Consider the following 57,671-nt stretch of genomic DNA (forward strand, 5'->3'; position numbering starts at 1 on the left):
TCAAAACCGACGGCTACTGGCACTACCAACAACCCGAACCCGGCACCATCACCGCCACCTCACTCACCGGCAAAAACTACACCACCCTGCCCCAACCACCACCCTTCTAACCCTGCCCCAACCACCACCCTTCTAACACAGAGCAGGAGCTGGGGTAACGCCAGGGATCTCGGGACCGAAGAGTGAAGAGCTAGCTGCCCAAACGGGCCATGACATCCGACACCGAAGGATTGGTAGCAGCCGTGCCGTCGGGGAACAGTACCGTCGGGACGGTCTGATTACCACCGTTAAGGGACTCCACCAAGGCCGCGGTGCCCTCCACCTCTTCGATGTTGATTTCGGTGTAGCCGACCCCCTTTGCATCCAGCTGCTTCTTCAGCCGGCGGCAGTAGCCGCACCAGCTGGTTGAAAACATGGTGATCGTGCCGGCATCGGGGGTGAAGTCCACGGTGCTCCTTCTTGAGTTGTTCGAACCTTCAGATGAAATGCTGAAGTTGGTAGGTGCGGGATTGATCTTGCTCCGCATAGTGCTCAACACGTGCGGGGTCAGTTAGATTCCGCACCTGTTGTTCGGTGTTGCCGGGTCGCTGCAGGTCAGACAATCTCACGCAGCGACACGGTGCCGTCCTCGGCAACAATAAGGCCCGGATTGTGGCAAATCTCCCAATGAAATCCGTCCGGATCGGCGAAGTATCCTGAGTATCCGCCCCAGCTCATCGCGGTCCCCTCGGCGATCAGTTCAGCACCGGAATTCACCACGGTCTGAAGGATCGCGTCCACCTCATCGGAAGAATCGACGTTGTGCCCCAGGGTGAGCGGCGGCGCGATAGGGCCGTGACCGACATTCCCCGCTTCTGCGGCTAGATGATCTCCCCTGAAGAGGGACAGGACCAAGCCGTGGCCCACCTGGAAAAAAGCCACCTCGTCAGGAACGTAGACCAGCGGCGCCCAGCCAAGAGCTTTAGCGTAAAAGTCGTAGGACTTATCAAGGTTGCGGACGCCCAACGTAATGACTGTGACCTGAGGTTTCATGGATTGATCCTACTGACACTTTGGTGCTTCGGTATCGGCGCGCTCTAGGCAGCCTGTTGGTCGCGTCCAAGCACAACGGATACCATCAGAGAGTTAACCCGCCGTATCACCTTAGCTAGGAGACCACTGTGTCAGCGCCCTCCCTCATCACCCTCCTCGTCGACGGCGAAGAGCACCAGGTGACTACGGGCACAACCGGCGTTGACCTGTTCGCCGACCGTCGCGACGTCGTCGTGGTCCGGGTGGACGGTGAACTGGTTGATCTGGACCAGCCGATTCCCGCGGGTGCCCGCGTTGAGCCCATCACCATCAGTTCACCTGAAGGCCTGGAAGTGTTGCGCCATTCCACGGCCCACGTGATGGCGCAGGCCGTCCAGCAGTTGCGCCCCGATGCGAAGCTCGGCATCGGCCCGTACATCACCGACGGCTTCTATTTCGACTTCGACGTCGAAACCCCGTTCACTCCCGAAGATCTGAAGCAGCTCGAAAAAATGATGCTGAAGATCGTCAACAACAATCAGTTGTTCATCCGCCGGGTCGCCACCGACGCCGAAGCTCGCGAAGCAATGGCCAACGAGCCTTACAAGCTGGAGCTGATCGGCCTCAAGGGCGGGTCGGGCGATATCACTGACGACGATGGCGCCTCCGTCGAGGTGGGTGCCGGCGAGCTGACCATCTACGACAACGTTGACCGCAAAAGCGGCGACGTGGTCTGGAAAGACCTGTGCCGTGGGCCGCACCTGCCCAACACCAAGCTCATTTCCAACGCCTACGCCCTGACCCGCTCCGCCGCGGCGTACTGGCGTGGCAGCGAAAAGAACCAGCAACTGCAGCGCATTTACGGCACCGCCTGGCCCACGAAGGACGAGCTGAAGGCTCACCAGGAACGCATCGCCGAAGCTGAACGTCGTGACCACCGCAAACTCGGCACCGAACTTGACCTGTTCTCCTTTCCCGACGAGCTTGGCTCAGGCCTGCCCGTCTTCCATCCCAAGGGCGGCATCATCCGCAAGGCGATGGAGGACTACTCCCGGCAGCGCCACGTCGACGCCGGCTACGAGTTCGTCTACACCCCTCACATCACCAAGGGCCACCTGTACGAGGTGTCTGGTCACCTGGACTGGTACCGCGACGGCATGTTCCCGGCAATGCACGTCGACGAGGAACTGAACGAGGATGGCACCGTGCGTAAGCCGGGCCAGGATTACTACCTCAAGCCGATGAACTGCCCGATGCACAACCTGATCTTCAAATCCCGGGGCCGGTCCTACCGTGAACTCCCGCTGCGGATGTTCGAGTTTGGTTCCGTGTACCGGTATGAAAAGTCGGGAGTAGTGCATGGGCTGACCCGGGTCCGCGGCATGACCCAGGATGACGCCCACATCTACTGCACCCGCGAACAGATGAAGGACGAGCTCACGGAGACGCTCAACTTTGTCCTCGGCCTGCTCAAGGATTACGGGCTGGACGACTTCTACCTCGAACTGTCTACCAAGAACCCCGAAAAGTCGGTCGGCTCCGACGAGATCTGGGAAGAAGCCACCCGGACTCTCGCCGAAGTGGGCGAGGCCTCAGGCCTCGAACTGCGACCCGATCCAGGCGGAGCCGCGTTCTACGGCCCCAAGATCTCGGTTCAGGCCCGCGACGCCATCGGCCGTACCTGGCAGATGTCAACCATCCAACTGGACTTCAACCTGCCGGAACGGTTTGAACTTGAGTACCAGGCGGCTGACGGCACCCGGCAGCGCCCGGTGATGATCCACCGTGCCCTTTTTGGCTCCATCGAACGGTTCATGGGAGTGCTCACCGAGCACTACGCCGGAGCGTTCCCGGCCTGGCTCGCACCGGTCCAGGTCCTCGCCATCCCGGTGGCCGAAGCGTTCAACGACTACCTGTTCGACGTCGTGGACAAGCTCAAGGCCGAGGGCATCCGCGCACAGGTGGACATCGGGACCGACCGGTTCCCAAAGAAAATTCGCACGGCAAGTAAGGAAAAGGTTCCCTTCGTGCTGATCGCAGGCGGAGACGACCAGGATGCCGGAGCCGTGTCCTTCAGGTTCCGTGACGGCAGCCAAGACAATCAGGTGCCGATCGACGAGGCAGTGCGGCGCATCGTCGAGGCCGTCCGGAACCGGGACAAGTAAAACGTATGGAGAGTGCTACGGGGGCTGACGGGCAAAACGCTGATGGGCGTTATCCCGGCGACGACGGCGTGACCGACGACTTTGAGCTCGCTGGCGTTCCGGATGCTTTTCAGCGCCTGTGGACGCCTCACCGGATGGCGTACATCAAGGGCGGGCAGTCCCAGTTCAAGGACAAAGACGACTGTCCGTTCTGCGTCGCCCCCTCCCGCACCGACGAGGAATCACTCATCGTGCACCGTGGGACCCACGCCTACGTGATCCTCAACCTCTTCCCCTACAACCCGGGGCACCTGCTGGTTTGCCCGTACCGGCACCTACCCGACTACACCGACGTCGACGCCAACGAAACGATCGAGATCGCCGAACTCACCCAGACAGCAATGCGGGTGCTGCGGGAAGTGGCCAAACCGACCGGATTCAACCTTGGCATGAACCAGGGCGTCACCGGTGGAGCGGGTATCGCGGCGCACCTGCACCAGCATGTGGTGCCCCGCTGGGGTGGTGACGGTAACTTTTTGCCGATCATCGCGCAGACGAAGGCGATCACCCAGACCCTCGACGAGGTGCGGACCCAGATGGCGGTCGCCTGGCCACAGGACCCACAGGCGGGTGATGCCGGTGCTGAATAAGTACGCGCGCAGTTTCTTCACCAGACTTTTCCGTCCGATCGCCAGGCTTCTGCTCAAGTGGGGCGTTTCACCCGACGCCGTGACCATTATCGGGACCCTCGGCGTGGTGGTCGGCGCCCTCGTTTTCTATCCGATGGGCGAACTGTTCTGGGGCACCATTTTTATCACTCTCTTTGTATTCTCTGACCTGATTGACGGCATCATGGCCCGCATTAAGGGAGCCGGTGGCACCTGGGGAAACTTCCTCGACTCCACCCTGGATCGGATTGCCGACGGTGCCTTGTTTGCGGGGGTGGCCATCTGGTTCTTCGGTGGCGGCGACAACACCGCAATTGCTATTGCCGCGCTGGCCTGCCTGGTCCTGGGCATGCTGGTCTCCTATGCCCGGGCGAAAGCGGAATCGCTGGGGTTCACAGCAAACGTTGGCATCGCAGAACGTGCCGAACGGCTGGTATCGGTGTTGGTGGTGACCGGCCTGACCGGACTGGGACTACCCGAGGTGTTCCTGCTGACCGTCCTGGTCCTGCTGGCTCTCGCAAGCACGGCAACAGTGATTCAACGGGTAGCGGCAGTTCACAAACAAGCCATGGCTTCCAGCGGCACCCGGTAGCGGCAGATCCTGCACCTCCGCGGGCGTATTATTAACTGTTATCTTTTACCTAACTTAGGGGCGAATTGTGTCCACCGTTGAAGAAACTTCGACAACCGCGCCCGTGACCGGCAGCAGCCGGGTCAAGCGCGGCATGGCTGAAATGCTCAAGGGCGGCGTCATCATGGACGTGGTCACCGCGGAGCAGGCGCGCATCGCTGAAGATGCGGGCGCCGTCGCCGTCATGGCGCTCGAGCGTGTACCCGCCGACATCCGTGCGCAGGGTGGCGTGTCCCGGATGAGCGACCCGGACATGATCGACAGCATCGTTGCGGCTGTCTCCATTCCGGTAATGGCAAAGGCAAGGATTGGCCACTTTGTTGAGGCGCAGGTTCTGCAGTCCCTCGGCGTTGACTACATCGATGAGTCCGAGGTCCTGACTCCCGCTGATTACGCCAACCACATCGACAAGTGGAAGTTCACTGTTCCCTTCGTCTGCGGTGCAACCAACCTGGGTGAGGCGCTGCGCCGCCTCAACGAGGGTGCCGCTATGATCAGGTCCAAGGGCGAGGCAGGCACCGGCGACGTCTCGAACGCCACCATGCACATGCGGAAGATCCGTTCGGAGATCCTGCGCCTGTCATCGATGGCTGAGGACGAACTGTATGTGGCAGCGAAAGAGCTGCAGGCGCCGTTCGACCTGGTCAAGGAAGTTGCGCGAACCGGCAAGCTGCCTGTCGTGCTCTTCACCGCCGGTGGCATTGCCACCCCGTCCGATGCAGCCATGATGATGCAGCTCGGAGCTGACGGCGTGTTCGTTGGCTCAGGCATCTTCAAGTCAGGCAATCCGGCGGAACGCGCCGCAGCCATCGTGAAGGCCACCACCTTCCACGACGATCCCGACATGATCGCCAAGGTCTCCCGGGGCCTCGGCGAAGCAATGGTCGGCATCAACGTCGACGAAATCCCTGAGCCTCACCGCCTCGCCGAGCGCGGCTGGTAAGCACCGGGCCAGTATGAAAAAGCGGACCACCAGTTTCTGGTGGTCCGCTTTTCTGCGCTACAGCTACAGCTGCAGCCAATATGTCTGGCCCCTGCCGATCAGCTCAAAACCCCGTTTCGAGTACAGTTCATAGCCCTGGGGTGTGGCGTTCAACGCCAGATGCTCGGCACCCGAGGCAGCAGCAGCCTTGGCGAGTCTGCTCAATAACGTAGTTCCCAGACCACGCCGCTGGTAGTCCGGTAGCACCTCCATGTTGAAGATGCCTCCCAACCCTTTGAGCCCAGCAACGCCTGACGGATAAAACGAATACCCCGCGCCCACAATGGTGCCATCTACCCGTGCCTCGGCATGCCACGCCTGCCTGGGCTGGGACCTGACCACGCGCAGCTCCCTTGCCAGTGGACCCCTATATTCGGGGACGTCGGTGGACAGGGAGACGCCGGCGTCGGCGTACGCGGCTGGCTCTTCCACCGGAGCGGTCATCCACCAGGGCTGCCAGCCGGGGCTGAACCCCAGCCCAGTCAACTGGGTCCCTTTGACACCGCCGCCGAGCCACGCGCCCACGCTCTGGGCGCCCAGCCGGACGCCCTCTGCCAATGCGGGCCGGATCCCGGCGGGCGAAATCTCCTGCGGAAAGAGCAGGATCAGCTCGCGGCGCGCCGGCAGCCACACCCACTCGGACCCGTGGGTTGTGAAGGTGCGGCCGCCGGTCGCCGAGGACACCGCGCCAAACCAGGAACGTTGCAGGCGCTGGCACGCCGCGATGGTCACCATGGTGGCCTAGGCCAGGCCACGGCGGGTGAGCAGAGGATCGATCAGTGCGTCGCGGCCGCGGAAGTTGCGGAACGCCTGCAGCGGATCGATGCTGTTGCCGCGGGAGAGCAGCTCGGTCCGGAAATGGTCGCCGTTTTCGCGGGTCAGCCCGCCCGAGGATTTGAACCACTCGACGGTGTCGGCGTCGAGCACCTCGCTCCAGATGTAGGCGTAGTACGCCGCCGCGTACCCGCCAGCGAAGATGTGCTTGAAGTAGCCGGTGCGGTAACGCGGCGGCACGGGGGAGAAGTCCAGGCCCGCGGCCGTCAGCGCCTCCCGCTCGAACGCCGCCGGATCGGCCACCGTGCGTCCTGCCGGAATGGCGTGCCAGGCAAGGTCCAGCAGGGCAGCGCCGAGGTACTCGGTGGTGGCGAAACCCTCACCCCAGGTCTGGGCGGCGAGCAGCTTGTCGATGGTTTCCGTCGGCAGCGCCTCGCCGGTCTGGTAGTGCTTGGCATAGTTGGCCACCACCTCCGGCCAGAGGATCCACATCTCGTTCACCTGCGACGGGTATTCGACGAAGTCCCGCGGCACGCTGGTCCCCGAGAACGTGGGGTAGGTGACCGAGGAGAACAGCCCATGCAGCGCGTGCCCGAACTCGTGGAAGGTGGTCACCACCTGGTCAAACGTCAGGAGGGTCGGTTCACCAGCCGGCGGCTTGGGAACGTTGAGGTTATTGACGACGACGGCGCGGGTACCGTTCAAGGCTGACTGCTCCACGAAGGAGTTCATCCAGGCGCCACCGTTCTTGGTATCCCTGGTGTAGTAGTCGCCGAGGAACAAACCTAGCCCCGCGCCGTCGGCGTCCCTGACCTCCCAGACCCGCACCTCCGGGTGGTAGCCCTCAAGATCGTCCCGCTCGGTGAAGGTCAGCCCATACAACCGGTTGGCGGCGAAGAAGATCCCGTCCTGCAGCACACGCTCCAACTCGAAGTACTGACGCAGCGAAGCGAGGTCGACGTCGAACTTGGCAGTCCGCACCTTTTCCGAGTAGTAGGCCCAGTCCCAGGCCTCAATCGGGTGGCCGGCGGCAGCCTCCAGTTCGACCGCCTCGGCCCGTGCGTTGCGGACGGCCGCCGGTGTGAGCTGTCCCAGCATCCGGTGGATGGCGTCGAGCGAGGGTGCTGTCTGGTCATCGGTGGCGGCGGCCGCGTGGCTGTCGAAGCCGAGGAGAGCCGCCCGTTCGGCGCGCAGCTCCGCCATCCGGGCCGCGATGCCGAGGGTGTTGCACTCGTTGTCGGTGAAGCCCCGGTTGACCGACGCCTCGTAGAGCCGCTGGCGGGTGCTGCGGTTGGTCAGGGTCTCCAACGCTGGTTGCGCCGTCGGCAAAATCAGGGTGAGCAGGTACTTGCCCGGCTGTCCGGCAGCCTCGGCGGCCGCCGCAGCCGATCCGACGTCATCGGCCGACATGCCGTCCAGCTCGTCTGCGGTGTCAACCAGCAGGGCGGAGCGGTTGGTGTCCTTCAGGAGCCGCTGCTGGAAGTCGGTGCTCAGCTGGGACAGTTCAGTGTTCAGCTCCCGGAGCCGGCCCTGGGCGGCGTCGTCGAGCTGGGCACCTGCACGGATAAACCGCTTGACGTATTCTTCGGCCAGGCGGGTTGCCTCCGCGTCCAAGCCGTCAGACGATACCGCGTTGACCCGCTCAAATAATTCACGGTTGAGGAAAATATTGTCTTCGTGGGCGGCATTACGCGGGGCGACTTCGGTCTCGAGCTCCTGAATCGCGGGAGTGGAGTGGGACGAGGAGCTGTTGTAGAACGCCAGGGCCACCCGGCGCAGGGTGTCCCCGGCGCGCTCAAGAGCGACGATGGTGTTCTCGAAGGTTACCGGCTCCCGCGACGAGACGATCGCGTCAATCTCCGCGAGATGCTCAGCGAAGCCCGTTTCGAAGGCCGGCAGATAATGGTCGTCCTTGATCAGCGCAAACGGGGGGAGCTGATACGGCAGGGTACTGGGTGCAAGGAAGGGATTGCTCATAACAACTAACCCTTACACACCACGGACCCGCGCTCCAGCACGTGGCAATCTCCCGCCGGGAGGCGGGGAGGCCTATCATGAGGTACGTCCGTTGAAGGAGTCTGCTATGGCATTAGGGCTGAACAGGGTGGCAGCGATGGCGCTGACTATCGGGATGCTGTGCGGTTGCTCAGTGGTGGACGGCGGGATTCCGTCGGCAGAGGAAGGTTCGACGACGACGGCGTCAGCCCCCGCGTCCGGCCCGGCGGCGAGCACCGAGCCAGCCAACCCAACTACTGCACCCACTACTGCACCAGCGACTGAGCCAGCACCTGAACCGACGCCCGGCGAAGGCCCGCCGTGTGGGGTGGATCGTTGCTTCAGCGTGGTGGCCACCGGTGACCTCCTGATCCACCCGGGGCTATGGGAGCAGGCCGCTGCGGACGCGGAAGCTAACCCGGAGGACACCGCAGCCTTCGATTTTGAGCCGCTGCTGGCCAGGCAACGTGAATACCTCGACCAGAGCGATCTGGGACTCTGCCACATGGAAACACCGGTGGCTGTGCCCGAAGGCCCCTTCAGCGGCTACCCCCAGTTCAACGTGCCGCCCCAGATCCTCGACGCAGCCAAGGCCGTGGGTTACGACGCCTGCACCACAGCAAGCAACCACACCATCGACGCCGGGACAGAGGGTTTGACCAGAACGCTCAACGTCCTTGACGGGCTCGGTCTCAAGCACACCGGCTCCTATGCCGACGAGGAATCTGCCCAGGACGTCATGATCCTCGAAACCCCCGCCGCACGGGTGGCGGTGATCGAGGCCACCTACGGTCTCAACGGGCTGATCCCCGACCAACCCTGGCAGGTTGACCTGATCGACGCCGACGTGATGATCGCCAAGGCGCGGCAGGCCCGCGAGGAGGGGGCCGACGTCGTCATCGCCGTGATCCACGCCGGTGATGAGTACGCTTCGGTGCCCAATGCGCAGCAGGTTGAGGTGGCCCATGCCCTGGCCGACAGCGGGGAGGTTGACTTCATTTACGGCCACCATACCCACTCGGTACTCCCGATCGAAAAGTACAACGGCACCTGGATTGTCTACGGTCTCGGCAACGGTGTCAGCGAGCTGTCGCCCGTCCACGCCGTCAACAACGAGGGGTTGATGATCAGGGCCCAGTTCGCACTCGTGGACGGCGCGTGGACGGTCAGCGATCTGGCCTGGGTGCCATCCATTATCGTCGCCGACCCATACCGCTGGTGCCCGCTCGCCCCGGAGCAGCCGCCCGGCGAGTGCACGTCACCGGACCGGGAAGCCGAGGTCAGCGCCCGCATCCGTGACACGGTTGACACCTACGGCGCTGTCGAGGAGGGTGCCCACCCGTGGGATCTCGCCGACGACAGGTGACCCGCGCAGGTCCAACCGAACAGGGCTGACCAGCGGCCGGTCGGCTCTAGCGCGGACGCGCTCCGGCGTGACGACGGGCGAGATCGGCGAGACTGTCATCGAGGACACCCGGTTCGAAGGACCCGAACTTCCGTTCAGCGGCCTTCCGCAGCAAGAAATCAGCAATGGCCGGGTTCTTCGGCAGCAGCGACCCGTGCAGGTAGCTTGCAACGACATTCAGGTGGCGTGCACCCTCATGACCGTCCCGGGAGTTGTTACCGGCACCCTTGGTCACAGTGCCCAGCGGCCTGACTCCAGGCCCCAGCCGGGTCTGCCCACTGTGGTTCTCATACCCGTGGATCTCGCCGAACTCTTCACTGTCAGCGACCACGTTGCCGATGAGGCGTTCGTTCGTGCCATGGGTTTCCAGGTCAAGGATCCCGACGCCGGGAATGACCGTGCCGTCGTGGGTCTTGAAGAACTTGCCGAACAGCTGGTACAGCCCGCAAATGACCAGCATCGGCAATCCGTCGTCGGCGAGCTCCCGCAGCCTCGGCGCGATGGCCTGCAGGTCCTGCTGGATGACCAGTTGTCCACTGTCCTGTCCACCGCCGCCGATGATCAGGTCGACGTCGTCGGGGAACTCGTCGCCGGCGCTGTGCTCGAGGATGTTCGCGGTATACCCGTGCCAGGCGAGCCGCTGCTTCAGCACCAGGACGTTGCCCCAGTCGCCGTAAATGTTCATCTCCCTGGGGTAGAGCTGCAGGATGTTCAGCGTGCCTTTGGTCATCAGGAAACCACCTCGACGGTTGTGATCTTGGAGAGGTCCCGCCGGACCGCGAGCATCGCCGTATAGGTACAGAAGATGCGTTTGGGCTGATCTGAGGTCACGCTGATGAAGGATCGCAGCGCTGCCGTGGTGTCGGGTTCGACGGCGCGCACCTCGACGTCGTCGTACTTCAGCCGCAGGGCCATGTCATAGGCGCGGACCCCGCTGACCATGTCGACGCCGGCCAGGCCGAGGGAATCAAAATCGACATCCCAGAGCCAGGACATGTCACGGCCATCCGCATAGTTGTCGTTGATGGCAATCATCGTGGCGTAGCCGGCGGCATCGAAGGACTTCAGCCCCAGCCGGAACCCGCTGGGGTTCTTCACCAGGACCAGTTCCAGCGGCTTTCCGTCCACCACCAGCGACTCGCCGCGGCCGAAGGCCGGCTCCACGGTGGCGAGCGACGCGAACAGTGCTGCACGGTTGATGGACTCACCAAGGACGGCCCGCGCGGTGGCCAGCGCGGCCGCTGCGTTGAAGATGTTGTACACGCCGCGCAACCGCAGGTCGACGCCGGTCGACTCGTCGTCGATCAGGAACGACGCCGAGTTCCCGTCGACGCGCTCCAGGATGACGTCTGCGGGAAGGCTCGACGGGGGAGCTACGCCCATGTCGCCGCGCAGTTCGTCATCGTTGGGGAAGGTGCTGCGCAGCGAGGAGTCGAGGCCGAAGTAGGCGATGTCAGCAGTTGTCACCGTCGACGCGATTCCTGCGACCCGGGGATCCTCCCGGTTCAGCACGACGGTGCCGGTGGTTTTCGCGGCGATCTGCTCGAGCAGGCGGGTGGTCTGATCGATTTCGCCGAACCGGTCGAGCTGGTCGCGGAGCACATTCAGCAACAAACAATGGGTGGGTGGCACCAGCTTCACGAAGTGGACCGCGTGCGCCTCATCCAGTTCCAGTACGGCAATGTCAGCTTTCAGCCCGCCCCGCCAGTCCACCTCGCCGAGTAGGGCGGCAGCTACGCCGCGGGTGAAGTTGCTGCCGGTGCGGTTGGTGAACACGGTCAGGCCCTGGCCCTGGAGGAGCTCCACCACCATCTTGGTGGTGGTGGTTTTCCCGTTGGTTCCGCTGATCACCACGACGCCATGCGGCAGGCCGGTCAAGGCACGGCCCATGAATCCTGGATCAATTCTTTCGACCACCAGGCCCGGCAGCGCCGAGCCTCCTCCGCGCAACCGCGAGATGCGACGCACAGCCTTGCCGACCAGCACACTGAAGGGAAACATGACACCTAACTTATCGCAGTCGGGGCGGCTGTTTATCCCCAGCAGGGCACCCCAACCTAGAATGGTCGAATGACCATTTTCCCGGCACCGGACTCATCCGGCGTGCACGTTGGCGTGTTGGCGGTCCAGGGCGACGTGCGAGAACACATCAGCACGATCGAGTCCCTGGGAGGCCGCGCCAGCGCCATCCGCCGGGCATCCGAGCTGGCCGGGCTGGACGGCCTGATCATCCCGGGCGGCGAATCCACTGCCATGGACAAGCTCACCAGGGCTTTTGATCTGGCAGAGCCGCTGCGCGAACTGATCAGGTCCGGACTGCCCGTCTACGGGTCATGCGCTGGCATGATTATGCTGGCTGATGTGATCGCCGATCCGGCGACGGACCTGCAGGGCCGCCCACAGCAGACCCTGGGCGGGCTCGACATCGTGGTGCGCCGCAACGCATTCGGCAGGCAACGGGATTCCTTCGAGACTGATCTTGAGTTCTCGGGGCTTGCCCCTGACAGCTCCGGAAACGTACCGCCTGTCCGTGCGGTATTCATCCGAGCACCCTGGGTCGAGCGGGTGGGGGATTCGGTCGAGGTGCTCGCCCAGGTACCCGGGAGAGCACCCGACGTGGAAGGGCAGCATCCGGAGACGCATCGGGTCGCTAGGATTGTTGCGGTGCGGTCGGGGAACCTCCTCGCCACCAGCTTTCATCCCGAGGTAACCGGGGAGCGACGGATTCACCAATTGTTGATGCAGATGATCCTAAGGAGAACGGTAGATCATGTCGGGGCACTCTAAATGGGCAACCACCAAACACAAGAAGGCCGCGATTGATGCGAAACGCGCCAAATCCTTCGCCAAGCTGATCAAGAACATTGAGGTGGCGGCCCGTGCGGGGGGCGCCGATCTGGCAGGCAACCCGGGGCTCGAGCTCGCGGTGCAGAAGGCGAAGAAGACTTCAGTGCCGATCGACAACATCAACCGTGCGGTGAAACGCGGCGCCGGTCTGCTGGGCGACGCCGTCGAATACCAGACGATCATGTACGAGGCCCGCGGCCCGCAGGGTTCAGCCCTGCTGATCGAGTGTCTCACCGACAACAAGAACCGGGCCGCTTCGGAGGTCCGGTTGGGGGTCACCCGTAACGGCGGTTCAATGGCCGATCCGGGTTCCGTGGCCTACCTCTTCACCCGTAAGGGTGTGGTGACTCTGCCGGTCAACGAACTCACCGAGGATGACCTGCTGCTGGCCGTGCTCGACGCTGGTGCCGAGGAAGTCAAGGAGACGGCAGGACGCTTCGAGGTCATTTCGGAACCTCAGGATCTCCGTGCCGTGGTGTCGGGTCTCGAAGAAGCGGGCATTGAGTACGACACCGACGAGGCCGAGTTTGTCCCGTCCATGCAGGTGGAGCTCGACGCCGACGGCGCCCGCAAGTTCATCCGCCTGGTCGACGCCCTTGAAGACCTCGACGACGTCCAGAACGTGTACTCAAACGCCGATCTCTCGGATGAGGTTCTGGCTGAACTGGACGGCGACGACTAACCCGGTGGCTATCCCGCCAGCTCAGCCGCGTTATCGCCGGGCTGCTGCATGACCCTGCGCGTGATGGGAGTAGACCCCGGCCTGACCCGGTGCGGGCTGGCCGTGGTCGACATCGAGCCCAACCGACGGTCAACGCTCGTTGCCGTCGGGGTAGTGGGTACCGCCGCTGACCAGCTGCTGGACCGTCGGCTGCTAGTCATTTCCGACGAAGTCGACGAATGGCTCGACACCCACTCACCCGATGTGCTCGCCGTCGAGCGCGTGTTCAGCCAGCTCAACGTGAGCACGGTGATGGGCACGGCCCAGGCCTCCGGCGTGGTGATGGTCGCGGCGGCCCGGCGGGGCATCCCGGTTGCCCTCCACACGCCCACCGAGGTGAAGGCGGCAGTGACGGGCAACGGCCAGTCGGATAAGGCGGCAGTCACCAAAATGGTGACGAAGATTCTCCGCCTCGATACGGCGCCCAAACCCGCAGACGCCGCCGATGCCCTTGCCCTGGCCATCACGCACGCCTGGCGGCAGGGGGTCGCCGCCAATCGCGCGTCGGCCAGCGGTGGCACAGCGACGGCGGCGCAACGACTTTGGGCCGAGGCCGAGGCGAAAGCCCGACGACGCAGGTAACCGACGGTGTGGCGCTCAGGGAAAAGTCGTTGAAGACCAGTACGCTGTTCGTAGATATGTTCGGATAGAAATTTTGGAGTAGCGCGCATGATCAGTTCCCTCCGCGGCACCGTCAGCCACGTTGGCCTCAACTCGGCCGTGCTGGACGTCAACGGGTTTGGCATGCAGATCCTTGCCACCCCACAGACGCTTGCCACCCTTCGCCCCGGGCGGGAAGCCCAGGTCTTCACAGCGATGATTGTCCGGGAGGATTCGATGACGCTGTTTGGCTTTGAGGAAGCCGAACAGCGTGAGGTGTTCGAAACGCTTCTTGGCGTCAGCGGCGTTGGACCCCGGCTGGCCCTCGCGGTGCTGGCCGTGCACACACCGGAAGCCATCCGGGTGGCGGCCTCATCGGGCGACGACAAAGCATTCAGCAAGGTGCCCGGCATCGGACCGAAGGGCGCCCGCCGGATTGTGCTCGAATTGGCCGACAAGCTGATTCCCCTGGGCACCATCGGGGCGACACCGAAGAATAGCTGGCAGGGGCAGGTCCTCACCGCGATGATGGGACTCGGCTGGTCGGAAAAGGACGCCACGGCTGCCATCGACGCAGCGACGGCCGAAGCACCCGAGGTGGCCGCGACAGGCGACGTCGGAGCCATCCTGAAACTCACCCTGCGCAGGCTCGGCCAGGATGGTGCCCGGGCATCAGCACGTAGCCGGGTCAGCTGATGGCCCGCGACGACGCCGCAGCGGGGGAGGAGACCCCGACGGTCTCACCCGCCGGGGACCCCGAAGACCGGGCAGTTGAGGCGGCGCTACGTCCCAAGAACCTCGACGACTTCGTGGGGCAGCAGCGGGTCCGCCGGCAGCTCTCGCTGGTGCTGGAGGCCTCACGGTTACGCGGCAGAACGGCCGACCATGTGCTGCTGTCGGGCCCGCCGGGACTTGGCAAGACCACGCTGGCGATGATTATTGCCGCCGAGATGAACGCTCCGCTGCGAATCAGCTCCGGGCCAGCCATCCAGCACGCCGGTGACCTTGCCGCCATTCTTTCGTCCCTCACCGACGGTGAAGTCCTGTTCCTCGACGAGATCCACCGGATGTCCCGGCCCGCCGAAGAAATGCTGTACATGGCGATGGAAGACTTCCGGGTGGACATCATTGTCGGCAAAGGCCCAGGGGCAACGGCCATCCCGCTTGACCTGCCCCCGTTCACCCTGGTCGGCGCCACCACCCGGGCAGGCCTGCTGCCTGGCCCGCTGCGCGACCGGTTCGGTTTCACCGGCCACCTTGAGTTCTACTCGACGGCTGAGCTTGAGCTGGTGCTGCGCCGGTCGGCGATGCTGATGGATATGAAGGTCAACTCGGCTGCCTTTTCGGAGGTGGCCGGCCGGTCCCGCGGCACCCCACGAATCGCCAATCGGCTGTTGCGCCGGGTCCGTGACTGGGCACTGGTGCACGGCGTCGACCTGATCGATGCCAGGTGCGCTGGGGCGGCGCTGGATATGTATGAGGTAGACGCCAAGGGCCTCGACCGCCTCGACCGTGCGGTCCTGACTGCCCTGATCACCAAATTCAACGGTGGCCCGGTTGGCCTGTCCACGCTGGCCATCGCCGTCGGCGAAGAGCCGGAGACCGTCGAGACCGTCGCCGAACCGTACCTGGTGCGGGAAGGGATGCTCGGCCGGACCCCCCGCGGCCGGATCGCCACCCGGGCCGCCTGGGACCACCTTGGTCTGGTCATGCCAGCCACCGTTGCCGCAGCCATGCCGGAAGACCTGTTCACTGTGCTCGGGGACGACAACCTCAGCGACGACAACGAAGAGATACCGGATTGGGCCAACACCGACGGATAGGCGGGATGGAAGGACGCGCGGAATCACGTTTCCCTTTACACTGATATGACGTGCGGCACGTCAGGTGCGCGCGGATCCCAAGATATAGAAACGGAATTACTCTGTGTTCCCCACCCTTATAGCCCAGACTGCCGCCCAAGAACCAGGTTTCGACATTTTCAACCTGCTCCTCCCGGTGGCACTCGGAGTATTGATCTTTATGATGTTCCGGAAGCAGCGGAAAACACAGAAGACCATCAAGGAGCAGCGCACCCAGATGGTTCCCGGCACCGAAGTGATGACCAACTTCGGTCTGTTCGGCACCGTCATCTCACTCGATGAGGAAGCCAACAAGGCGCTCTTGCAGCTCGGCCCGGGCGCTACAGCCACGGTCCACATGCAGACCCTCACCAAGGTGGTCCAGCCTGAGCCCCTCGAGGACGACGACGAAGCGCCAGCAGTTCCCGACGACGCCTCCTCGCTGACCAGCCCCGTGGTGGACACCTCAGTCACCGAGACCTCGGTTGCCGACACTTCGGCCACAGACCCCTCCGTCGCCGACCCCCGGGCCACCGCCGCCCGGGCCGCCGCCATCGACGGCCAGGATCAGACGCGCCAGGATGAGATACGTGCCGGATCGGACGCTGAACGGCCTGCCTCCCACCCGGACGACGAGGCCCGTCTGGACTATGACAACAAGCGGGATAACAAGGACAACTAGCGCCAGGGTGGGGCTGGCACCGGGAAGGTGCCAGCCCCACTGTTACCAGAACCACCCCAGCGCGCTCTCTCGATAAAAGGAAATTCCACATGCCTCGCACCGGCCCAGGCACGGCAGCCAAACGGACCCTCGTTTGGCTTGGCGTTATGTTCGCATTACTAGCAGTTCTCCTGGGCAGCGGGTCCATCTGGGGCACCGCGAGCTGGAACCCCAAACTGGCCCTTGACCTTGAAGGCGGAACCCAGATGATCCTGGCGCCGCAGGTACAGGGCGGCAGCGACGAGATCACCGAGGAGCAACTCGACCAGGCGGTCGAAATCATCAGGCAGCGGGTTGACGGGAGCGGTGTAGCCGAGGCCGAGATCAACACCCAGTCCGGCCGCAACGTGATTGTGTCCCTGCCCGGTATTCCCGACGCGGAAACCCGCGAGCTGATTCAGGCCTCGGCGCAGATGGAATTCCGTCCGGTGCTGTTCGGCGGCCCGGGGCAGGCGCCCGCGGCGGAGACGCCGACCCCCGAAGAGGAACTCCCCGTTCCCACTGCGGAACCCACCGACGCCAGCGATCCCAACTGGATCACCGGTGAACTGCTCTCCGAATTCGAGACCCTGGACTGTACCTCCCCTGCGGCACTGGAACCAGCCGAGGAGGCAGCACCACCGGACGAGCCGATGGTGGCCTGCGAGCCGGGAACCCAGGGCAAGTACATTCTCGGGCCGGTGGAGGTGCCGGGCACCGACATCGACACGGCCGACTTCGGGATGCAGCGCAGCCCGCAGGGTCAGGCGCTGAACACCTGGGCCGTTAACATCCAGTTCAACGCCGAAGGCAGCCAGACGTTCCGGGAAGTCACTGAGCGGTTATTCGCCTTAGGGCAGGGCGATCCGCGGAACCAGTTCGCCATTGTGCTCGACGGAACCATTATTTCCGCGCCGACGACCAACGCAGTGATTCCGGACGGCCGGCCCTCGATCAGTGGTAGCTTCACCGAAGAGTCGGCAGCAGCACTCGCTGAGCAGCTGAAATACGGCGCCCTCCCCATCAGCTTCGAGATCCAGAGCGAACAACAGATTTCGGCCACCCTGGGCGCAGACCAACTGCGGCTTGGCCTCATCGCCGGCATCATCGGCCTGATCCTGGTGGCTGTCTACTCGATCTTCCAGTACCGGATGCTGGGGCTGGTCACCATCGCCTCCCTCGTCGTCGCCGGCCTCCTGACATACCTGGCCATTTGTATCCTCGGCTGGACTGAGAACTACCGCTTGTCCCTGGCGGGCGTCGCGGGCCTGATTGTTGCCATCGGGCAGACCGCCGACTCCTTCATCGTGTACTTCGAACGAATCCGCGATGAGCTCAGGGACGGTCGCGGCCTGGTGTCCGCGGTCGAGAATGGCTGGCGCAGGGCCAAACGCACGGTCCTGGCCTCCAAAGCAGTCAACCTGCTGGCCGCCGTCGTGCTGTACTTCGTAGCGGTGGGCAACGTGCGCGGGTTCGCCTTCACCCTCGGTCTCACGGCTGTTGCCGACCTCATCGTGGTCTTCCTCTTCACCCAGCCGGTGATGCGGTTGCTGGCCAGGACCAAGTTCTTCGGTGAGGGACACCGGTTCTCGGGTCTCGATCCGAAGAAGCTCGGAGTCATGCCGTTGTACCGTGGTGCGGGCAGGATCCGGATGCCCTCGGCTACCCCTGAGACGGCTGCCGCCGGGCGCACCAAGAACAAGGCAGTGTCAGGCGAAATCGCCCGGCGCACCACTATTGCGGAGCGGCGGCTGGCTGAACAAAAAGCCCTTGCCGCGCGCAGCAATGGCACCGACGAGAAGGGCAAGTAAATGCGGGGCTTTAGCTTTGCCAAGTTTGGCAACGACCTTTACTCGGGCAAACGGTCCTACCCGTTCGTGGGGAAGCGTAACCTGTGGTTCACCATTGCGGCCGTAGCTGTTCTGGTGTCCATCCTGATCCCGGTGGTCAAGGGCGGGTTCAACCTGGGGATCGACTTCCGCGGTGGATCCGAGTTCACGGTGTCCAGCGTCGAGAATACGGACGTTGCGCTGGGCGAGCAGGCGGTGGCCGACGTCGTGGCCGACGCGGTTCCCAGCGTCACGAACATCGCCCCGCAGACGATGCGCATCCAGACCGAGCGCCTCTCCGACGATGAGACCCTTAGCGTCAGGGATTCGCTGATCGGGGCCTATGACGTCACAGCGGAAGAAGTCACCTCCACGTTCGTGGGACCCACCTGGGGGGAGGACGTCAGCCGTCAAGCGCTGATTGGGCTGGTGGTCTTCGTCGCCCTTGCCGCTGTGCTGATGGCCGTGTACTTCAGGACCTGGAAAATGTCTGTCGCAGCACTCACCGCGCTGGTGGTGGTGATGACGGTTACCGCCGGTCTGTACTCGCTGAGTGATTTCGAGGTCACGCCGTCAGCGGTGATCGGGTTCCTCACCGTGCTCAGTTATTCTCTCTACGACACTGTGGTGGTCTTCGACAAGGTCAGGGAAAACACTGCTGACCTTGATGTCTCCACGAAGCGGACGTTCGCCGAGCAGGTCAACCTTGCGGTCAACCAGACTCTGGTTCGCTCCATCAACACCTCAGTGGTGGCAGTGCTGCCGGTCGCATCGATCCTGTTCATCGGGGCGCTGCTCCTGGGCGCCGGCACCCTGCGGGACCTGTCCCTCGCTCTCTTTATCGGCATCATTATGGGCACGATCACCACCCTTTTCGTTGCTGCGCCCATGTACGCGTGGCTGCGGATGCGGGAACCCGACATCAAACGGCAAGAGAAGCGGGTGCTCCAGCGCCGGTCGGTTGAAGCGTCGGAGACCGTCGCCGCCACCTGAGTGGCACTTTCGTAGCCGACAGATTATTGACCGTGTCCCGAGCCCACGACGGGCCCGGGACACGGTCGTTCGTGGCTCCAGTCCGTTTGCCGCCGGGAGAACCGGTCAGCACGGTTTGGTTTGGACGTCTAAACTTAAATATGCACGCCGGAGAAATGGCGTGGTGTAAGTCTTTTCAGCCGTCTGACGGGTGAGGAATCGGAGTGATAGGTGGCAGAAGCCAGCGGTCCAGCAGAGCGGCCAGACACCGGCAACGACCAGCGCGCCGGTGTACCCTCACGCCCGTCGACCGCGCAACTCGAACAGGTTCCAGCGGCCCCGGCGGTCACCCCGCCCGTCCGCAGCGACACGACGGCGACGGACTCGGCGGCCTCAGCCCCCTCGGCGGGCAGCGCCGACCATAGCGCATTGCCGGAGCGGAAGATCCGCACCCGTTCGCGATTGGCACGACTCACCGGGCGGGGATCGACCGGGTACTCGCCGGTGCTCGAACCGCTGCTGCGGACTGTCAGGGCGAACAACCCCAAAGAGGACCTGGATCTCATCCAGCGGGCATACCTGGTTGCTGAGCGCAGCCATGAAGGCCAGAAACGAAAGAGCGGCGACCCGTACATTACCCACCCGGTCGCCGTCGCGACCATCCTTGCCGAACTGGGGATGACCGGAACCACCCTCGCGGCCGCCTTGCTGCACGACACCGTTGAAGACACCGCGTGTACCCTGGACGACATCAAACGGGACTTCGGTGCCGAAGTGGCGATGTTGGTCGACGGAGTCACCAAGCTGGACAAGGTGTCCTTCGGCGACGCCGCACAGGCGGAGACGGTCCGCAAGATGGTCGTCGCCATGGCCAAGGACATCAGGGTGCTGGTGATCAAGCTTGCCGACCGGCTCCACAATGCCCGGACCTGGCGGTTCGTCTCACCCGAGTCGTCGGCCAGAAAGGCCCGCGAGACTCTAGAGATCTTTGCGCCCCTCGCCCACCGGCTGGGGATGAACACCATCAAATGGGAGCTCGAAGACCTTTCCTTCGCTGCGCTGCACCCGAAGGTCTACGAAGAGATTGTGCGGATGGTGGGCGACCGCACGCCCGAACGTGAAAAGCATCTGTCGGTGGTGCGCACCCAGATCGGTGAGGACCTGCGGTCAGTCAAGATCAAGGCGACCATCACCGGGCGCCCGAAGCATTACTACTCGATTTATCAGAAGATGATCGTCCGCGGCAAGGACTTCGATGATATCCATGACCTGATGGGAATCCGGGTCCTGGTGGATAGTGTCAGGGACTGTTACGCCACGCTCGGGCAGTTGCACGCCCGCTGGAATCCGCTCCCCGGCCGATTCAAAGACTACATAGCGATGCCCAAGTTCAACATGTACCAGTCGTTGCACACCACGGTAATCGGCCCGGGAGGGCGTCCGGTGGAGATCCAGATCCGGACCCATGACATGCACCGTCGAGCCGAGTACGGTGTGGCAGCGCACTGGAAGTACAAGGGTGCCGGCGCGAAAGCAGGGGATGGCCCCGACAACAGCGACATGGGCTGGCTGCGGAGCCTCGTCGACTGGCAGCAGGAAACTTCCGATCCCGACGAGTTCCTTGATTCGCTGCGCTTCGAAATCAACGCCCGTGAAGTCTTTGTTTTCACCCCCAAGGGTGAGGTGATGGCGCTTCCGTTCGGCTCGACGCCGGTCGACTTCGCCTACGCCGTGCACACCGAGGTGGGCCACCGAACCATCGGCGCACGAGTCAACGGCAAGTTGATCCCGCTAAACAGTGAGCTCAACCACGGTGACTGGGTGGAAATCTTCACGTCAAAGGCCGAAGGCGCCGGCCCAAGCCGGGACTGGCAGGGGTTCGTCAAGAGCCCCCGGGCACGCAACAAAATCCGGCAGTGGTTCACCAAGGAACGCCGCGAAGAGGCCATTGAGAAGGGCAAGGAACTGCTAACGCGTGCCATGCGCAAGCAGAACCTGCCGCTGCAGCGCATGATGACCCACGACGCGCTGCTGGCAGTCGCCCAGGAACTCAGGCACGCCGATATCGCAGCGCTGTACGCGGCGGTCGGTGACGGACATTCCTCGGCGCAGAACGTGATTGAACACCTGGTTGCGTTGATGGGTGGCAACGAAGGCGCCGAAGAGAGCATTGCCGAGTCGACGGTTGCCACCACTCCCCGCCGGCCCAAATTCTCCGATTCCGGGGTGACGGTGCGCGGTGTCGGGGACGTCTGGGTCAAGATTGCCCGCTGTTGTACACCGGTTCCGCCGGATCCGATCATTGGGTTTGTCACCCGCGGATCGGGGGTTTCAGTACACCGGAATGATTGCCGCAACGTTGAGGAACTGCGCGACCAGCCGGACCGGATCGTCGAAGTGGACTGGGCCCCTACCCAGTCCAGCGTGTTCCTGGTGGAAATCCAGGTTGAGGCACTTGACCGGAAGAGCCTACTCTCCGACGTGACCCGGGTCCTGTCGGAAAACCACGTGAACATTCTGGCCGCGAGTGTCAACACCTCCACGGACCGGGTTGCGTTGTCTCGGTTTGCCTTTGAGATGGGCGACCCGAAATATCTGACCCACATCCTCAACGCCGTCCGCCGAATTGACGGCGTGTTTGACGTCTACCGCACCACTGGGGCTCAGCGGAGGCTTTAGGGCAGGTGGTCCGTTCTTACCCGGTTATCCGTCCCGCCCCGGCGAATGCATTGCGGTCTGCAGGAGCGCCAGGGCACGGTTCTTGCCGGGAACACGGCGGGTTGTCTCAAGAGCCCTGACCACCAGGACCAGATCGCAGCCCAGGGAAGGGTGTGTGGCCAGTTTAATGAGGCTCGGGAGAGCCCACGACTCGTGGCCGTGAACTGCCACATCCAGTGCGGTCCTGAGGGGTGAGGTGACGCCCACCCCTCCCAGCACCGTGATGTCACAGGGCCCCAATGCCACCTGATGCATGAGGGCGTCACTGAACGGGGGCAGGGCGGTGGTGCGACGCCGGTGGTCCGTCACCAGATTGATCACGCCGGGTAACGTCGCGCAGCCGTACACCCAGGCGGCGCTCTGGCGGGCGAGGGCCACCCTGGAGCGCAACGGTTCCGGGACGCACAGAATCGCGGATTGTGCGCGAGAGACCGGATCGAGGTGAAGGTCGGCGCGTGCATAAGAATCCCTGCACACCCGGTGGAGTAGGCCATCGTTGCACATGGCTTGGAGTTCCACCGTGCTGAAAATGTCATTGGCACGAAACAAGACGCCGCCGCTTGAGGTGCCCGGCTCTGCCCTGATCGTGGCGGGAGTCGCGCCCTGCTGGTGAAAAGACATGACCCAAGCATTCCGACTTGCCCGGCAAAACGAAAGCCCCGGCGTCCAGATGTGGATAACAACCGAAAGCCCGGTCAACCAGACTCTGGTCAACCGGGCTTCAGGGCGTCATCCCGACCCGTCGGCCGTCGGCGGCACTCTTTAGGAGAAGTCCCGCGCCGACTTGCGGAGCATCTCCAACCACTGCTCGCGAGCCGTCAGCGCTTCCTTGGCTGCGGCAATACGCTTTGCGTCCCCGGCCTTCTTGGCGGCGCCCAGATCGTCCTGGAGTGCTGCGATGGTGGACTCCAACTGGCTCAGCGCGCTGTTGGTGCGGGCCTGCGTCTCGGGGTTGGTCCGCTCCCAGTGGGCGTCATCGGCGGACTTGACTGCGTCCTCGACTTCGCGGATACCGGCTTCAATGCGGGCCATGTCAGCGCGCGGCACCTTTCCCGCTTCCTCCCAGCGGTCACGGATGGACTGCAGCGACTTCTTCGCCGCGGCAAGGTTCTTAATGGGCAGCAGCTGGCGTGCCTCCCCCAGCAGGGCCTCCTTGACCACAAGGTTGGCTCCGTACTCCTCGTCGATTGCCTCGTTGGTGGCTTTTCGCGCGGTGAAGAACCGGTCCTGAGCGGCCCGGAAGCGCGCCCAGAGGGCGTCGTCGTCCTTGCGGCTGGCCCGTTTGGAGGCTTTCCACTCGTCCATCAGCCGACGGTATTCGCCGGCGGTGTGGCCCCAGTCGGTGGAGGTCGACAGCGCCTCAGCCTGCTGGATGAGGGATTCCTTTGCCTGCTTGGCTGACGCGTTGTCGGTGTCGAGCTGGGAGAAGTAGGCGCGGCGATGACGATCGAAAATGGTCCGCGCTGCACGGAACCGCTTCCACAGCCCGTCCTCCGTGCCGCGACCCAGACGGATGCCGTTCTTCTGGGCGGCCTTCCAGGTCTCGAACAGCTCGTTCATCCTGGTGCTGCTGGCCTTCCACTGAACGGTGGACGGATCGCGACCAGCGATTTCCTCGGCTTCAGCAACAATCGCCTCGCGCGCTACCAGCTCGGCGGCCTTCAAGGCGTCCTGCACGGCCTTCTCGCCAGCACCGAGCTCGGAGATCGAGCCGGTCAGGGCATCCAACCGGGCTTCGAGCGCCAGCACGTCGCCGACCACCTTCTTCTCGGCAACCTGCTCCCGCAGATGGTCGGCCGTCTTCTGCATGTCGGCTGACGGTGCCTTCGCCTGCACCCGCTGCTCCAGCAGCAAAATCTGACTCGCCACGTCGTCGTACTTCCGGACGAAGTAGGCGAGGGCCTCATCCTTCGACGCATCCGGGTACTGGCCAACAGCGTGCTCTTCGCCGTTGACGATCAGAAACACATGGCCATCCTCTTCAACGCGGGCAAACTTCGCCGCCTCGCTCAGGGGAGTGCTGTGCGCAGGGGGAGCGGCGATTTGGGCTCCGGGCTTACCGGCAGGCTTTCCGCCGGGTTTTCCGCCGGGACGCGGTGCCATGGCGGCAGGGCTGGGCGCCGCACTCGGCTGGGGGGCCGGCGGCTCAGGCGCGACTGCTGGCTCAGCCGGGGCGTCGGCAGCTGGCGCGGGCTCCGTTTCCCGTTCGGGCTCGCTTGCCGGCTCTGCCTCCGCTGCCTCAATTGCCTGCCCAGGGTCTACGGGGGTTACCTCGTCGCCTGACGTTTCGTCGGTACGGGGTGTTTCGTCGGATTGCTGACTTTGTGTCACCGCTAGAAGTCTTTCGCTCGTTGGTTTGCCAGCTACCTCGCGGCAATTAGTTCAGGGCTACTGAGTCTATCGTCACAGCACTTGCCGGGGGACCGTTCTTGATCGTCGGCCAGCTGCTACAGTGCATCCCAGTGCTACGCAGCCTAGAAGGCCACTTTACGCATAAGGGTTCGGCAGCGGGAATCTGCTACCGCCCACCGCGGTCCAGGCTGCTGCGGTGAGCAACCCGGCCAGGCGGGGTCAACCCACCCCGTATGTAAGCCGCGGTGCGGGAAAAGTTGCCCACCGCGGTCCAGGTTGACCCCCGTGGGTGGAGGTGTAGTGAACGGGAGGGGCGAAGCGTTTCGCGTGGGTCCGCCACAACCCCTAAAATGAGTGCCGCACCAGTCACCCGAACGCTACGTACCGCAAGGAGCTCAGCTGTATGGCACGCAAGGCCTCACTGTCAGGTTTTCCAGAATGGCTGCCGGAGGAGCGTCTGGTGGAACTGCACGTGCTGGACACGCTGCGGAGCACCTTCGAACTGCACGGATTCTCCAACATCGAGACCCGCGCCGTCGAGACGGTGTCCCACCTGCTGCGTAAAGGGGACATCGACAAAGAGGTCTACGCCGTGTCCCGACTGCAGGCCGACGACGACGGCGTCCGGGCAACCGGCGCCGACGACAGCCTCGCCCTCCACTACGACCTGACAGTCCCGTTCGCCCGTTACGTGGTCGAAAACTCGGGGCACCTCGCCTTCCCTTTCCGGCGGTACCAGATCCAGAAGTGCTGGCGCGGGGAGCGCCCGCAGGATGGCCGGTTCCGCGAGTTCACCCAGGCCGACATTGACGTGGTGGGCGACGGCGTCCTCCCGTTCCGGTACGACGTCGAGCTGGCCCTCGTGGTGGTCGCTGCCCTGTCCGCCCTCCCCATCCCCGACTTCACGGTGCGGGTCAACAACCGGAAACTCGCCGAGGGTTTCTATCGTGGCATCGGCATCGAGGACACCGCCGGGGTGCTGCGGAGCATCGACAAGCTGGAGAAAATCGGCGCCGAAAAGGTGACCGAACTACTCCAGACCGAACTCGGCGCCACTGCGGAGCAGGCCGCCCTTGCCCTTCGCCTGGCCTCGATCCGCACCGCCGACGTGTCGTTCGTCGAGCAGGTCCGTGCCCTCGGGGTCACCCACCCGCTGCTCGAAGATGGCCTGGGAGAGTTGGAACAGGTCATCGCCGAAGCCTCCAGGCGCGCCCCGGGCAGAGTCGTCGCCGACCTCAGCATCGCCCGCGGCCTCGACTACTACACCGGAACCGTCTACGAAACGGTGCTCAACGGACACGAATCGTTGGGTTCGATCTGCTCCGGCGGCCGCTACGACAGCCTCGCAGCCAAGGGCAACCGCACCTTCCCCGGCGTCGGCCTGTCCATTGGCGTAACCCGGCTGGTGTCACGGATCCTCAGCCAGGACTTCACTGTGGTGTCCCGCCGGGTCCCCACCGCGGTGCTGATCTCGCTCACCGATGACAGCGCGTGGTCGGCCGCGCAGGACATTGCCGCCTCCCTGCGTGGCCGGGGCATATCCGCCGAGGTCGCAGCCTCCGCCGAAAAGTTCGGCAAACAGATCAAGTTCGCCGACCGGCGCGGCATCCCCTTCGTCTGGTTCACCGCCGAGGACGGCACCCACGAGGTCAAGGACATCAGGACCGGCGCCCAGGAACCAGCCGACCCTGACACCTGGTCACCCCCGGCGGCCGACCTTATGCCTACCGTCCTGCGTTCGGTGAACTGACCAGACCCTGCACACCCGCGCTTAGCTATGCCGTCGGCGTATTCGCACGACGACGGCGCGGCCGAGCACCCCGACGCCCAGAACGGCCACCATGGTGAGCACCGATGCCGTCGGGAGGGTCAGGGCAAGCAGTAGGCAGCCCGCGAATCCCACTACGTTCAACGCCCGCGGCGAATACCACGGCCGGTCCGTGAGGGTGAACGCCGACAGGTTGGCGATCGCATAGTAGATCAGCACACCGAAACTCGAGAAGCCCACCACCGTGAGCACACCGGTGGTCAGGAGCAAGCCAATGACGACGCCTGCGGTGGCCAGATCCGCTGCATAGGGCACGCCGAATCGCTGCCAGATCCTGGCTAGCGCCCGGGGAAGGTCGCCCTCCCGCGCCATGGCCAGGGTGGTCCGGCCCACTCCGGCGATGAGGGCCAATAGGGCTCCGAGGCTCGCGAGGGCTGCAGCCACGGTGACCGCCGCCGTCGGGATCCCCGAGGTCGAGTCGGCGAACACCTCGAGGAGCGGAGCAGGCGATCCGGCCAGCGCCGTTGGACCGAGCGCCGAGAGCAGTCCGACGGAGAGCAGCAGATACAGCACCAGGGTGAAGCCGAGTGACCCGAAGATGGCTGCCGGGATGTTGCGCTGCGGCTCGCGCACCTCCTCGCCCATGGTGGCCACCCGCGCATACCCGGCGAAGGCGAAGAACAGCAGTCCGGCCGCCTGAAGGACACCAACCCAGGTGGTGGGCAGAGGGACCGAGTCGGACGGCGCGGGGGTGGCGAAGGCGACGACCACCACGAACGCGAGGACTGGAACCACCAGCGATACGATGAGCCGGGTCAGCAGGGCGGTCCGGCTGACCCCCAGCAGATTCACCACGGTCAGGCCCACCACCGCGGCAACCGCTGCGGCAGTTTCAAAGCCCGGGGCGGCGTACAGCCCAAAGGTCAGGGCCATCGCAGCGCAGGAGGCGATCTTGCCGGTGATGAAACTCCAACCGGCGATGAAACCGGGCCAAGGGCCAAGCTGACGACGGCCATAGACGTACGTGCCACCGCTCTGCGGGTGCACTGCAGCGAGCTGGGCCGACGCCGCCGCGTTGCAGTAAGCGACGAAACCGGCGATCGCCACGGCCAGCGGAAGCCAGTTCCCGGCTGCCGCGGCTGCCGGGGCAAACACCACAAACACGCCGGCGCCGATCATGGAGCCGACCCCCACCGTGGTGGCGTCGAAGCCGCCAAGTTGACGCCGGAGTCCCGGCGGATCGGTCAGTGGCGGATTGTTCTCAGGTGGATGAGCCGTTGCCATGTGTGATCCCCTGCCGTGGCGGGTGAGTCCCGGTATCACCGGTAAACTCGAACGAGACGATCTTTTCATACGCGGGTTGCCGTTTACGCCCCGCACCTCCACCCGGAAGGAATGCTGTGCTGCGCACACATGACCTCGGTTCGCTACGGACCGAGCACATTGGACACACCGTTACCCTGGCAGGCTGGGTAGCCCGCCGCCGAGATCACGGCGGTGTTGCATTCCTTGACCTGCGCGATGCTTCAGGCTTCGCTCAGGTGGTCGTCCGGGAAGAGGAAGTCTTCCACGGCTTGCGCAACGAGTACGTCCTGCAGATCACCGGTACCGTCGAGAAGCGGCCCGAAGGCAACGAAAACCCTGCCCTCGCCACCGGCAGCATCGAAGTCATCGCCGAGACAGTCACCATCCTCAACACCTCCGACCCGCTGCCCTTCCAGATCGACGAGCATGTTGAGGTGGGCGAGGAAGCCCGCCTGAAGCACCGGTACCTGGATCTGCGCCGACCCGCGCCCAACGCCAACCTCCGCTTGCGTTCCGAAGCGAACCGGGTGGCACGCGAACTGCTGCACCAGGACGGCTTCGTCGAGATTGAAACCCCCACGCTCACCCGATCCACCCCTGAGGGCGCCCGTGACTTCGTGGTGCCAGCCCGCCTGGCGCCGGGCTCCTGGTACGCGCTGCCGCAGTCCCCACAGCTGTTCAAGCAGCTCCTTCAGGTAGGCGGGTTTGAGAAGTACTACCAGATCGCCCGCTGCTACCGCGACGAGGACTTCCGTGCGGACCGCCAGCCTGAGTTCACCCAGCTCGATATTGAGGCCAGTTTCGTGGAGCAGGATGACGTCATTGCCCTGGGCGAGAGCCTGATCAAGGCGCTCTGGCAGCTGATCGACGTCGAAATCCCCACGCCGATCCAACGGATGACCTACGCGGACGCGATGGCACGGTTTGGCTCCGACAAGCCTGACCTGCGCTTCGGCCTGGAGCTGACCGAGCTCACCGAGTTCTTCAAGGACACCGATTTCGGCGTGTTCAAGGCGCCGTACGTCGGTGCCGTCGTCATGCCCGGCGGGGCGTCGCAGCCGCGCCGCCAGCTCGACGCCTGGCAGGAATGGGCCAAGCAGCGCGGCGCGAAGGGCCTCGCCTATGTTCTGGTCGACGACGACGGTAGCCTCCGCGGCCCTGTCGCCAAGAACCTCACCGAGGCCGAGCGTGACGGACTGCCCGCCGCCGTCGGCGCCAACCCCGGCGACTGCATTTTCTTCGCCGCCGGCGAGAAGACTCCCTCCCGCGCGCTGCTCGGCGCAGCACGCGTTGAAATCGGCCACCGCACCGGTCTCATCGACCCGTTGGCCTGGGCCTTCGTCTGGGTTGTTGACGCACCGATGTTCGAACCGGCGTCGGCGGCTGTCGCAGCCGGCGACGTGGCAGTCGGCGGGGGAGCGTGGACCGCAGTGCACCACGCGTTCACCTCACCCAAGCCCGAGTACCTGGACACCTTCGACAAGGATCCCGAGACCGCGCTGGCCTATGCGTACGACATTGTCTGCAACGGCAACGAAATCGGTGGCGGCTCGATCCGTATCCACCAGCGTGATGTCCAGGAACGCGTGTTTGCGGTCATGGGAATCAGCCAGGAGGACGCGCAGGAAAAGTTCGGCTTCCTGCTCGAAGGATTCAAGTACGGCGCGCCCCCTCACGGGGGGATCGCGTTCGGTTGGGACCGCGTCGTTGCGCTGATGGCCGGCACCGAGTCCATCCGCGACGTCATCGCGTTCCCGAAGTCCGGTGGCGGCTTCGACCCGCTGACAGCGGCGCCAGCCCCGATCACCGCACAGCAGCGCAGGGAAGCCGGTGTGGACTTCAAACCGGAGAAGAAGGACTAGGGTCCGGTTGTACGGTCTGAGTTGCTGTGTGACGGGAATGGATGCACAGCCAATCCGGTTATGAAATACTAGTAAACACAAACGTGCTCCGGGGTCGGTGTAATTCCGAACCGGCGGTGATAGTCCGCGACCCGTCTGCGCCTGCGCTACCCGCGCCGGAATGGACGGTTGAGCCGGTGAAATTCCGGCACCGACAGTTAAAGTCTGGATGGGAGAAGCGCGTGCAGCCTAGGCTGTGCTGGTTTGTTGGCGCCGTCGCGCGTAGCAGCTGGCACCGGCCGTTCCTGTCGTAACCCCCGGAGCGCACCGCTCGAGACAAGGGAACGACATGGACTTTCTGAGGTGGCGCTTCGACGCTCAGATCCCCGTTGCCGGAAGCGCACTGTCGCTTCGAGTCCTCCTCCCGGATCCCACCCTCCGGTGAGCGTCATGAACCAGCCAGCCTCCGACGCCGAAACCCAGGCAATGCGGCACGCCCTTAAGCTGGCGGGCCAGGGTGTCCGTGGTGCCAACCCCCTGGTGGGATCGGTAGTCCTCGATGACCGTGGCGCCGTCATTGGCACCGGTTATCACCGGGGCGCTGGCACGCCCCACGCGGAAGTCGACGCTCTCGCCAATGCCACCACCCGGCGAGCCGATCTCTCCGGTTGCACCCTGGTCTGTACCCTCGAACCCTGCAACCACACCGGGCGCACCGGCCCCTGTACCGAAGCCATCGCCGCGGCGGGCATCGCCCGCGTTGTCTACGCCGCCGACGACATCCACGGCCCGGCCGCCGGTGGCGCCGGCCGGCTCCGGGACCACGGCGTCGACACCGTCGGCGGCCTGCTGGCCGACGAAGCGCACGGCGTGAACCACCGGTGGCGCGACGCCACCAGCTCGCACCGTCCGTTCATCACCCTCAAAATTGCGCAGACCCTCGACGGGCGGGTTGCAGCAGCGGACGGCACCAGCCAGTGGATCACTGGCCCCGAGTCACGCAGCGATGGGCACGCCATCAGGCGGCGGGCCGACGCGGTGCTGGTAGGCACCGGAACGGTGTTCGCCGACAACCCCCGACTCTCAGCCCGGCACCCCGACGGATCCGACGCCGCGCACCAGCCGCTCCGCGTGGCCATGGGACTGCGCGAAGTCCCTGACGACGCGGCAATCCGCAGCGGACGCTTCCTCCAGCTCACCACCCGCAACCCGTGGGACGCGGTGAAACACCTGGCCGGCGACGGCGTGGGTCACCTGATGATCGAGGGCGGTCCCACAATCGCCAGCGCGTTCCTTGCTGCACGCCTGGTCGATGAACTGGTCATCTACCAGGCGCCCGTGCTGCTCGGCGCTGGCCCCCCAGCCGTCCAGGCCCTCGGGATTTCCTCACTTGTAGATGCCAGCGCCTGGGTCCTTGACCCCCATGGCGGCGACTCGATCACCCAATGCGGCAGCGATGTGCGTCTCCACCTCAGCCCGGCACCCGCCAGCCACCAAACCTTGTCCCAGACGACGCCCAGCAGCAAAGGACCCAGCATATGTTCACAGGAATAGTCGCCGAACAAGGCAGCGTTGTCTCATTGGATGTCGCCGCGGACCATACCAGTGCCATCCTGGTCTTCAACGCGCCTACTACCGGCCAGGATCTGGGCCTCGGCGGGTCGATCGCCGTCAACGGTGTCTGCCTGACCGCAACCAGCATCGACGACGGTAGGATCGCCGTCGACGTGATGGGCGAGACCCTGCTGCGGACCACCACCGGGTCCCTGACCCCCGGCAGCGTGGTCAACCTTGAGCGGTGCGTCCCAGCGACCGGACGGCTTGACGGGCACGTGGTACAGGGCCACGTCGATGGCATCGGAACCCTGCTGGAGCGGGAGAATCAAGGCGCCTGGCACCGGCTGCGCTTCGGTCTGCCGACCCGGCTGGCTCGCTACGCAGCGGAAAAGGGATCCGTTACGGTCGACGGCGTGTCGCTCACTGTCAGTGCTGTCAGCCCGGTCTCCGCACCCGACCCCTGGTTCGAGGTGGGCCTGATACCCACCACCCTGCAGGAGACCAACCTGGGCCTGAAGCAGGTCGGGGATTCGGTGAACCTGGAAATGGATGTGCTGGCCAAATACGCTGAACGGTTGATGAGTTTCATGCTCCCGGCGTGGCAGTCGCCAAATACCCAGTCGATCCCCATCCAAAAGCCCGCAGTCCAGCAACCCGCAGTCCAGAAACCAGCAGTCCAGCAACCGGCTGCTCCGCCAGCCATCACGGAGGCACAGCCATGATCGCGCAGCACGCCGAACCGGAAACCGGGTCCATCCCGCTGGACGCCGTACCCGCAGCGGTCGCAGCGATTGCCGCCGGCCGCGCCGTCGTCGTCGTCGATGATGAGCGGCGCGAAAACGAGGGCGACATCATCTTCGCCGCCCAATTCGCCACCCCGGAACTGGTGGGCTGGACCGTCAGGTACTCCTCGGGGGTGCTGTGTGTCCCGATCAGCGGCGCTATCGCCGACCGGCTGCTGCTGCCGCCCATGACTGCCGTCAACCAGGACGCCAAGGGTACCGCCTACACCGTCTCCTGCGACGCAGCGGAGGGCGTGAGCACCGGGATCAGTGCCGCGGATCGGTCGGTCACCGCACGTCTGCTCGCCGACCCGACGACGACGGCGGCGCACTTCACCCGGCCCGGGCACATGTTCCCGCTGCGCGGTGCGCCCGGTGGGGTGTGTGAACGCCCCGGCCACACCGAGGCCAGCCTCGAGTTGTGCACCCTGGCAGGCCTTAAGCCGGCGGCGGTGATCGCCGAGTTAGTACACGATGAAGGGCACATGATGCGCCTGCCCGCCCTGCGCGACTTCGCCGACACCCACGGCCTGCCCCTGATTTCCATCAAAGACCTCCTGGACTACCTGACGACACCAGAGAAGGCCCCCCGATGAACACCACCAACGTCACCGGGGGGCCGGTGGTCACCCTTCCGACGGCGTTCGGGCGGTTCACCACCCAGGCCTGGACCGATGAGGTGACCGGCGTTGAGCACCTGAGCCTGTCCTCGTCGGGCAGCAGCGGCCTGGCCGGCGAGGCTCCGCTCGTGCGGTTGCACTCTGAATGCCTGACCGGCGACGTCTTCTCGTCCTTCCGCTGCGACTGCGGTGAGCAGCTTGAGCAGGCGCTGCAACTCGTCGCAGAGCAGGGCGGCACCGTGCTGTACCTGCGCGGCCAGGAGGGGAGGGGTATTGGACTGGCCAACAAGATTCGTGCGTATGCCCTGCAGGAGGGCGGAGCCGACACCATCGAAGCCAACGAGCAGCTCGGTCTGCCGGTCGATTCCCGGGATTACCAGGCCGCCGCCACGATCCTTCACCAGCTGGACCTGGGCGTGATCCGACTGCTCAGCAACAACCCCGAGAAGCGCGACAAACTGCGGGAGTACGGCATCGAGGTCACCGCGATGGTCCCCTCGGAGGTCCCAGCGCGGGACGAGAACCAGCGGTACCTGCAGACCAAACGGGACCGGCTCAACCACCAGCTCACCCAACTCGAAGACCACGGGCTCCAGCAGAGCTAAGTTCCACCCTGATCACCACACCTCCTAATCACCGAAAAGAGACCTGTTATGAGCGGCCACGGCGCACCCCCCATTGACCTCAGCCACCTTGCCGGAGCGCAGCACCTGCGCCTCGCCGTCGTCGCCGCCAGCTGGCACACGGAGATTATGAACGGACTACTCGACGGCGCCCTGCGCGCCGCGCGTGACGCCGGCATCGAGCCGACAGTGGTGCGGGTCCCCGGCAGCTTCGAACTGCCCGCCGCCGCCGCCCGGCTGGCACCGCACTTCGACGCTGTGGTGGCGCTCGGCGTCGTCATCCGAGGCGGCACCCCGCACTTCGACTACGTCTGCCAGGCCGCGACCTCCGGCCTGACCGACGTCAGCGTTCGGACGGGGAAGCCCGTGGGATTCGGCGTCTTGACCTGCGACACCGAGGAGCAGGGGCTGGACCGTGCCGGGCTGCCCGGGTCCAGTGAGGATAAGGGATACGAGTCGGTCGCCGCCGCGCTGACCACCGCCGCTGTACTCGAGGCGTGGCAAGGGTAGAGCTATGTCACAGGAAACCCGCCGAATGAGGCTCAGCGCCGCCAACCCAGTAACGTTGACTCTGTGAAAAGCTTCGAAACACTCTTTGCTGAACTCGGCGCCAAGGCCGTCGCCCGCCCCGACGGGTCTCGAACCGTCGCCGAACTCGACTCAGGCGTCCACGGCATCGGTAAGAAGGTGGTTGAGGAAGCCGCTGAGGTGTGGATGGCCGCCGAGTACGAATCCGATGAGGCAACCGCCGAGGAAATCTCCCAACTGCTCTACCACCTGCAGGTCCTGATGATCGCCAAAGGTCTGACGCTGGACGACGTCTACAAACATCTCTAGGCACCGTCCCGATCCGGATAGGTGTGCCACCAGCCGCAGACTCCCCTCGAAAACCTCAGCGAAAGAACCCCATGCTTCGTGTAGCAGTCCCCAACAAGGGCGCCCTGTCCGAATCCGCCTCCGCCATGCTCGCCGAGGCCGGGTACCGCCAGCGCCGTGACACCCGCGAGCTCGTCCTCGAGGATCCCGAGAACGGCGTCGAATTCTTTTTCCTCCGCCCCCGCGATATCGCCGTCTATGTGGGCGCCGGAACCCTCGACGTCGGCATCACTGGCCGCGACCTGTTCCTGGACGCCGACGTCGACGCAGAGGAGCGCCTGACGCTCGGGTTCGGTGCCTCCACCTTCCGGTTCGCCGGCCCGGTGGGAGATTTCACCGACGTCGCGCAGCTCGACGGCAAGCGCCTCGCCACCAGCTATGACGGGCTCCTGCGCCGGTACCTCGTGGATCACGGAGTTAACGCGACGGTGGTGCGCCTTGACGGTGCCGTTGAATCCTCGGTGCGGCTCGGCGTCGCTGACGCGATCGCCGACGTCGTCGAAACCGGTAACACGCTCAAAGCCGCCGGGATGGAAATCTTCGGTGAGCCGATCCTGCGCAGCGAGGCGGTCCTCATCGGACGCAACGGCGACGCCCCGACCGGTCTTGATGTGCTGATCCGCCGGCTGCAGGGGGTACTCGTGGCACGTCAGTATGTGTTGATGGATTATGACATCCGCAAGGACCTGATCGATCAGGCTGCAGCGCTGACGCCCGGCCTGGAATCCCCGACGGTGTCCCCGCTCCGCGATTCGGACTGGGTGGCCGTCCGGTCCATGGTGCTACGCAATCAGACCAACCGGATCATGGACGAACTGTACGAACTCGGCGCCCGCGCCATCCTCGTCAGCACTATCCACGCCTGCAGGGTCTAGGACGCTGTCATGGGTGTAGCCATTCGTGTCATCCCCTGTCTCGACGTCGACGCTGGCCGCGTAGTCAAGGGCATCAACTTCGCTGACCTGCGTGACGCGGGTGATCCGGTGGAGCTTGCGCACCGGTACGACCGGGCCGGCGCCGACGAACTCACTTTCCTCGACGTCACCGCGTCCTCAGGGAACCGGGACACGACGTTCGACGTCGTTGCCCGCACAGCCGAGGAAGTCTTCATTCCGCTGACGGTGGGTGGGGGAGTCCGTGGGATTGCCGACGTCGACAAGCTGCTCCGGTTTGGTGCCGACAAGACCTCGATCAACACGGCAGCGGTCAGCCGACCCGACGTGATCGATGAGATCGCCAGCCACTTCGGGTCGCAGGTGCTGGTGTTGTCACTCGACGCGCGACGCGTCCCCGGCGGCGGGACGCCCTCGGGCTTCGAGGTGACCACCCACGGGGGCCGGCAGGGAACCGGCATCGATGCCGTTCAGTGGGCCCGCGAAGCCGCCGACCGAGGGGTGGGCGAAATCCTGCTCAACTCGATCGACGCCGATGGCACCAAAGCCGGATTCGACCTGGAAATGATCCGGGCGGTCCGTGCTGCCGTTCAGGTCCCGCTGGTCGCCTCCGGCGGGGCCGGCCTGCCGGAGCACTTCCCGCCGGCTGTTGAGGCCGGTGCGGATGCGGTGCTGGCGGCGTCGGTGTTCCACTTCGGGCCACTGGATGCCATCGCCCAGGTGAAGAAGGCGATCAGCGACGCCGGCTTCCCCGTCCGCTAAGGCGGGAAACTCTCACGCCTGATCCCGCGATTCCGCTTGAGCCCACCATTCGGCAGCCCCGCGGTTCGGCTCGAGTGCGGCAGTCTCGCGGTTCGGCAGAGTGCCGGAAGCCAGCAGGATTTGTGCAGCAGCGGTGAGTGATCTCAAACAAGTGTTCACCTCTGGCGGGTTGAACCGGGTTCAACTCGCCACAGGTGCGCAAAGTTTCCGTAGGCGTTGCGCCGAGTGGGGTTCAACCCGCCACAGGTGCGCAAAGTTTCCGTAGGCGTTGCGCCGAGTGGAGAGGGTTGGGGGCCTAGAGGCCAACCTCGGCGCTGTTCAGCAGGGCGACGGCGTCGGGCTGGCCCTCGAAGGTCACGAGTGCGTGGCGGGTGCGGCCGTGGGCGTGCATGAGGAGCTCACCCGGATCTCCCTTGATGGCGACGGACACGGGCGCCCGTTTGGCGACGTGGCGTGGGCCGTCGGAACGGACCAGCACGATACCCAGGTCCACTCCGCGGTACAGGATAGCGGCGCGTTTGATCAGTTCATCCCAGAGCGCGTCCGAGTAGTCCTCATCGAGAGCCCGGGGCGCCCACCGGCTCCGCGCACGGCGGACATCCTCGGTGTGCACGAAGTACTCGATCAGATTGGCGCTGGCGTCGAGGGACTTCGACCGCTTCAGCGGCGAGTAGAAGGGGTGGCCGGCGCGGAAATCCTCGATGAGCCGTTTATACCCGGCGGTGGACTCAGCCTTGGCCGCCATTTTGCGTACCGACTTATCAGAAACAGCTGCAAGGGGTTTGATAATCATGGCGAGGCTGACAGCCGGTCGGTGTTCCCGCAGGTACAGGTGGGCTGCCAGCTCTTTGGTCTGCCAACCATCGCACAGCGTGGGCGAGTGAGGCCCAGCCGCGAGAAGCGTTTCGGCCAAAACTTCGCGGGACGGTTCTACATATTGCATCACTGCTGAAACTAGCACGATCCGCTGTCGATTGGCAGGAAGAACCGCAGGAAGAACCGCAGGAAGGGGCGGCCCGGTACCCTGGTGTTCCGCGTCCGGTAGCGGACGGAGAGCGCGATAGAATCGAAGGTGATGCCATCACAGCCCAGCACCTCACCATCGCCGAATTCCGCCGAGGGGAAGACCCTCGATCCGGCGATCGCCGCAGCCCTGAAACGCGATTCGGCCGGACTGGTCGCCGCCGTGATCCAGCAACACGATTCGGGTGAGGTTCTGATGCTCGGTTGGATGGACGACGAGGCGGTCCGCCGCACGCTGAGCACCGGACGGGTCACCTTCTTCTCCCGGTCCCGCGGCACCTACTGGCGCAAGGGAGACACTTCCGGTCACACCCAGTGGGTCAAATCGGCGGCTATTGATTGCGACGGCGACGCGCTCCTGATCCGCGTCGACCAGGTCGGCGCTGCCTGCCACACCGGCACCCGGACCTGCTTCGACGGCAGGGACCTCGACGTCGTCGTCGGGCAGAGCCCCGTCCAGAGCACCATCAACTAGAACTTTCCGACCGCCACCTGAAAGAAACCACACTTTTATGCAGGAACTTGGAGTCATCAGCCCCAGCCTTGCCGAGTTTCGTGAGCTCGCCAAAGAGTGCCGGGTCGTCCCAGTGCACCTGAAGGTCCTGGCCGACGCGCACACCCCGATCGCCATCTACCGGAAACTGGCCAACGGCGAGCCCGGGACGTTCCTGATGGAATCGGCAGCCGTCGGCGGGGTCTGGTCACGGTACTCGTTCATTGGTGCCCATTCCAGGGCCACCCTGACCAGCCTCGACGGTGAAGCGCACTGGCTGGGCAAACCACCCGCTGGTGTCCCGACGTCGGGCAGCCCGGTCGAAGCCCTCCGCCAGACTATCGAGGCTCTCCGCACCCGCCGCTTCGATAATTTGCCGCCGTTCACCTCCGGCCTGGTGGGGTTCATCGGCTGGGAATCGGTCCGCCACTGGGAGCGCCTGACGAGCCCGCCCGAAGACGACCTTTTCCTGCCCGAACTGGCCATGTGCCTCGTGACGGACATGGCAGTGCACGACAATTCCGAGGGAACTCTCACGCTGGTGGCCAACGCCATCAATTTCGACGGCTCCAGCGACAGGGTGGACGAGGCCTGGCACGACGCCGTCGAACGGATCCGCGCGATGCTCACCAAGCTGGGCGAGGCTGCCGAGCAGCCCGTCTCGGTCCTGCAGCAGGGGTCAGTGGACACCGCGGAGCTACTTTCTCGCGTCGATGAACGGTGGGATAAGAGCAAGTATCTGGCTGCCATTGAGCGTGGCAAGCGGGCTATTGTCGACGGCGACGTGTTCCAGGTGGTCATTTCGCGGCGCTTCGAACTTGACTGCCAGGCGTCACCGCTGGACGTCTACCGGGTGCTGCGCAACACCAACCCGAGCCCCTACATGTACCTGTTCAGCCTCGCCGATGCCGACGGCAGGGAATACTCAATTGTCGGGTCGTCCCCGGAGGCGCTGGTCACGGTGACCGGCAAGGACGTCATCACCCACCCGATTGCCGGATCCCGACCCCGCGGGCAGACCCTCGACCAGGATCGGGCGTTGGCCGACGAACTCCTGCTCGACGAGAAGGAACGCGCCGAGCACCTGATGCTGGTGGACCTGGCACGCAACGACATTTCCAAGGTCTGCGTCCCCGGCACCATTGACGTCACCCAGTTCATGGAAGTGGAGCGGTTCAGCCACATCATGCACCTGGTCTCGACCGTCGTCGGGACCCTGGCTCCCACCAAGGCCGCGTACGACGTCCTGGCTGCTACGTTCCCCGCCGGCACGCTGTCCGGGGCGCCCAAACCCCGGGCGCTGCGCCTGATCGACGAAGTGGAACCCCACCGCCGCGGCATCTATGGCGGAGTAGTGGGCTACCTCGACTTTGCCGGAGACATGGACCTGGCGATCGCCATCCGCTCCGCCCTGCTGCGGGACGGGCGCGCCTATGTGCAGGCCGGCGGCGGAATCGTTGCCGACTCGGTCCTGGAGGACGAAGCGCAGGAGACCGTGAACAAGGCGGCAGCACCCCTGCGGGCTGCCCTGATCGCATCGAGCCTCAGGAGCGTCACCGTAGCCGACGAGTTTGACGAGGTGGAGGTTCCATGAGCACCGCACCAGGCACCCCCGATCGCATCGCGCCGCCCGCCCCATCCCCCTGGCAACGGAAGGGCACGGTAATCCTTGCCACGGTCCTGCTTTCCCTCGCGGCGTTCGCCAGTACCACCCAAACGTGGCTGACGGTCGTCCTGCCACAGAACGCAGTTCAGACGCCGGACCTGCAGATCCCCGGCAGCGATGCTGCCACAGCGGTCACCGCGTTCGCCCTCGTCGCCCTGGCGGCTGCCCTGGCCGTCTCGATCGCAGGGAGGATCGCCCGGATACTAGTGGTCGTGATTCTCTTCATTGCCGGCGTCGGTATTGTCTGGAACAGCATCCGGGTGGTGGCGGATCCCACGGGCGCCGCAGCCCCGGCCATTGGGGAGGCAATTGGTGTCAGCACCGGCAGCGGCGCCGAACTGGTTCTGACCGTCTTCCCCTGGCTGGCAGCAGCCGCCGGAGTGCTACTCGTCGGCACGGCCGGGTGGATGCTCATCGCCGGCCGCAGCTGGAACCGTTCCACCCGCTACGAAAAAGTAGCCACCGAGAATCCGGCGACACGCACAACCACGGCACACTCGGATGAGATCGACAGCTGGGACCAGCTCACCAAGGGTAAAGATCCCACCAGCTGAGCCGGTGAGGGCAGACCACGGTCGCCCTGAACTAATGGCAGAATGGACACCAGACCAGTTTCAAGGAGAGTCATCATGGCCAAGAACGCCACAGTCAACGCATCCACCCGGACCGCTGCGACAGAGCACCCGGAAAACTCGAGGGAAAGTCACGCCTCGATGCACGATGAGACCATCGGTCACGGCAATAGCCCCGCCGCGTGGACCTGTGTCTTGATTATGCTGGCGGGCGCGGCAGTGTCGTCCTTCGCCTACGTCTTCTCCAGCACCGAGGGAAATTTCGACGCTGGAACCGTCCTGTTCTGGATCGGTATTGCCGTGATGCTGATCGGCCTAGCCGTCGGGTTCGTCATGAAGCGGGCAGGCTTCGGCGTCGGCGGATCGAAGCTGAAGGACAAAGACGACTAAGTGAGCGTTCTCGACGACATCATCGCTGGCGTCCGGGAGGACCTCGCACCGCGCATTGCGGCGCTCCCGCTTGAGCAACTGCGCGACGACGCCCGTGCCGCCCCAGCGGTCCGCGACGCCCACGCGGCGCTCAGCGGGAACAGCTCGGGAATCTCCCTCATCGCCGAGGTGAAACGCCGCAGCCCCTCCAAGGGAGAGCTGGCTGACATCACCGACCCCGCCGGCCTGGCCGCCCGCTACGAAACGGGAGGCGCCGCCGTCGTTAGTGTCCTGACCGAACAGCGTCGCTTCGGCGGTACGCTCGCCGACCTTGACGCCGTGCGGGCCGCCGTCGACCTGCCGCTGTTGCGCAAGGACTTTACCGTCGATGAATACCAGATCTGGGAGGCCCGCGCCCACGGGGCCGACCTGATCCTGCTGATCGTCGCAGCCCTGACCGACGACGAACTGCGCCGCTTCCTCGCCCTGACCCACGAGCTCGGCATGAACGCCCTGGTCGAAACCCACACCCGCGACGAGGTGGAACGGGCCGTCGCTGTGGGGGCGCGGATCATCGGGATCAACGTCCGTAACCTCAAGACGCTCGATATTGACCGGTCGGTGTTCGCACCCCTCGCCACCGGAATTCCGGCCGGCACAGTGATTGTCGCCGAGTCGGGCGTGCGGGACGTGGCCGACGTCGGCCGGTTCGCCTCCGACGGAGCCGACGCCATTCTGGTGGGCGAAGCCTTGGTCCGCCACAACAACCCCGAAGACACTATCGCCGCGTTCCTCGATGCCGGCCGCAGTGCGCGGCTGGCTTTCCAGGACCAGCCCACCGCGTAGTAACGGCACGCCGCACACCACCACAACAGGACAGGCAAGCTCATGACCGATTCGCCACAGGCAGCCAATGCCCCCTCCGAGGTTACCGAGGGCACCGCCGACGCCTTCCTCAACCCGACGGCCAGCCTCCGCCACGCGCCGGGGCCGTACTTCGGTGAGTACGGCGGCCGGTGGATGCCCGAGTCGCTGATCGCTGCCCTCGATGAGCTGACGGACACCTTCGACAAGGCCAAGGCAGATCCCGAGTTCACCGCCCAGGTGGCCGAGCTGAACCGGACCTACGCGGGCCGGCCGTCGCTGCTCACCGAAGCGAAGCGGTTCGCCGAGTATGCCGGTGGGGTGAGGGTGTTCCTCAAACGCGAGGACCTTAACCACACGGGTTCCCACAAGATCAACAACGTGCTTGGTCAGGCGTTGCTCGCCAAACGCATGGGCAAGACCCGAGTGATCGCCGAAACCGGCGCCGGTCAGCACGGGGTTGCCAGCGCCACTGCCGCAGCGCTGATGGGTCTCGAGTGCGTCGTCTACATGGGAGCCGAGGACTGCCGCCGTCAGGCGCTGAACGTGGCCCGGATGGAGCTACTCGGCGCCACGGTGATTCCTGTGACCAGCGGATCGCAGACCCTCAAGGACGCCATCAATGAGGCCCTCCGGGACTGGGTGGCCAACGTCGACACCACGCACTATCTGCTGGGCACGGCGGCTGGAGCTCACCCGTTCCCATCCCTGGTCAGGTACTTCCACGAGGTCATCGGCGAAGAGGCCCGCGAGCAGATGCTGGCGGAAACCGGCAAGCTGCCCGACGCCGTGTGCGCCTGCATCGGTGGCGGGTCCAATGCGATCGGCATGTTCCACGGCTTCCTCGACGACCCCGAGGTGGCTCTCTACGGCTTTGAAGCCGGTGGCGACGGCGTCGAAACCGGCCGCCATGCCGCGACCATCACCCTCGGACGCCCGGGTGTGCTGCACGGCGCCCGCTCCTACCTGATGCAGGACGACGACGGCCAGACCATCGAGTCGCACTCCATCTCGGCCGGACTCGATTACCCGGGTGTCGGCCCCGAGCACGCCTACCTGGCGGACATTGGCCGGGTCAGCTACGAACCGATTACCGACGCCGAGGCAATGGACGCCTTCCGGGTGCTGTGCCGCAGCGAGGGAATCATCCCCGCCATCGAGACAGCCCATGCCCTCGCGGGCGCCATCAAGGTGGGCCAGCGCCTTGCCGCCGAGGGTGGTGACCCGGCGGAGAAAATTATCCTGATCAACCTCTCCGGCCGTGGCGACAAGGACGTGGCGACTGCTGCCGAATACTTCGACCTGCTGCCGGACGACAGCGCCGAAGCCGAAATCGGAAAAGACGGGGAACAGCTGTGAACACCCAGACCACCAGCAAAGCTGCTGCAGCGATCGACCGGGCGCGCGATGCCGGGCGGGCCGCCCTGATCGGGTACCTCCCCGCAGGCTTCCCCGATGTGCAGACCACCATCGACGCGGCAGTGGCCATGTCCCAGAACGGCGTGGACCTGATCGAAATCGGGATCCCGTATTCGGACCCCGTGATGGACGGCCAGGTCATTCAGGACGCCACCGTACAGGCCCTGAAAAACGGGTTCACTGTCGAGAGAATCTTCGACATCGTCGCGGGCATCACTGCCCAGACCGACGCCGCCGTCCTGGTGATGACCTACTGGAATCCCGTCATGCAGCTGGGTGTGCGAGAGTTCGCCAGGCGCCTGCATGAGGCCGGGGGAGCAGGCCTGATCACTCCAGACCTGATTCCAGACGAGGCCGGCGAATGGCTGGCCGCCTCCGACGAGTTTGGCCTGGACCGGGTCTTCCTCGTGGCCCCGTCCACCAGCCCGGAACGCATGGAACGCACCGTCAAAGCGAGCCGTGGCTTCGTCTACGCCGTCTCCATCATGGGCATCACCGGCGCACGCACGGCCGTCAGTTCGGCGGCGCGCGCCGTCGTCGACGCCGCCCACGGCGCAGGTGCCGACCGCGCCTGCGTGGGGTTGGGGGTCTCCACCGCCGCACAGGTCAAGGAGATCGCCGCCTACGCCGATGGCGTGATCGTGGGAACCGCCCTCGTCGCCGCCCTCCGCGACGGCGGCATCCCCGCTCTCGCAGCATTGACCAAAGATCTGAGCAGCGGAACGGGAAAGAGCTAAGTCATGCGAATTGTGAGCACCATCGGGGCGCTTCCCGCCAGTATTCCCAGCCCGCCGGCGGAATGGGCGTCCATCAGCCTCGGGCCGCTTACCCTCTACACCTACGCCCTATGCATCCTGGCCGGCATTGTCCTCGCGCTCCTGCTCACCATCGCGCGTTGGAAACGGTACGGCGGAAACCCCGACGTGATCTGGGATGTCGCCATCTGGGCCATTCCCTTCGGCATCCTCGGCGGACGGCTCTACCACGTGGTTTCGTCACCCGACGCCTACTTCGGCCCCGACGGCGACCTCTCCCGCATCCCACGCATCTGGGAAGGCGGCCTCGGTATCTGGGGTGCCATCGCCCTCGGCGCCGTGGGCGCCTGGATCGGTTGCCGCCGGTCGGGCGTCCGCCTCAGCGCGTTCGCCGACGCGGCGGCGCCCGGAATCCTCCTGGCGCAGGCCATCGGACGGCTGGGCAACTGGTTCAACCAGGAACTCTTCGGCGCGCCCACCACGCTGCCCTGGGGACTGGAAATCGACCCCGAGAACCCCAACTTCCCCGACGGCGTCCCGGTCGACACGCTCTTCCACCCCACCTTCCTCTACGAAATGCTGTGGAACCTCGCCGGTGTTGCTCTGTTACTGCTGCTCGACAAGCGGTTCCGACTCCGCGGCGGCATGATGTTCTGGGCCTACGCCGCCTTCTACACGGCTGGCCGGGTCTGGATCGAAGCGCTCAGGATTGACGACGCCGAACTGGTCACCCTCTTCGGCGTCACCCAGCGACTCAACGTGTGGACCAGCATCCTGGTGCTCCTTGGATCAATCGCTGTCCTGATCTACCTGGGCGTCAAACGCAAGGGCGCCGACACGCCATCGTTGTATCTTCCAGGCCGGGAGCCGGCACTGGACGGTGCTGAGACTGAGACTGAGACTGACTCCGGCCTGAACGCTGCTTCGAACGCCGACTCAGATGCCCGAGTGACGGACACAGAGGAAACGAAATCCACTACCCGTGGTAATCTCGTCGAAACAACTGGCAGTCGGGAATACCTTCCGGAAACGGAAGTGACATCGGACACGCCAAGGGATAAGGATTCCCGCCCCTAGCGTCCAGGGCCACCGCCCACACTGGACTTAGCCACAGCGACGTGGCCCCCGGCGCCCTCGGCAGAACACCCCTCTCCCGGCGCACCGGTCATGGCCGGGCATAGCAGTGCCTGTTCGTTCTGTAATCGTTGTCTCAGGGACCTCCGGGAAACGTCAGCCAAGCCATAGAATTTCCATTAGTTCATGCAGTGCGCAGCCTAAAAGGGCTGCAGACCTGGGGCCAAGGCCGTCCCCTCCCGACGCTCCATTCTGGGGGAAGGACTCTACCTATGAATACTCCCACTTCCGGCACCACCACCGGCGGCAACACCACAGCTGATAACGCCGTGCTCAATAACGCTGTGCTCAATGACGCTGCGTCCAAGAACCTAATGCCTGGCAGTTCGGCAACCGACGCCCAGGCTCCGCACGAGCCAGCCGCGTCGATCGTCGACGATGCTCCCACCGAGGTCGCCAGGCCCGACCGCGCCGGCCCAGCCGTCGAGTCGCCCTTCGACCGGTTCGCCACCATCCCCGAAGCCAAGGGACTCTACAACCCGGAGAACGAGAAGGACGCCTGCGGCCTCGCCGTCATCGCCACCCTCCGCGGCGAGCCCGGACACGACATCGTCGACCATGCGCTCACCGCACTGCGTAACCTTGAACACCGCGGCGCCGTGGGCGCCGATGAGGGAACCGGTGACGGCGCTGGCCTACTCACGCAGGTACCCGACGAATTTTTCCGGGCCGTCGTTGACTTCGACCTCCCACCGGCCGGGCAGTACGCCGTCGGGACCGCTTTCCTCCCCGCCGAGGGCCGTGAGGAACAGACCGCGCGCGCCGGGCTGGAAGCCATCGCCGAGTCCGAGGGAATGGTTGTCCTGGGCTGGCGGGACGTTCCCATCCAGACCGATCTTGTCGGCGCCATGGCCCGTGCCTGCATGCCCCACTTTGTGCAGCTTTTCCTGGCACCGAGCGACTCCGCTCCCAGCAACGCAACACCCGTCAACGCAACACCCGTCAACGCAACACCCGTCGACATCGACGCGCTGGCGTTCCGGGTCCGGAAGCGTGCCCAGAACAAACTCGGCGTCTACTTCCCCTCGCTGTCGTCGAAGACCATGGTCTACAAGGGCATGCTCACCACAGCGCAACTGGAGCCGTTCTACCCCGACCTCTCCGATCCACGGTTCAAGACCAAACTGGGGATCGTGCACTCACGGTTCTCCACCAACACGTTCCCATCCTGGCCGCTGGCGCAGCCGTTCAGGACCATCGCCCACAACGGCGAGATCAACACGGTCAAGGGCAACCGGAACTGGATGCGCGCCCGCCAATCGCAGCTGGCCCACAGCCTGCTCGGCGACGACCCGGAAGAGTTGTTCCCCATCTGCACCCCAGGTGCGTCGGACTCCGCGTCGTTTGATGAGGTGGCCGAACTGCTGATGCTGTCCGGGCGGCCGATCACCCACGCCATCATGATGATGATCCCCGAGGCGTGGGAAAACCACTCCACCATGGACCCCGCCCGGCGTGCGTTCTATCAGTACCACTCGATGCTGATGGAGCCGTGGGACGGTCCGGCCGCCGTGTCCTTCACCGACGGCACCCTCGTCGGCGCTGTCCTGGACCGCAACGGACTCCGCCCCGCCCGCTACTGGGTGATGGAGGATGGGCTGGTGGTGCTCGCCTCAGAGGTGGGCGTCATCGACATCGAACCGTCCAAGGTGGTGCACAAGGGCCGGGTGTCCCCGGGCAAGATGTTCCTCGTCGACACCGAGGAAGGCCGGGTGATTGAAGACCAGGAGATCAAGGCCGACATCGCCTCAGCCAACCCGTGGGGCGAATGGGTCAAGGACAACCTCCTGCACCTGAAGGACCTCCCCGAACGCGAGCATGTCCTGCACACCAAGGCATCCATCAACCGGCGGCAGCGCACCTTCGGGTACACGCAGGAAGAACTGCGCATCCTCATCGGGCCGATGGCCAAAGCTGGCGCCGAACCGCTGGGCGCCATGGGTTCCGACACCCCGGTGGCAGTGCTGTCCAAACGCCCGCGGCTGCTCTTCGACTACTTCGTGCAATCCTTCGCGCAGGTCACCAACCCGCCCCTGGATTCCATCCGCGAGGAACTGGTCACGTCGCTGCGGGCCTCGATCGGCCCGAACGGCAACCTGCTCTCCACCCGGCAGGTGCACGCCCGGCAGGTGGGCCTGAGCTTCCCCGTCATCAACAACGACGAGCTGGCCAAGATCGCGAATATGTCCAACGACGACGGCGAACGTATCAGCATGAAGGTGCGTGGCCTGTACCGCCCCGAGGGGGGCGAGGCGTCCCTGCGGGCACGGCTCACCGAAATCTGCGAGCAGGTTTCCAGCGCCATCAACCGTGGCATTCAGTACATTGTGCTTTCCGACCGTGACTCTAATGCGCAATGGGCGCCGATCCCTTCGCTTCTGCTCACCAGCGCCGTCCACCATCATCTGTTGAAGAGTGCCAACCGCACCAAGACCTCGCTCGTGGTCGAGGCCGGGGATGTGCGCGAGGTCCACCACGTCGCTGCGTTGATCGGCTACGGTTCTTCAGCCATCAACCCCTACCTGGCCATGGAGAGCTGCGAGGAGTTGGTCCGCAACGGCGACATCACCGGCGTCACCGCGGAGCAGGCCGTTGCGAACCTCATCAAGGGGCTCGGCAAGGGCGTTTTGAAAATCATGTCCAAGATGGGCATCTCAACCGTTGGCTCCTACTGCGGCGCCCAGACCTTCGAGGCGCTCGGTCTTGGCCAGGACCTGGTTGACGAATACTTCCACGGCACCCAGACCCAGCTCGGCGGCGTCGGACTGGATGTGCTGGCGGCTGAAACGGCGGCACGCCACGCCAGCGCGTACCCCGAGGACGGCATCGACGATCCGCACCGAAGCCTAGACAACGGCGGCGAATACCAGTGGCGCCGTGAAGGACCACCCCACCTGTTCAACCCGGAGACCGTTTTCCGGCTCCAGCACGCCACCCGCGAGCGGCGCTATGACATCTTCAAGCAGTACACCCGCGGTGTGGATGACCAGTCCAAGGAACTGATGACCCTGCGCGGCCTCCTTCAGTTCAAGGAGGGGGTGCGTGAGCCGGTCTCCATCGACGAGGTGGAGCCGGTCTCCAGCATCGTCAAGCGGTTCTCCACTGGGGCCATGAGTTACGGGTCCATCTCCCAGGAGGCCCACGAGACGCTGGCCATCGCCATGAACCGGCTGGGCGGCAAATCCAACACCGGCGAGGGCGGCGAGGACGTCGACCGGCTACTCGACCCGGAGCGCCGATCCGCCATCAAGCAGGTCGCTTCGGGCAGGTTCGGCGTCACCAGCCTGTACCTGACCAACGCCACAGACATCCAGATCAAGATGGCACAGGGGGCCAAGCCCGGCGAGGGCGGCCAGCTAATGAGTCAGAAGGTCTACCCCTGGGTGGCCCGGACCCGGCACTCGACGCCCGGCGTGGCGCTAATCTCGCCGCCGCCGCACCACGACATTTACTCCATCGAGGACCTTGCCCAGCTTATCTATGACCTGAAGCGGTCCAACCCGTCGGCCCGCGTGCACGTGAAGCTGGTCTCCGAAGTGGGGATCGGTACCGTGGCGGCCGGGGTGACCAAGGCCAAGGCCGACGTCGTGCTCATCTCCGGGCACGACGGCGGTACCGGCGCCAGCCCCCTGAACTCCCTCAAGCATGCGGGGGTCCCGTGGGAGCTGGGACTGGCCGAAACCCAGCAGACCCTGATGCTCAACGGGCTTCGCGACCGCGTTGTGGTACAGGTGGACGGACAGCTCAAGACCGGGCGCGACGTCGTCATCGCGGCGCTGCTCGGCGGTGAGGAGTTCGGGTTTGCGACGGCGCCGCTGGTCGTCTCCGGCTGCATCATGATGCGTGTCTGCCACCTTGATACCTGCCCGGTGGGGGTCGCCACCCAGAACCCCGAGCTTCGCAGCAGATTTACCGGCAAACCCGAGTTTGTGGTCAACTTCTTCGAGTTCCTCGCCGAGGAGGTCAGGGAAATTCTGGCCAGCCTGGGCTTCCGGTCCATCGAAGAGGCCATCGGTCACAGCGAATCACTTGATGCCCGCAAGGCCATCAATCACTGGAAGGCCGATGGGTTGGATCTCGATCCGATCCTGCGCGGCAACGAATTCGGCGACGACGCGCCACTGCGGAACATGACCACCCAGAACCACGAACTGGATCAGCACTTCGACCGGAAGCTCATCGAGATGAGTGCCGACGCACTGGAAAACCGTTCACCGGTGCGGATCTCGGTCGACGTCGTCAACACCGACCGCTCGGTCGGCACCATGCTGGGCCATGAAGTGACCCGCCTGTTTGGCGTCGACACCCTCGCCACGGACACCATCGACATCACCCTGACCGGGCAGGCGGGCCAGTCGCTCGGAGCATTCCTGCCAGCGGGCATCACGCTGCGGCTGTTTGGAGACTCGAACGACTACGTGGGCAAAGGGCTGTCCGGCGGCCGGGTGATTGTGCGACCGGACCGTTCCAACGTGTTCGCCGCGGACCGCAACGTCATTGCGGGCAACGTGATCGGCTACGGGGCGACCAGCGGTGAGATCTTCCTCCGCGGTCAGGTGGGGGAGCGCTTCCTGGTCCGAAACTCGGGTGCCACGGCCGTCGTCGAAGGCATCGGCGACCACGGCTGCGAGTACATGACCGGCGGGCAAACCCTGATCCTCGGGCGGACCGGACGGAACTTCGGGGCGGGCATGTCTGGTGGAACCGCCTACGTGCTGGACCTCAACCGGCAGCGCATGAACATCCAGAGCCTTGAGAACGGTGAGCTGCAGCTCGTTGACCTCGATGCTGAGGACGTCGAGATTGTCCGTCAACTGATGATCAAGCACGTAGAGGAGACCGAATCGACGTTGGCGGCGCACCTGCTGGACAACTTCGAGGACACCGTTGCCCGGCTCACCAAGGTGCTGCCGCGCGACTACGCAGCGGTGCTTGATGCGAGGGCCGCAGCCATCGAAGAAGGCCTCGACCCCGACGGCGAAGAAGCTTGGACCCGAATCTTGGAGGTAACCGGTGGGTGATCCACGCGGATTCATGAAGGTACGCGAACGCCAGACCCAACCCCGACGGCCTGTGCCGGTCCGGATTATGGACTGGAAAGAGGTGTACGAGGCGCAGGAGAAGGGCGTCCTCAAGGCCCAGGCCGGGCGCTGTATGGACTGCGGCATCCCGTTCTGCCATCAGGGCTGCCCGCTGGGCAACCTGATCCCGGAGTGGAACGACCTCACCTACCGGGACAAGGGCAGGGAAGCGATCGAGCGTCTCCACGCCACCAACAATTTCCCCGAATTTACTGGCCGGCTGTGCCCTGCACCGTGTGAGGCTTCCTGCGTGCTGGGGATCAACCAGCCGCCGGTCACCATCAAGCAGGTGGAGGTTTCCATCATCGATGAGGCCTTCGCCGAGGGCTGGGTCGAGGCGCACCCGCCCGAGCGATTGACGGACCGGACCATCGCCGTCGTCGGCTCCGGCCCGGCAGGCCTGGCCGCCGCGCAACAGCTGACCCGGACCGGGCACACCGTTGCGGTCTACGAGCGCGACGACAGGATTGGCGGACTCCTGCGCTACGGGATCCCCGACTTCAAGATGGAGAAGCACCACCTGGAGCGTCGGCTTGACCAGATGCGCGCCGAAGGCACCCGGTTCAGGACCGGCGTCGAAGTAGGCAAGGACATCAGCTGGGATCAGCTGCGTCGCCGCTACGACGCCGTCGTGGTGGCCACTGGAGCCACCATTCCCCGCGACCTGCCCATCCCGGGGAGGGAACTGGAGGGCGTCCATTTCGCCATGGACTATTTGGTGCAGGCCAACCGGGTGAGTTCGGGCGGCGTCGTCGATGACCAGATCCATGCCGAGGGCAAGCACGTGGTTATCCTCGGGGGCGGCGACACCGGTGCTGACTGCCTCGGCACCGCCCACCGGCAGCACGCCGCGTCGGTGACGACGCTGGCCATCGGGCAGCAGCCGCCCGCAGACCGCGCTGCACACCAGCCATGGCCTACCTTTCCTACCCTGTTCGACGTTGCCAGCGCCCACGAGGAAGGTGGCGAGCGAACCTACCTCGCCTCCACCGTCGAATTCGTCGGCGAGAACGGCAAGTTGGCCGCAATCCGGGTGGCCGAGACGGAATTCGTCAACGGTCGCCGGGTCCCGAAGGCCGGCACCGAGCGCGATATCCCAGCCGATCTGGTGTTCCTCTCACTCGGCTTCACCGGACCGGAGCGGGCGGGCATCACCGAGCAGGTGCAGGCGGAGTTCGACGAGCACGGGAACATTGGCCGGGATGGTTATTACATGACCAACACGCCCGGGATTTTTGCGGCCGGCGATGCCGGTCGCGGACAGTCGCTGATTGTCTGGGCCATCGCCGAAGGGCGCGCTTGCGCTGCAGCAGTGGATCAGTGGCTGATGGGGGAGACAAAGCTACCGGCGCCGGTTGCTCCGACCGACCGCGCCATGGCTGTGCTCTGATTGCACTATCCCGCCGACAGGCGACCGCGCACGACTACCACCACCACCGATCACAACACGACTAGGCTAGGTTTTATGAGACGCGCAAAAATTGTTGCAACATTCGGCCCCGCGATTGCAAGCTACGAGAACACCCGGGCGGTGTTGAAAGCTGGCGTGGACGTTGCCCGGATGAACATGAGCCATGGCGATCACGGTGTGCACAACCAGACCTACGAGTTCGTACGGCAGGCCGCTGAGGAACTGGGCCGCCCCGTCGCTATTTTTGCTGACCTGCAGGGACCAAAGATCCGGCTTGGCCGTTTTGTCGATGGTCCGCACGTGTTGGTCCCGGGTGACACCTTCACCATCACCACCGAGGACGTTGGCGGCACCCAGGAGATCTGCTCGACCACCCACCTTGGATTGCCCAGGGACGTCAACGTAGGTGACACCCTGCTGATTGACGACGGCAAGGTGGCGATGCGGGCTACCGAGGTTGACGACGTCAAGGTTGTCGCCGTCGTCACCGTGGGTGGCGCGGTGTCCAACAACAAGGGCATCAACCTACCGGGCGTCGCTGTGAGCGTGCCAGCGATGAGTGATAAGGACGAGGCCGACCTTCGGTGGGCCATTCAGCGCGGCGTCGACATGGTGGCGTTGTCCTTCGTGCGGAACGCGTCCGACGTCGTCCGCGTCCACGAGATCATGGATGAGGAGGGACGCCGCGTTCCTGTTATCGCCAAGATTGAGAAGCCGCAGGCGGTGGATGCGATTGAGGAAATCATCGACGCGTTCGATGCCATCATGGTGGCGCGTGGGGACCTGGGCGTTGAGCTGCCGCTCGAAGAGGTGCCCATCGTGCAGAAGCGGGCCATTGAGCTCGCCCGTCGCTGGGCCAAGCCCGTTATTGTCGCCACGCAGGTGCTCGAGTCGATGATCGACAACCCCCGGCCGACGCGCGCCGAGGCCTCCGACTGCGCCAACGCGGTCCTGGACGGCGCGGACGCCGTCATGCTCTCCGGCGAGACCAGCGTGGGCAAGTACCCCATGGAGACCGTGCAGACGATGGCCAACATCATCGAATCCACGGAAAAGCATGGGCTGGACCGGGTGCCCCCACTCGGCAGCAAGCCCAAGACCCGCGGCGGCGCGATCACCCGTGCAGCCGTGGAAATCGCCGACCAGCTGGACGCCAAGTACATCTGTACCTTCACGCAGTCCGGCGACTCGGCTCGTCGCCTGTCGCGCTTAAGGCCGACCAAACCGGTGTTCGCGTTCACGCCGGTGCAGTCGACGCTGAACACGATGGCGATGATCTGGGGCATCCAGCCGATGCTCGTAGAGTTCGTTGAGCACACCGACCAGATGACTGCCCAGGTGGATCGGGTGCTGCTCGAGCAGGGTCTGGTGGAGCCCAACGATCTGGTGGTCATTGCTGCCGGTTCGCCTCCCGGACAAGCCGGCTCAACCAACTCGATCAAGGTCCACAAGGTGGGCGACATTGCCGACGCCGGACAGCTGCCTAGTGGCTACACCCCGAACAAGGAAAAGGTCGGCCCGTGGCCGGTCAGGAACAAGCTCAAGTAGGCCCGTAGCTGCAGAAGGGCCCTGCCAGAATAATCTGGCGGGCCCTTCTGCTTGTTCGCGTGTAGTTAGTTGACCTGGTTGATGATGGTTTCGGCGACCTCGCGCATGCTGAGGCGGCGGTCCATGGACGTCTTCTGGATCCAGCGGAAGGCCTCAGGCTCGGTGAGGCCCATCTTGGTGGTCAGGAGGCTCTTGGCGCGCTCCACGAGCTTGCGGGTGGCGAACTGTTCCTGCAGGCCCGAGACCTCGTTTTCCAGCGCCTTGATCTCTTCGTGCCGGGAGAGGGCGATCTCGATGGCCGGAATCAGGTCTGCCGGGGTGAACGGCTTGACCACATAGGCCATGGCGCCGGCGTCGCGGGCCCGCTCCACCAGTTCCTTCTGGCTAAACGCGGTCAGCAGGACCACGGGGGCGATGCGCGCCTTCACGATCTGCTCTGCGGCGGTGATGCCATCCATGACGGGCATTTTCACGTCCATCAGGACCAGATCGGGTTTGTGCTCCTTGGCCAGCTGCACTGCCTTTTCGCCGTTGTCGGCTTCGGCGACGACGTCGTACCCTTCACCGCGAAGGATCTCCACAATGTCGAGACGGATGAGGGTTTCATCCTCGGCAACAATGACGCGCCGCGCAACACCCGAGACGGTCGGCTCGTTGGATTCAGACACAGCAGGCTCCTTGTTCAATCAATCAAATTGCCCAGCCGGGCAGTGCCCGTTGCCGGTTCACTGAAACAGCCTATCGGCATGTAGAGTAGTTTCGCGCACTGACGAAGACTTGAGTTGTACATCTCATATACGTTGGGGCGCAGGTTAGCCCGAATGGCGGAATTGGCAGACGCGCTGCACTCAAAATGCAGTATCGAAAGATGTGTGGGTTCAAGTCCCACTTCGGGCACACGTTTCTTCTTGTCAGAGGCTGTTTTGCTCTCTGACTGTGCACAAACCGGCTCAGATGGTGAACAGGGTGTGCCTGTTTCGGTGGGTGGGTTGCAATCTTCCTTTGGGGTTCGCCTCCTTTCTCTTCTGAAGCCCTTGGTGGGCTTTCTCACTACTTCATGGGGGGAGTGACGGGGAGGGTACATGACTTCGGTGAATGTTTTTCTCCAAAGCTAATTCCTCGAGAGATCCTCTCGGGCGAAGCGGCAGTACAAGGGTCCGGTCCCACCATCCATCGTGTGTAGACGGTGAACAGCACACCTTCAGCGCCGGTATTGGGGTAGATTGCCACCATCTTTGCGTAGCTGATTCAGCGTCTGGCTTCGACAGATCGACGCGGAGGGTTGGCCCTACGTGATTATCGACGGCTGTGATGCAGACCAGCCTTTAGTGGTTGTATGTTCCTTCTCCTTCAGCGACTGGCCGGCACCGGGCGTGTGTGTCAGATAGGTGTGTCGTTCTGATATGGGAATTACCGCTGGGTACGAGGGCCGGAGTGCAACTTGGGGAACCGGCGGTGGGCCAAAATTTCGCTAGGAAATAAGCGACGGAGGAGCCGAACGAAATTCGGCCGGGTCCCGGCGCCTCGCTCTCTGGTTGTGCGAAGGACCCGCCCAGCGATGATGGGAAATCAGAATGACAAACAGCGATGATGCTCCTAGTCATTCATGGGTGTGCTTCGGCGGCACGGCATGACCCCCGGAAGTCCGTCAACCGGCGCCAATCAAGCGGCGGGGAGGGCCGGGCCACCAGCCCATCCAAGGCAAAAGCGGCTCCGCAGGAATCTCAATGATGTTGTCAATCGTCCGAACCTTGTTCATAGGCCCAACCGTCATAGTCCTCCGGTCAACTGTCTGAGCGTTGAAGTTAGGCCCCCGTACGCCTGTTGCCGTTTGCGAACGGGGCTGTGGTGACCGTGTTGCTTGCAGACGGGGACCGTTCATTCCCAAGAAACGGCATGCGTCGACACAACGACGCTCGCCCGCGAGGTTGTAACAGTGGGAGGACGATGATAGCCATTATCCGTTCGCTGGTATCATCGGTGAACGTTCAATGCCCTACCTCAATGAAGAGAAAAGAGCTCCTATGCCCCGCCGACTTAGCGCACTTGGCATTGCTGGACTTGTCCTCGCCGCGTCGCTTGCTGCAGCTCCACCAGCGAGTGCCGCACCAGCGGACGGCGCTGGTTCTCAACAGGGCCGGTCCCAATGTGAGCTCGACCCCGGACGCACCACCATCACCGTTTCATCGGGTGGCCGTGATCGCACCGTCGTCGTGCATGTCCCCTCTACGGGCAAAAAAGCCCGGGCTCTACCACTCGTCCTTGACCTGCACGGCAGTAACAGCACACCCGCCGAGCAACTGACCAGGTCGCAGCTCGATCAGACGGCCGAGCGCGAAGGGTTCATCGTCGCCGCGCCGCAAGGTGCGATTCCAGCACCCGCTGGGTTCGTTTGGAATGTGCCCTTCACCGCGACCGACATCGCGGGCGCTCCGGACGATACAGCCTTCCTGCGGGATCTCATCGGCACGCTTGTCGCCAATGGCTGTGCGGACGAACGCCGAGTATACGCAGCGGGCTACTCGGGCGGCGGGCGTATGGTGTCTCAGTTTGCCTGCGAAAACCCGGAACTCGTCGCAGCGATCGCACCTGTTGCCGGTTTGCGCGCCGGAGGCCGGCTCACGACGGCAGACGGCGTCATCCCTGATCCCGCCACTTGTTCACCCAGCCAGGAAGTTCCGGTGATCACCTTCAACGGCACTGCCGACCCGGTCAACCCGTTCGCCGGTGGAGGAGCAGCTTACTGGGGCTACGGTGCACTGGCTGCATCAGAGCGGTGGGCGGATATCAACGGCTGCCACACTGCGAAGGAAACACGTATCAGCCCTAATGTCTCGTTAATAACTCACCGTGGTTGCCCCAAGAATGCCACCGTGCAGCAGTACGTCGTCGATGGTGGGGGTCATACCTGGCCCGGCGGTAACGCTGCTGCCTTCCCCGGGGCAGGCGTAACCACACAGGAAATCAACGCCAATGACCTGATGTGGGACTTCTTCGAGCAGCACAAGACCCGCTCGTCCCATTGACGTGGGATTCCTTCTCTCTGGTGTAGGCACACAAGGCACGATCAGGCCGGTCACCGGTTCTTGCGGACCGGTGACCGGGGCCTTGTTGTAGGGGCGAGGTGCGTGTCATGACTATGAGCACGTCGACTCGTAGGATGCTCGTGTTGTTATGCAAGTTTCGGAGGTTTGACTGCCCCGAGGATGATGGCGCCGATTACGGAGGCGAGGCCACCGAGGAAGAAGGCAGTTTGCACGCCGGCGCCGTCGACGAGGAGCCCGCCGATGAATGCGCCGAGAGCGATCGCGACCTGGAACACCCCTGTCTGGAGTCCGCCGATGCTCTCAAGGCGAGCCGGTTCGGCCCGTGCGAGCCAGGTCCCGATGACCGTCGGCAAGCCACCGAAACCGGCACCCCAGAGCGCGGCTGCAACGAAGAGCAGAACAGGGCTGCTGCCCATGAAGACGAAGGCGATTATCGCGAGGCCGAGGGCGAGCGGGAAGACCAACGCCGCGACGCGCAGCGTCTTGTCGGCCAGGGGTCCGGCGATCAGGTTGCCGCCGACGATGCCGAGCCCGTAGACCAGGAGCAGGACAGCGAGCTGCTCGGGATCGAGCCCGCCGACCTCGGTCGCTGCGGGACGGATGTAGGTGAAACCGGCGAAGTGGCCGGCGCCCATGAGGGCCATGGTGAACAGGCAGAGCAGGACCATGCGGGAGCGCAGTGTCTGGATCAGGGGCCGGAACCCGCTTGAAGGGCCGGTGAGCATTGAAGGCAGGGCGAAGAATTGGATGACGATGGCGATGATGCCGACGCCCGCGGCTAGCGCGAACACCACACGCCATCCCCAGATCTCGCCAAGCAGCGTGCCCAGCGGAACCGCGGCAACGGTGGCCAGAGTCACGCCCACATTCACGATCGTCAGACCCAGACCGAGTCTCGATGCCGGAACGAGGCGCGCCGTAATGGAGATCGCCAGCGCCCAGAACCCGCCGATCGCGATGCCGAGCAGGACGCGGGCGGCCAGAAGGATCGGGTAGGTCGGCGCGATCGCCACCAGTACATCCGAGACGACGGCCAGCGCCGAAAGGATGAGCATCAGGTGCCGGCGGTCCACGCGCGAGAGCACTACAGGGATGGTGATGCCGGAGATGGCTGCGACGATGGCGGTGATGGCGACGGACTGACCGGCCACACCCTCGGTCACTCCCAGGTCCGCGGCGACCCGGGACAGGAGGCTTGCCGGCAGGAATTCGGCCATGACGAGGGCGAAGACGCCCACGCTGAGCGAGACCACTCCCGCCCATGATGGTTTCTGCGTCGGGCCCGCACTATCGGACGGACTGTCGGGCCGCGATCCGTTAGAGCCGGTGTCGTGTGTTGCTGTTGCTTCGTGAGAAGTCATTCGGTCTTCATCCTGGCTTGCTTATGAGCACGCACCGGTAGGTGCGCGTCGGTGCTTTTGGGTGGGTGAGGTGAAAGTTGTGGGGCCGTAGCGTCAGCTGTAGCAGGCACGGTTGATGGCGACGAGGAACTTTCCGTCAGGCCTGCCGCCAGCGGCGATGTACCCGCCGATGGCGACCATGGCCAGGTCCCGGCGCTGCGGAACACGCTCCTTCTCGGCGGCTGCCAGGAAGGCCGGCATCTCCTCACGCGAACGATCCGTGCAGTAGACGGGGGCGCCGGGCTGCTGGCGCCACGACTCCGCGAGGACCCCGGCGTCGACAGCATCGAAGCCGGTCTGCTCCACCAGGGACATCGCCACCTTCCGGTGGTCGTCACGGTCGGCTGCCACCGGAATGGCCACCCGGCCTGCCGCGCCGGCCTCGGCGGCCTTCGCGTCGAACGACTGGGACGTGATGGCATTCCAGGCCTTGGTCACGGGGCGGCCGAACAGCTCGGACAACCAGATGCTTTCGGGCTGCCCCTCAGCGAAGGCGGGGACGATGCCGTCGCGGGCTGGGTAGTAGTTGGACGTGTCGATGACGACGGCAGCCTCGGGTGCGCGCCGGACGTGGGCGGCGATGTCCTCGTTGCGGTTCATGGGGACCGAGACGATGAGGACGTCGACGTCGGTGGTCGCTTCGGGGGCCGTGACGGCTCGCGCGCCGGTACTCAAGGCTGTGGCAGCGATCGTCTCCGGGCCGCGGGAGTTCGCGATCACTACGTCATGTCCATGGCGGCTGAGGCGCCGGGCGATGGTCGAGCCGATTGGGCCCGCGCCGATGATTCCGATTTTCATGTGTCTCCCTAGTGCAGTACCTGTCCTTCCATCATCAACATTGCCATTAGTGTGAAGGTCAAATCGAGGGTGTCACAAAGCCGTAGTACCTCAAGGTGAGGTGATGCACCCACACCGCTACCGCCGACCATTGCGGGGCGGTTCTCCTGAGGTCGCAGGTCGCAGGTCGCAGGTCGCTTACAGGAGACCGCGCACCTACGCAGAGGGCAGGTCCCTGCGGCTAAGCCGACTGTCGTTCGCGAGAGTTCGTTCTACTGCCAGCGGCCTCCAGTGCCTGGACGTATCGGGAGACAGCGTCCCGGTTCTGCGCAAGGACGTCGATCTTCTGCGTCATCCGGTCCCGTTCCTGCCGCAGGATCTCCAGAAGTTCCGGGTCAGGGTCGTCGACCACAACGGTTTGCGGCTGGTTCAAGCACGGCAGGATGTTGCCGATTATCCTGGTCGGGATGCCCGTATCGATGAGACCGCGGATCTTCGCTACGCGGTCCACCAGGTATTCGTCATACTCCCGGTAACCGTTGTCGAGGCGGCGCGGTGTGACCAACCCTTGCTCCTCGTAGTACCGGAGCATCCGAGCTGGCACACCGGATTTTTGTTCGAGTTCGCCTATACGCATGCCCGCTCCTTCGGTTGGTATGGATTCGTGTAAACCCTCACATTACTGTAAAGGCGGCGCGGTGAGCTACGTGTGCGGAGTCTGAAGCGGTGCCTGTGGTGCGCGATGAGCTTCTTACAGCTGCCCGCGTATTCGGCTCGTAGCGGCGGTAGTGCGGAGTTGTTCACGGACCCGCTCGTAGGTTTCGCCGAGCGTCGCCTGGTGACCAGCATCAATGAGTTCGGCCCATTCGTCGAAGGCGGCGCGGACTGCTATCCC

The 57,671-nt window shown here is 64.5% G+C and carries 51 protein-coding genes, 1 tRNA gene and 1 riboswitch (1 of these 53 running past the window's edge); of the genes, 37 read left to right on the plus strand and 15 right to left on the minus strand.

All coding sequences use genetic code 11. From position 1 onward, the window contains the following. Positions 1–190: 190 nt before the first annotated feature. The gene (locus ACX80A_RS13195; RefSeq protein WP_196841619.1) at positions 191–448 is read right to left on the minus strand and encodes a mycoredoxin; all 258 of its coding nucleotides are present in this window, start codon (positions 446–448) and stop codon (positions 191–193) included. Between the two features lie 146 nt (positions 449–594). After that, positions 595–1,032 carry a VOC family protein gene (locus tag ACX80A_RS13200; protein WP_459260206.1) on the minus strand — a complete coding sequence of 146 codons (438 nt, stop codon included), beginning with the start codon at positions 1,030–1,032 and terminating at the stop codon, positions 595–597. A gap of 128 nt (positions 1,033–1,160) precedes the next feature. On the opposite strand from ACX80A_RS13200, the gene thrS reads away from it, so the two are divergent. The 4 genes from thrS to pdxS all read left to right on the plus strand — a co-directional run bounded on the left by thrS (position 1,161) and on the right by pdxS (position 5,397). Next, positions 1,161–3,176 (plus strand): threonine--tRNA ligase, encoded by a 2,016-nt coding sequence (gene thrS / locus ACX80A_RS13205; RefSeq protein WP_459260208.1) that lies wholly within the window; start codon positions 1,161–1,163, stop codon positions 3,174–3,176. A 5-nt stretch (positions 3,177–3,181) separates the two neighbouring features. Continuing rightward, complete coding sequence (locus ACX80A_RS13210; protein WP_459260209.1) at positions 3,182–3,805, plus strand: HIT family protein; 624 nt, start codon at positions 3,182–3,184, stop codon at positions 3,803–3,805. Beyond that, a complete protein-coding gene (gene pgsA / locus ACX80A_RS13215) occupies positions 3,795–4,415 on the plus strand; it encodes a phosphatidylinositol phosphate synthase (protein ID WP_459260262.1) in 621 nt (206 codons plus the stop codon). The genes ACX80A_RS13210 and pgsA overlap by 11 nt, the downstream gene beginning before the upstream one ends. Positions 4,416–4,482: 67 nt before the next feature. After that, entirely contained in the window at positions 4,483–5,397 is a 915-nt protein-coding gene (gene pdxS / locus ACX80A_RS13220; protein ID WP_459260210.1) for a pyridoxal 5'-phosphate synthase lyase subunit PdxS, read from the plus strand. Between the two features lie 63 nt (positions 5,398–5,460). Here pdxS and ACX80A_RS13225 read toward each other — a convergent pair whose 3' ends face one another. Both ACX80A_RS13225 and ACX80A_RS13230 read right to left on the minus strand, forming a co-directional pair. Beyond that, entirely contained in the window at positions 5,461–6,168 is a 708-nt protein-coding gene (locus tag ACX80A_RS13225; RefSeq protein WP_459260211.1) for a GNAT family N-acetyltransferase, read from the minus strand. Positions 6,169–6,177: 9 nt separating this feature from the next. Further along, complete coding sequence (locus ACX80A_RS13230; protein WP_459260212.1) at positions 6,178–8,187, minus strand: M3 family metallopeptidase; 2,010 nt, start codon at positions 8,185–8,187, stop codon at positions 6,178–6,180. Positions 8,188–8,293: 106 nt separating this feature from the next. Here ACX80A_RS13230 and ACX80A_RS13235 point away from each other — a divergent pair, with 106 nt between their 5' ends. Beyond that, positions 8,294–9,571: a CapA family protein gene (locus tag ACX80A_RS13235; RefSeq protein ID WP_459260213.1), complete on the plus strand. Its 1,278-nt coding sequence runs from the start codon at positions 8,294–8,296 to the stop codon at positions 9,569–9,571. Between the two features lie 46 nt (positions 9,572–9,617). On the opposite strand, the gene ACX80A_RS13240 is transcribed toward ACX80A_RS13235, so the two are convergent. Together ACX80A_RS13240 and ACX80A_RS13245 are read right to left on the minus strand one after the other, a co-directional pair. After that, positions 9,618–10,340: a type 1 glutamine amidotransferase gene (locus ACX80A_RS13240; protein ID WP_459260214.1), complete on the minus strand. Its 723-nt coding sequence runs from the start codon at positions 10,338–10,340 to the stop codon at positions 9,618–9,620. Further along, positions 10,340–11,611 (minus strand): MurT ligase domain-containing protein, encoded by a 1,272-nt coding sequence (locus ACX80A_RS13245; RefSeq protein WP_459260216.1) that lies wholly within the window; start codon positions 11,609–11,611, stop codon positions 10,340–10,342. The genes ACX80A_RS13240 and ACX80A_RS13245 overlap by 1 nt, the downstream gene beginning before the upstream one ends. Positions 11,612–11,680: 69 nt before the next feature. Between ACX80A_RS13245 and pdxT the strand changes: the two genes are divergently transcribed. The 9 genes from pdxT to ACX80A_RS13290 all read left to right on the plus strand — a co-directional run bounded on the left by pdxT (position 11,681) and on the right by ACX80A_RS13290 (position 21,799). Then, the gene (gene pdxT, locus ACX80A_RS13250; protein WP_459260217.1) at positions 11,681–12,397 is read left to right on the plus strand and encodes a pyridoxal 5'-phosphate synthase glutaminase subunit PdxT; all 717 of its coding nucleotides are present in this window, start codon (positions 11,681–11,683) and stop codon (positions 12,395–12,397) included. Further along, positions 12,381–13,139 carry a YebC/PmpR family DNA-binding transcriptional regulator gene (locus tag ACX80A_RS13255; RefSeq protein WP_459260218.1) on the plus strand — a complete coding sequence of 253 codons (759 nt, stop codon included), beginning with the start codon at positions 12,381–12,383 and terminating at the stop codon, positions 13,137–13,139. The genes pdxT and ACX80A_RS13255 overlap by 17 nt, the downstream gene beginning before the upstream one ends. A gap of 48 nt (positions 13,140–13,187) precedes the next feature. Next, positions 13,188–13,760, plus strand: coding sequence for a crossover junction endodeoxyribonuclease RuvC (gene ruvC / locus ACX80A_RS13260; RefSeq protein WP_459260219.1), 573 nt, complete (start codon positions 13,188–13,190; stop codon positions 13,758–13,760). Positions 13,761–13,847: 87 nt separating this feature from the next. Then, on the plus strand, positions 13,848–14,474 hold the full coding sequence (gene ruvA, locus ACX80A_RS13265; RefSeq protein WP_459260220.1) for a Holliday junction branch migration protein RuvA: 627 nt from the start codon (positions 13,848–13,850) through the stop codon (positions 14,472–14,474). Further along, the gene (gene ruvB, locus ACX80A_RS13270) at positions 14,474–15,601 is read left to right on the plus strand and encodes a Holliday junction branch migration DNA helicase RuvB (protein ID WP_459260221.1); all 1,128 of its coding nucleotides are present in this window, start codon (positions 14,474–14,476) and stop codon (positions 15,599–15,601) included. Before ruvA ends, ruvB begins: the two co-directional genes overlap by 1 nt. Positions 15,602–15,704: 103 nt before the next feature. Further along, positions 15,705–16,301 carry a preprotein translocase subunit YajC gene (locus ACX80A_RS13275; protein WP_459260222.1) on the plus strand — a complete coding sequence of 199 codons (597 nt, stop codon included), beginning with the start codon at positions 15,705–15,707 and terminating at the stop codon, positions 16,299–16,301. Positions 16,302–16,390: 89 nt separating this feature from the next. Beyond that, positions 16,391–18,130 (plus strand): protein translocase subunit SecD, encoded by a 1,740-nt coding sequence (gene secD / locus ACX80A_RS13280; protein ID WP_459260223.1) that lies wholly within the window; start codon positions 16,391–16,393, stop codon positions 18,128–18,130. Continuing rightward, positions 18,131–19,141: a protein translocase subunit SecF gene (secF, locus tag ACX80A_RS13285; protein WP_459260224.1), complete on the plus strand. Its 1,011-nt coding sequence runs from the start codon at positions 18,131–18,133 to the stop codon at positions 19,139–19,141. 408 nt (positions 19,142–19,549) lie between these two features. Further along, positions 19,550–21,799 (plus strand): RelA/SpoT family protein, encoded by a 2,250-nt coding sequence (locus tag ACX80A_RS13290; RefSeq protein WP_459260263.1) that lies wholly within the window; start codon positions 19,550–19,552, stop codon positions 21,797–21,799. Positions 21,800–21,823: 24 nt separating this feature from the next. Here the strand turns inward: ACX80A_RS13290 and ACX80A_RS13295 are convergent, their stop codons facing one another. Further along, a complete protein-coding gene (locus ACX80A_RS13295; protein WP_459260225.1) occupies positions 21,824–22,459 on the minus strand; it encodes a hypothetical protein in 636 nt (211 codons plus the stop codon). Positions 22,460–22,600: 141 nt separating this feature from the next. Next, positions 22,601–24,169: a DUF349 domain-containing protein gene (locus tag ACX80A_RS13300; RefSeq protein ID WP_459260226.1), complete on the minus strand. Its 1,569-nt coding sequence runs from the start codon at positions 24,167–24,169 to the stop codon at positions 22,601–22,603. Between the two features lie 424 nt (positions 24,170–24,593). Here ACX80A_RS13300 and hisS point away from each other — a divergent pair, with 424 nt between their 5' ends. Continuing rightward, entirely contained in the window at positions 24,594–25,940 is a 1,347-nt protein-coding gene (gene hisS, locus ACX80A_RS13305; protein ID WP_459260227.1) for a histidine--tRNA ligase, read from the plus strand. A gap of 21 nt (positions 25,941–25,961) precedes the next feature. Here hisS and ACX80A_RS13310 read toward each other — a convergent pair whose 3' ends face one another. Next, positions 25,962–27,242: an APC family permease gene (locus tag ACX80A_RS13310; RefSeq protein ID WP_459260228.1), complete on the minus strand. Its 1,281-nt coding sequence runs from the start codon at positions 27,240–27,242 to the stop codon at positions 25,962–25,964. Between the two features lie 116 nt (positions 27,243–27,358). On the opposite strand from ACX80A_RS13310, the gene aspS reads away from it, so the two are divergent. From aspS to hisF, 9 genes are all read left to right on the plus strand, one after another. Beyond that, on the plus strand, positions 27,359–29,125 hold the full coding sequence (gene aspS, locus ACX80A_RS13315) for an aspartate--tRNA ligase (RefSeq protein WP_459260229.1): 1,767 nt from the start codon (positions 27,359–27,361) through the stop codon (positions 29,123–29,125). 80 nt (positions 29,126–29,205) lie between these two features. After that, a riboswitch (FMN riboswitch) is annotated at positions 29,206–29,349 on the plus strand. Between the two features lie 205 nt (positions 29,350–29,554). Continuing rightward, positions 29,555–30,658 carry a bifunctional diaminohydroxyphosphoribosylaminopyrimidine deaminase/5-amino-6-(5-phosphoribosylamino)uracil reductase RibD gene (gene ribD, locus ACX80A_RS13320; RefSeq protein ID WP_459260230.1) on the plus strand — a complete coding sequence of 368 codons (1,104 nt, stop codon included), beginning with the start codon at positions 29,555–29,557 and terminating at the stop codon, positions 30,656–30,658. Next, positions 30,643–31,383: a riboflavin synthase gene (locus tag ACX80A_RS13325; RefSeq protein WP_459260231.1), complete on the plus strand. Its 741-nt coding sequence runs from the start codon at positions 30,643–30,645 to the stop codon at positions 31,381–31,383. The genes ribD and ACX80A_RS13325 overlap by 16 nt, the downstream gene beginning before the upstream one ends. Then, positions 31,380–32,039 carry a 3,4-dihydroxy-2-butanone-4-phosphate synthase gene (gene ribB / locus ACX80A_RS13330; protein WP_459260232.1) on the plus strand — a complete coding sequence of 220 codons (660 nt, stop codon included), beginning with the start codon at positions 31,380–31,382 and terminating at the stop codon, positions 32,037–32,039. The genes ACX80A_RS13325 and ribB overlap by 4 nt, the downstream gene beginning before the upstream one ends. After that, positions 32,036–32,668 (plus strand): GTP cyclohydrolase II, encoded by a 633-nt coding sequence (gene ribA, locus ACX80A_RS13335; protein WP_459260234.1) that lies wholly within the window; start codon positions 32,036–32,038, stop codon positions 32,666–32,668. Before ribB ends, ribA begins: the two co-directional genes overlap by 4 nt. Before the next feature lie 48 nt (positions 32,669–32,716). Beyond that, a complete protein-coding gene (gene ribH, locus ACX80A_RS13340; protein ID WP_459260235.1) occupies positions 32,717–33,196 on the plus strand; it encodes a 6,7-dimethyl-8-ribityllumazine synthase in 480 nt (159 codons plus the stop codon). Positions 33,197–33,259: 63 nt separating this feature from the next. Continuing rightward, complete coding sequence (locus ACX80A_RS13345) at positions 33,260–33,523, plus strand: phosphoribosyl-ATP diphosphatase (protein WP_459260236.1); 264 nt, start codon at positions 33,260–33,262, stop codon at positions 33,521–33,523. A 71-nt stretch (positions 33,524–33,594) separates the two neighbouring features. Then, positions 33,595–34,437 (plus strand): ATP phosphoribosyltransferase, encoded by an 843-nt coding sequence (gene hisG / locus ACX80A_RS13350; RefSeq protein ID WP_459260237.1) that lies wholly within the window; start codon positions 33,595–33,597, stop codon positions 34,435–34,437. Positions 34,438–34,446: 9 nt separating this feature from the next. Next, on the plus strand, positions 34,447–35,217 hold the full coding sequence (gene hisF / locus ACX80A_RS13355) for an imidazole glycerol phosphate synthase subunit HisF (RefSeq protein WP_459260238.1): 771 nt from the start codon (positions 34,447–34,449) through the stop codon (positions 35,215–35,217). Positions 35,218–35,512: 295 nt separating this feature from the next. Here hisF and ACX80A_RS13360 read toward each other — a convergent pair whose 3' ends face one another. After that, a complete protein-coding gene (locus ACX80A_RS13360; protein WP_459260264.1) occupies positions 35,513–36,160 on the minus strand; it encodes a TIGR03085 family metal-binding protein in 648 nt (215 codons plus the stop codon). Positions 36,161–36,292: 132 nt separating this feature from the next. On the opposite strand from ACX80A_RS13360, the gene hisI reads away from it, so the two are divergent. From hisI to pyk, 11 genes are all read left to right on the plus strand, one after another. Then, positions 36,293–36,715 (plus strand): phosphoribosyl-AMP cyclohydrolase, encoded by a 423-nt coding sequence (gene hisI, locus ACX80A_RS13365; RefSeq protein WP_459260239.1) that lies wholly within the window; start codon positions 36,293–36,295, stop codon positions 36,713–36,715. Between the two features lie 37 nt (positions 36,716–36,752). Then, positions 36,753–38,327, plus strand: a complete 1,575-nt coding sequence (locus tag ACX80A_RS13370; protein ID WP_459260240.1) for an anthranilate synthase component I — start codon at positions 36,753–36,755, stop codon at positions 38,325–38,327. Next, a complete protein-coding gene (locus ACX80A_RS13375) occupies positions 38,324–38,953 on the plus strand; it encodes a Trp biosynthesis-associated membrane protein (protein ID WP_459260241.1) in 630 nt (209 codons plus the stop codon). Before ACX80A_RS13370 ends, ACX80A_RS13375 begins: the two co-directional genes overlap by 4 nt. Before the next feature lie 75 nt (positions 38,954–39,028). Beyond that, positions 39,029–39,361 carry an HGxxPAAW family protein gene (locus ACX80A_RS13380; protein WP_459260242.1) on the plus strand — a complete coding sequence of 111 codons (333 nt, stop codon included), beginning with the start codon at positions 39,029–39,031 and terminating at the stop codon, positions 39,359–39,361. After that, positions 39,362–40,186: an indole-3-glycerol phosphate synthase TrpC gene (trpC, locus tag ACX80A_RS13385; protein WP_459260243.1), complete on the plus strand. Its 825-nt coding sequence runs from the start codon at positions 39,362–39,364 to the stop codon at positions 40,184–40,186. A gap of 42 nt (positions 40,187–40,228) precedes the next feature. Further along, positions 40,229–41,563 (plus strand): tryptophan synthase subunit beta, encoded by a 1,335-nt coding sequence (gene trpB / locus ACX80A_RS13390; protein WP_459260244.1) that lies wholly within the window; start codon positions 40,229–40,231, stop codon positions 41,561–41,563. Further along, the gene (gene trpA / locus ACX80A_RS13395) at positions 41,560–42,360 is read left to right on the plus strand and encodes a tryptophan synthase subunit alpha (RefSeq protein WP_459260245.1); all 801 of its coding nucleotides are present in this window, start codon (positions 41,560–41,562) and stop codon (positions 42,358–42,360) included. The genes trpB and trpA overlap by 4 nt, the downstream gene beginning before the upstream one ends. Positions 42,361–42,363: 3 nt before the next feature. Next, positions 42,364–43,455 (plus strand): prolipoprotein diacylglyceryl transferase, encoded by a 1,092-nt coding sequence (lgt, locus tag ACX80A_RS13400; protein ID WP_459260246.1) that lies wholly within the window; start codon positions 42,364–42,366, stop codon positions 43,453–43,455. 269 nt (positions 43,456–43,724) lie between these two features. After that, the gene (gltB, locus tag ACX80A_RS13405; RefSeq protein WP_459260247.1) at positions 43,725–48,533 is read left to right on the plus strand and encodes a glutamate synthase large subunit; all 4,809 of its coding nucleotides are present in this window, start codon (positions 43,725–43,727) and stop codon (positions 48,531–48,533) included. Next, positions 48,526–49,983 (plus strand): glutamate synthase subunit beta, encoded by a 1,458-nt coding sequence (locus ACX80A_RS13410; protein ID WP_459260248.1) that lies wholly within the window; start codon positions 48,526–48,528, stop codon positions 49,981–49,983. The genes gltB and ACX80A_RS13410 overlap by 8 nt, the downstream gene beginning before the upstream one ends. Positions 49,984–50,058: 75 nt before the next feature. Beyond that, the gene (pyk, locus tag ACX80A_RS13415; RefSeq protein WP_459260249.1) at positions 50,059–51,552 is read left to right on the plus strand and encodes a pyruvate kinase; all 1,494 of its coding nucleotides are present in this window, start codon (positions 50,059–50,061) and stop codon (positions 51,550–51,552) included. A gap of 65 nt (positions 51,553–51,617) precedes the next feature. On the opposite strand, the gene ACX80A_RS13420 is transcribed toward pyk, so the two are convergent. Next, on the minus strand, positions 51,618–52,220 hold the full coding sequence (locus tag ACX80A_RS13420; RefSeq protein ID WP_459260250.1) for an ANTAR domain-containing response regulator: 603 nt from the start codon (positions 52,218–52,220) through the stop codon (positions 51,618–51,620). A gap of 147 nt (positions 52,221–52,367) precedes the next feature. On the opposite strand from ACX80A_RS13420, the gene ACX80A_RS13425 reads away from it, so the two are divergent. Together ACX80A_RS13425 and ACX80A_RS13430 are read left to right on the plus strand one after the other, a co-directional pair. Continuing rightward, positions 52,368–52,449: transfer RNA gene (locus ACX80A_RS13425), tRNA-Leu, on the plus strand. Positions 52,450–53,576: 1,127 nt separating this feature from the next. Then, positions 53,577–54,578 carry an extracellular catalytic domain type 1 short-chain-length polyhydroxyalkanoate depolymerase gene (locus ACX80A_RS13430; RefSeq protein ID WP_459260251.1) on the plus strand — a complete coding sequence of 334 codons (1,002 nt, stop codon included), beginning with the start codon at positions 53,577–53,579 and terminating at the stop codon, positions 54,576–54,578. Between the two features lie 146 nt (positions 54,579–54,724). Here ACX80A_RS13430 and ACX80A_RS13435 read toward each other — a convergent pair whose 3' ends face one another. From ACX80A_RS13435 to ACX80A_RS13450, 4 genes are all read right to left on the minus strand, one after another. Beyond that, positions 54,725–55,960 (minus strand): MFS transporter, encoded by a 1,236-nt coding sequence (locus tag ACX80A_RS13435; protein WP_459260252.1) that lies wholly within the window; start codon positions 55,958–55,960, stop codon positions 54,725–54,727. A 93-nt stretch (positions 55,961–56,053) separates the two neighbouring features. Then, the gene (locus ACX80A_RS13440) at positions 56,054–56,797 is read right to left on the minus strand and encodes an NADPH-dependent F420 reductase (protein WP_459260253.1); all 744 of its coding nucleotides are present in this window, start codon (positions 56,795–56,797) and stop codon (positions 56,054–56,056) included. 220 nt (positions 56,798–57,017) lie between these two features. Beyond that, positions 57,018–57,413: a MerR family transcriptional regulator gene (locus tag ACX80A_RS13445; RefSeq protein WP_459260254.1), complete on the minus strand. Its 396-nt coding sequence runs from the start codon at positions 57,411–57,413 to the stop codon at positions 57,018–57,020. A 114-nt stretch (positions 57,414–57,527) separates the two neighbouring features. Next, on the minus strand, positions 57,528–57,671 hold the 3' portion of the coding sequence (locus tag ACX80A_RS13450) for a hypothetical protein (RefSeq protein ID WP_459260255.1). The gene runs 138 nt beyond the window's last position; the window shows 144 of its 282 coding nt (coding positions 139–282); its start codon lies beyond the right edge, outside the window — the gene reads right to left on this strand; its stop codon occupies positions 57,528–57,530.

The sequence above is a fragment of the Arthrobacter sp. TMN-50 genome, from assembly GCF_054511125.1.

What these genes read in the sequence shown, in the direction of transcription:
- ACX80A_RS13375 (WP_459260241.1), top strand. Translation starts at nt 38,324, where the DNA reads ATGAGCACCGCACCAGGCACCCCCGATCGCATCGCGCCGCCCGCCCCA.
- hisS (WP_459260227.1), top strand. Translation starts at nt 24,594, where the DNA reads ATGGCACGCAAGGCCTCACTGTCAGGTTTTCCAGAATGGCTGCCGGAG.
- lgt (WP_459260246.1), top strand. Translation starts at nt 42,364, where the DNA reads ATGCGAATTGTGAGCACCATCGGGGCGCTTCCCGCCAGTATTCCCAGC.
- ribD (WP_459260230.1), top strand. Translation starts at nt 29,555, where the DNA reads ATGAACCAGCCAGCCTCCGACGCCGAAACCCAGGCAATGCGGCACGCC.
- ACX80A_RS13295 (WP_459260225.1), bottom strand. Translation starts at nt 22,459, where the DNA reads ATGTCTTTTCACCAGCAGGGCGCGACTCCCGCCACGATCAGGGCAGAG.
- ACX80A_RS13370 (WP_459260240.1), top strand. Translation starts at nt 36,753, where the DNA reads ATGCAGGAACTTGGAGTCATCAGCCCCAGCCTTGCCGAGTTTCGTGAG.
- ACX80A_RS13380 (WP_459260242.1), top strand. Translation starts at nt 39,029, where the DNA reads ATGGCCAAGAACGCCACAGTCAACGCATCCACCCGGACCGCTGCGACA.
- ACX80A_RS13440 (WP_459260253.1), bottom strand. Translation starts at nt 56,797, where the DNA reads ATGAAAATCGGAATCATCGGCGCGGGCCCAATCGGCTCGACCATCGCC.
- ACX80A_RS13230 (WP_459260212.1), bottom strand. Translation starts at nt 8,187, where the DNA reads ATGAGCAATCCCTTCCTTGCACCCAGTACCCTGCCGTATCAGCTCCCC.
- ACX80A_RS13210 (WP_459260209.1), top strand. Translation starts at nt 3,182, where the DNA reads ATGGAGAGTGCTACGGGGGCTGACGGGCAAAACGCTGATGGGCGTTAT.
- ACX80A_RS13310 (WP_459260228.1), bottom strand. Translation starts at nt 27,242, where the DNA reads ATGGCAACGGCTCATCCACCTGAGAACAATCCGCCACTGACCGATCCG.
- ACX80A_RS13235 (WP_459260213.1), top strand. Translation starts at nt 8,294, where the DNA reads ATGGCATTAGGGCTGAACAGGGTGGCAGCGATGGCGCTGACTATCGGG.
- ruvC (WP_459260219.1), top strand. Translation starts at nt 13,188, where the DNA reads ATGACCCTGCGCGTGATGGGAGTAGACCCCGGCCTGACCCGGTGCGGG.
- ACX80A_RS13360 (WP_459260264.1), bottom strand. Translation starts at nt 36,160, where the DNA reads ATGCAATATGTAGAACCGTCCCGCGAAGTTTTGGCCGAAACGCTTCTC.
- ACX80A_RS13435 (WP_459260252.1), bottom strand. Translation starts at nt 55,960, where the DNA reads ATGACTTCTCACGAAGCAACAGCAACACACGACACCGGCTCTAACGGA.
- ACX80A_RS13255 (WP_459260218.1), top strand. Translation starts at nt 12,381, where the DNA reads ATGTCGGGGCACTCTAAATGGGCAACCACCAAACACAAGAAGGCCGCG.
- hisI (WP_459260239.1), top strand. Translation starts at nt 36,293, where the DNA reads ATGCCATCACAGCCCAGCACCTCACCATCGCCGAATTCCGCCGAGGGG.
- ACX80A_RS13200 (WP_459260206.1), bottom strand. Translation starts at nt 1,032, where the DNA reads ATGAAACCTCAGGTCACAGTCATTACGTTGGGCGTCCGCAACCTTGAT.
- trpB (WP_459260244.1), top strand. Translation starts at nt 40,229, where the DNA reads ATGACCGATTCGCCACAGGCAGCCAATGCCCCCTCCGAGGTTACCGAG.
- hisF (WP_459260238.1), top strand. Translation starts at nt 34,447, where the DNA reads ATGGGTGTAGCCATTCGTGTCATCCCCTGTCTCGACGTCGACGCTGGC.
- ACX80A_RS13325 (WP_459260231.1), top strand. Translation starts at nt 30,643, where the DNA reads ATGTTCACAGGAATAGTCGCCGAACAAGGCAGCGTTGTCTCATTGGAT.
- gltB (WP_459260247.1), top strand. Translation starts at nt 43,725, where the DNA reads ATGAATACTCCCACTTCCGGCACCACCACCGGCGGCAACACCACAGCT.
- ribB (WP_459260232.1), top strand. Translation starts at nt 31,380, where the DNA reads ATGATCGCGCAGCACGCCGAACCGGAAACCGGGTCCATCCCGCTGGAC.
- ribA (WP_459260234.1), top strand. Translation starts at nt 32,036, where the DNA reads ATGAACACCACCAACGTCACCGGGGGGCCGGTGGTCACCCTTCCGACG.
- pyk (WP_459260249.1), top strand. Translation starts at nt 50,059, where the DNA reads ATGAGACGCGCAAAAATTGTTGCAACATTCGGCCCCGCGATTGCAAGC.
- hisG (WP_459260237.1), top strand. Translation starts at nt 33,595, where the DNA reads ATGCTTCGTGTAGCAGTCCCCAACAAGGGCGCCCTGTCCGAATCCGCC.
- pdxT (WP_459260217.1), top strand. Translation starts at nt 11,681, where the DNA reads ATGACCATTTTCCCGGCACCGGACTCATCCGGCGTGCACGTTGGCGTG.
- ribH (WP_459260235.1), top strand. Translation starts at nt 32,717, where the DNA reads ATGAGCGGCCACGGCGCACCCCCCATTGACCTCAGCCACCTTGCCGGA.
- ACX80A_RS13445 (WP_459260254.1), bottom strand. Translation starts at nt 57,413, where the DNA reads ATGCGTATAGGCGAACTCGAACAAAAATCCGGTGTGCCAGCTCGGATG.
- secD (WP_459260223.1), top strand. Translation starts at nt 16,391, where the DNA reads ATGCCTCGCACCGGCCCAGGCACGGCAGCCAAACGGACCCTCGTTTGG.
- ACX80A_RS13430 (WP_459260251.1), top strand. Translation starts at nt 53,577, where the DNA reads ATGCCCCGCCGACTTAGCGCACTTGGCATTGCTGGACTTGTCCTCGCC.
- secF (WP_459260224.1), top strand. Translation starts at nt 18,131, where the DNA reads ATGCGGGGCTTTAGCTTTGCCAAGTTTGGCAACGACCTTTACTCGGGC.
- ruvB (WP_459260221.1), top strand. Translation starts at nt 14,474, where the DNA reads ATGGCCCGCGACGACGCCGCAGCGGGGGAGGAGACCCCGACGGTCTCA.
- ACX80A_RS13245 (WP_459260216.1), bottom strand. Translation starts at nt 11,611, where the DNA reads ATGTTTCCCTTCAGTGTGCTGGTCGGCAAGGCTGTGCGTCGCATCTCG.
- ruvA (WP_459260220.1), top strand. Translation starts at nt 13,848, where the DNA reads ATGATCAGTTCCCTCCGCGGCACCGTCAGCCACGTTGGCCTCAACTCG.
- ACX80A_RS13240 (WP_459260214.1), bottom strand. Translation starts at nt 10,340, where the DNA reads ATGACCAAAGGCACGCTGAACATCCTGCAGCTCTACCCCAGGGAGATG.